The 57,671-nt window shown below is 25.9% G+C and carries 41 protein-coding genes, 5 tRNA genes and 2 pseudogenes; 25 read left to right on the top strand and 23 right to left on the bottom strand.

The window, feature by feature from the left end:
• The 9 genes from mnmG (at position 1) to atpC (ending at position 8,679) form a co-directional block, all read left to right on the top strand.
• Positions 1-1,884 carry a tRNA uridine-5-carboxymethylaminomethyl(34) synthesis enzyme MnmG gene (mnmG, locus tag U0T59_00005; protein ID XBC43328.1) on the top strand — a complete coding sequence of 628 codons (1,884 nt, stop codon included), beginning with the start codon at positions 1-3 and terminating at the stop codon, positions 1,882-1,884.
• Between the two features lie 287 nt (positions 1,885-2,171).
• Positions 2,172-2,990, top strand: a complete 819-nt coding sequence (atpB, locus tag U0T59_00010; GenBank protein XBC43329.1) for a F0F1 ATP synthase subunit A — start codon at positions 2,172-2,174, stop codon at positions 2,988-2,990.
• Between the two features lie 34 nt (positions 2,991-3,024).
• Positions 3,025-3,264, top strand: coding sequence for a F0F1 ATP synthase subunit C (gene atpE, locus U0T59_00015; protein XBC43330.1), 240 nt, complete (start codon positions 3,025-3,027; stop codon positions 3,262-3,264).
• Positions 3,265-3,366: 102 nt separating this feature from the next.
• Positions 3,367-3,837, top strand: coding sequence for a F0F1 ATP synthase subunit B (locus U0T59_00020; GenBank protein XBC43331.1), 471 nt, complete (start codon positions 3,367-3,369; stop codon positions 3,835-3,837).
• Between the two features lie 15 nt (positions 3,838-3,852).
• Positions 3,853-4,386: a F0F1 ATP synthase subunit delta gene (locus U0T59_00025; GenBank protein ID XBC43332.1), complete on the top strand. Its 534-nt coding sequence runs from the start codon at positions 3,853-3,855 to the stop codon at positions 4,384-4,386.
• Between the two features lie 10 nt (positions 4,387-4,396).
• The gene (atpA, locus tag U0T59_00030; protein XBC43333.1) at positions 4,397-5,938 is read left to right on the top strand and encodes a F0F1 ATP synthase subunit alpha; all 1,542 of its coding nucleotides are present in this window, start codon (positions 4,397-4,399) and stop codon (positions 5,936-5,938) included.
• A gap of 34 nt (positions 5,939-5,972) precedes the next feature.
• Positions 5,973-6,845, top strand: a complete 873-nt coding sequence (gene atpG / locus U0T59_00035; GenBank protein ID XBC43334.1) for an ATP synthase F1 subunit gamma — start codon at positions 5,973-5,975, stop codon at positions 6,843-6,845.
• A gap of 17 nt (positions 6,846-6,862) precedes the next feature.
• Positions 6,863-8,260 carry a F0F1 ATP synthase subunit beta gene (gene atpD, locus U0T59_00040; protein XBC43335.1) on the top strand — a complete coding sequence of 466 codons (1,398 nt, stop codon included), beginning with the start codon at positions 6,863-6,865 and terminating at the stop codon, positions 8,258-8,260.
• A 14-nt stretch (positions 8,261-8,274) separates the two neighbouring features.
• Positions 8,275-8,679: an ATP synthase F1 subunit epsilon gene (gene atpC / locus U0T59_00045; GenBank protein ID XBC43336.1), complete on the top strand. Its 405-nt coding sequence runs from the start codon at positions 8,275-8,277 to the stop codon at positions 8,677-8,679.
• A gap of 150 nt (positions 8,680-8,829) precedes the next feature.
• Here atpC and gyrB read toward each other — a convergent pair whose 3' ends face one another.
• Positions 8,830-11,244 (bottom strand): DNA topoisomerase (ATP-hydrolyzing) subunit B, encoded by a 2,415-nt coding sequence (gene gyrB, locus U0T59_00050; GenBank protein XBC43337.1) that lies wholly within the window; start codon positions 11,242-11,244, stop codon positions 8,830-8,832.
• A gap of 38 nt (positions 11,245-11,282) precedes the next feature.
• Positions 11,283-12,398, bottom strand: a complete 1,116-nt coding sequence (gene dnaN / locus U0T59_00055) for a DNA polymerase III subunit beta (protein ID XBC43338.1) — start codon at positions 12,396-12,398, stop codon at positions 11,283-11,285.
• 634 nt (positions 12,399-13,032) lie between these two features.
• Between dnaN and rpmH the strand changes: the two genes are divergently transcribed.
• The 5 genes from rpmH to mnmE all read left to right on the top strand — a co-directional run bounded on the left by rpmH (position 13,033) and on the right by mnmE (position 16,840).
• A complete protein-coding gene (gene rpmH / locus U0T59_00060) occupies positions 13,033-13,179 on the top strand; it encodes a 50S ribosomal protein L34 (GenBank protein ID XBC43339.1) in 147 nt (48 codons plus the stop codon).
• Positions 13,180-13,197: 18 nt separating this feature from the next.
• Positions 13,198-13,530: a ribonuclease P protein component gene (gene rnpA, locus U0T59_00065; GenBank protein XBC43340.1), complete on the top strand. Its 333-nt coding sequence runs from the start codon at positions 13,198-13,200 to the stop codon at positions 13,528-13,530.
• The gene (yidD, locus tag U0T59_00070; protein ID XBC43341.1) at positions 13,509-13,766 is read left to right on the top strand and encodes a membrane protein insertion efficiency factor YidD; all 258 of its coding nucleotides are present in this window, start codon (positions 13,509-13,511) and stop codon (positions 13,764-13,766) included. The genes rnpA and yidD overlap by 22 nt, the downstream gene beginning before the upstream one ends.
• Before the next feature lie 2 nt (positions 13,767-13,768).
• A complete protein-coding gene (yidC, locus tag U0T59_00075; protein ID XBC43342.1) occupies positions 13,769-15,358 on the top strand; it encodes a membrane protein insertase YidC in 1,590 nt (529 codons plus the stop codon).
• 108 nt (positions 15,359-15,466) lie between these two features.
• The gene (mnmE, locus tag U0T59_00080; protein ID XBC43343.1) at positions 15,467-16,840 is read left to right on the top strand and encodes a tRNA uridine-5-carboxymethylaminomethyl(34) synthesis GTPase MnmE; all 1,374 of its coding nucleotides are present in this window, start codon (positions 15,467-15,469) and stop codon (positions 16,838-16,840) included.
• 714 nt (positions 16,841-17,554) lie between these two features.
• Here the strand turns inward: mnmE and U0T59_00085 are convergent.
• Positions 17,555-17,627: transfer RNA gene (locus tag U0T59_00085), tRNA-Phe, on the bottom strand.
• A 299-nt stretch (positions 17,628-17,926) separates the two neighbouring features.
• Between U0T59_00085 and U0T59_00090 the strand changes: the two genes are divergently transcribed.
• Positions 17,927-18,220 (top strand): co-chaperone GroES, encoded by a 294-nt coding sequence (locus U0T59_00090; GenBank protein ID XBC43344.1) that lies wholly within the window; start codon positions 17,927-17,929, stop codon positions 18,218-18,220.
• Positions 18,221-18,276: 56 nt separating this feature from the next.
• Positions 18,277-19,923 carry a chaperonin GroEL gene (gene groL, locus U0T59_00095; GenBank protein ID XBC43345.1) on the top strand — a complete coding sequence of 549 codons (1,647 nt, stop codon included), beginning with the start codon at positions 18,277-18,279 and terminating at the stop codon, positions 19,921-19,923.
• Between the two features lie 634 nt (positions 19,924-20,557).
• On the opposite strand, the gene dnaC is transcribed toward groL, so the two are convergent.
• Both dnaC and rsmD read right to left on the bottom strand, forming a co-directional pair.
• Positions 20,558-21,304: a DNA replication protein DnaC gene (gene dnaC / locus U0T59_00100; GenBank protein XBC43346.1), complete on the bottom strand. Its 747-nt coding sequence runs from the start codon at positions 21,302-21,304 to the stop codon at positions 20,558-20,560.
• A 156-nt stretch (positions 21,305-21,460) separates the two neighbouring features.
• Positions 21,461-22,050: pseudogene (gene rsmD / locus U0T59_00105) on the bottom strand (16S rRNA (guanine(966)-N(2))-methyltransferase RsmD).
• A gap of 119 nt (positions 22,051-22,169) precedes the next feature.
• Here rsmD and ftsY point away from each other — a divergent pair.
• Both ftsY and rpoH read left to right on the top strand, forming a co-directional pair.
• Positions 22,170-23,348: a signal recognition particle-docking protein FtsY gene (ftsY, locus tag U0T59_00110; GenBank protein XBC43347.1), complete on the top strand. Its 1,179-nt coding sequence runs from the start codon at positions 22,170-22,172 to the stop codon at positions 23,346-23,348.
• A gap of 158 nt (positions 23,349-23,506) precedes the next feature.
• The gene (gene rpoH, locus U0T59_00115; GenBank protein ID XBC43348.1) at positions 23,507-24,364 is read left to right on the top strand and encodes an RNA polymerase sigma factor RpoH; all 858 of its coding nucleotides are present in this window, start codon (positions 23,507-23,509) and stop codon (positions 24,362-24,364) included.
• A gap of 74 nt (positions 24,365-24,438) precedes the next feature.
• Here rpoH and glmS read toward each other — a convergent pair whose 3' ends face one another.
• Both glmS and glmU read right to left on the bottom strand, forming a co-directional pair.
• Complete coding sequence (gene glmS / locus U0T59_00120; protein XBC43349.1) at positions 24,439-26,271, bottom strand: glutamine--fructose-6-phosphate transaminase (isomerizing); 1,833 nt, start codon at positions 26,269-26,271, stop codon at positions 24,439-24,441.
• Between the two features lie 59 nt (positions 26,272-26,330).
• Entirely contained in the window at positions 26,331-27,683 is a 1,353-nt protein-coding gene (gene glmU, locus U0T59_00125) for a bifunctional UDP-N-acetylglucosamine diphosphorylase/glucosamine-1-phosphate N-acetyltransferase GlmU (GenBank protein XBC43350.1), read from the bottom strand.
• Between the two features lie 191 nt (positions 27,684-27,874).
• Between glmU and U0T59_00130 the strand changes: the two genes are divergently transcribed.
• Together U0T59_00130 and metE are read left to right on the top strand one after the other, a co-directional pair.
• Positions 27,875-28,681, top strand: coding sequence for a Cof-type HAD-IIB family hydrolase (locus U0T59_00130; GenBank protein ID XBC43351.1), 807 nt, complete (start codon positions 27,875-27,877; stop codon positions 28,679-28,681).
• 276 nt (positions 28,682-28,957) lie between these two features.
• The gene (metE, locus tag U0T59_00135) at positions 28,958-31,228 is read left to right on the top strand and encodes a 5-methyltetrahydropteroyltriglutamate--homocysteine S-methyltransferase (GenBank protein XBC43352.1); all 2,271 of its coding nucleotides are present in this window, start codon (positions 28,958-28,960) and stop codon (positions 31,226-31,228) included.
• Positions 31,229-31,831: 603 nt separating this feature from the next.
• On the opposite strand, the gene U0T59_00140 is transcribed toward metE, so the two are convergent.
• From U0T59_00140 to U0T59_00205, 14 genes are all read right to left on the bottom strand, one after another.
• Entirely contained in the window at positions 31,832-32,695 is an 864-nt protein-coding gene (locus tag U0T59_00140) for a YicC/YloC family endoribonuclease (protein ID XBC43353.1), read from the bottom strand.
• Positions 32,696-32,788: 93 nt separating this feature from the next.
• Positions 32,789-34,357, bottom strand: a complete 1,569-nt coding sequence (gene purH / locus U0T59_00145; GenBank protein ID XBC43354.1) for a bifunctional phosphoribosylaminoimidazolecarboxamide formyltransferase/IMP cyclohydrolase — start codon at positions 34,355-34,357, stop codon at positions 32,789-32,791.
• Between the two features lie 711 nt (positions 34,358-35,068).
• On the bottom strand, positions 35,069-39,286 hold the full coding sequence (gene rpoC / locus U0T59_00150; GenBank protein ID XBC43355.1) for a DNA-directed RNA polymerase subunit beta': 4,218 nt from the start codon (positions 39,284-39,286) through the stop codon (positions 35,069-35,071).
• A gap of 81 nt (positions 39,287-39,367) precedes the next feature.
• Entirely contained in the window at positions 39,368-43,396 is a 4,029-nt protein-coding gene (gene rpoB / locus U0T59_00155; protein ID XBC43356.1) for a DNA-directed RNA polymerase subunit beta, read from the bottom strand.
• 259 nt (positions 43,397-43,655) lie between these two features.
• A complete protein-coding gene (rplL, locus tag U0T59_00160) occupies positions 43,656-44,024 on the bottom strand; it encodes a 50S ribosomal protein L7/L12 (protein ID XBC43357.1) in 369 nt (122 codons plus the stop codon).
• Positions 44,025-44,082: 58 nt separating this feature from the next.
• Positions 44,083-44,580 (bottom strand): 50S ribosomal protein L10, encoded by a 498-nt coding sequence (gene rplJ / locus U0T59_00165; GenBank protein ID XBC43358.1) that lies wholly within the window; start codon positions 44,578-44,580, stop codon positions 44,083-44,085.
• A gap of 283 nt (positions 44,581-44,863) precedes the next feature.
• Entirely contained in the window at positions 44,864-45,556 is a 693-nt protein-coding gene (rplA, locus tag U0T59_00170) for a 50S ribosomal protein L1 (protein XBC43359.1), read from the bottom strand.
• Entirely contained in the window at positions 45,557-45,991 is a 435-nt protein-coding gene (gene rplK / locus U0T59_00175; GenBank protein XBC43360.1) for a 50S ribosomal protein L11, read from the bottom strand.
• A gap of 202 nt (positions 45,992-46,193) precedes the next feature.
• Positions 46,194-46,739, bottom strand: coding sequence for a transcription termination/antitermination protein NusG (gene nusG, locus U0T59_00180; protein XBC43361.1), 546 nt, complete (start codon positions 46,737-46,739; stop codon positions 46,194-46,196).
• A gap of 1 nt (position 46,740) precedes the next feature.
• On the bottom strand, positions 46,741-47,121 hold the full coding sequence (gene secE, locus U0T59_00185; GenBank protein ID XBC43362.1) for a preprotein translocase subunit SecE: 381 nt from the start codon (positions 47,119-47,121) through the stop codon (positions 46,741-46,743).
• A 315-nt stretch (positions 47,122-47,436) separates the two neighbouring features.
• A tRNA-Thr gene (locus U0T59_00190) sits at positions 47,437-47,510 on the bottom strand.
• Positions 47,511-47,521: 11 nt separating this feature from the next.
• Positions 47,522-47,593: transfer RNA gene (locus U0T59_00195), tRNA-Gly, on the bottom strand.
• Positions 47,594-47,615: 22 nt separating this feature from the next.
• Positions 47,616-47,697 (bottom strand) — tRNA-Tyr (locus U0T59_00200).
• A 29-nt stretch (positions 47,698-47,726) separates the two neighbouring features.
• Positions 47,727-47,799 (bottom strand) — tRNA-Thr (locus tag U0T59_00205).
• 160 nt (positions 47,800-47,959) lie between these two features.
• Here U0T59_00205 and coaA point away from each other — a divergent pair.
• Positions 47,960-48,793: a type I pantothenate kinase gene (gene coaA / locus U0T59_00210; GenBank protein ID XBC43363.1), complete on the top strand. Its 834-nt coding sequence runs from the start codon at positions 47,960-47,962 to the stop codon at positions 48,791-48,793.
• Between the two features lie 123 nt (positions 48,794-48,916).
• Here coaA and murB read toward each other — a convergent pair.
• Positions 48,917-49,741: pseudogene (murB, locus tag U0T59_00215) on the bottom strand (UDP-N-acetylmuramate dehydrogenase).
• A 484-nt stretch (positions 49,742-50,225) separates the two neighbouring features.
• Here murB and metF point away from each other — a divergent pair.
• The 4 genes from metF (at position 50,226) to cysE (ending at position 55,459) form a co-directional block, all read left to right on the top strand.
• Positions 50,226-51,119, top strand: a complete 894-nt coding sequence (gene metF, locus U0T59_00220; protein ID XBC43364.1) for a methylenetetrahydrofolate reductase — start codon at positions 50,226-50,228, stop codon at positions 51,117-51,119.
• A 400-nt stretch (positions 51,120-51,519) separates the two neighbouring features.
• Positions 51,520-52,734: an argininosuccinate synthase gene (locus U0T59_00225; GenBank protein ID XBC43599.1), complete on the top strand. Its 1,215-nt coding sequence runs from the start codon at positions 51,520-51,522 to the stop codon at positions 52,732-52,734.
• A 66-nt stretch (positions 52,735-52,800) separates the two neighbouring features.
• A complete protein-coding gene (gene argH, locus U0T59_00230) occupies positions 52,801-54,180 on the top strand; it encodes an argininosuccinate lyase (protein ID XBC43365.1) in 1,380 nt (459 codons plus the stop codon).
• 547 nt (positions 54,181-54,727) lie between these two features.
• Complete coding sequence (gene cysE / locus U0T59_00235) at positions 54,728-55,459, top strand: serine O-acetyltransferase (protein ID XBC43366.1); 732 nt, start codon at positions 54,728-54,730, stop codon at positions 55,457-55,459.
• Between the two features lie 322 nt (positions 55,460-55,781).
• Here cysE and rpoD read toward each other — a convergent pair whose 3' ends face one another.
• On the bottom strand, positions 55,782-57,620 hold the full coding sequence (gene rpoD, locus U0T59_00240; GenBank protein XBC43367.1) for an RNA polymerase sigma factor RpoD: 1,839 nt from the start codon (positions 57,618-57,620) through the stop codon (positions 55,782-55,784).
• Positions 57,621-57,671: the final 51 nt, after the last annotated feature.

Raw genomic sequence — 57,671 nt, forward strand, 5'->3', positions numbered from 1 at the left:
ATGTTATTAAAAACAAAATTCGATGTTATAGTAGTAGGTGGTGGACATTCAGGAACTGAAGCAGCATCAGCAGCTGCCAGAATGGGATATTCTACATTGTTAATTACTCAAGCAATAAATACCATTGGAACTTTATCTTGTAATCCAGCTATTGGTGGAATTGGAAAAGGTCAATTAGTAAAAGAAATTGATGCTTTAGGTGGTATTATGGCAAAAGCTATTGATCAATCAGGTATTCAATTTAGAATTCTAAATTCTAGAAAAGGCCCTGCTGTTCGTTCAACTAGAGCTCAAGCAGATAGAAAAATCTATAATAAAACTATTAAAAACTTTCTTCAATCTCAAAAAAGGTTATCAATATTAGAAGGAGAAGTAAAGGATATTATTATTAAACATTATTGTTCCAAAGGCGTCATAATGTATGATAATACAAAAATTTTTTCTCGATCAGTTATTTTAACTACCGGAACTTTTTTAGGAGGAAAAATTCATATCGGTTTAAATAGTTTTAATGGAGGAAGGATAGGAAATAATGCTTCTATAGATTTAGCATTAAGATTACGTGATTTACCAATAAATATATCAAGATTAAAAACAGGAACACCACCAAGAATAGATCGTAGAACAATTAACTTTAAAAAATTAAAATCTCAATATAGTGACAATCCTTTACCAGTATTTTCTTTTTTAGGATCAATATCAGAACATCCTAAACAAGTTCCATGTCACATTACGTATACTAATGAAATTACTCATGCAATTGTAAAGGAAAATCTTCATCTTAGCGCAACATATTCAGGAATTATAACAGGAAAAGGTCCACGTTACTGTCCTTCTATTGAAGATAAAGTTGTTCGTTTTTCTGAAAAATCAACTCATCAAATTTTTTTAGAACCAGGAAGTTTATCTGGAATTGAAATATATCCTAATGGTATTTCGACTAGTTTTCCAGAAAATATTCAAGAAAAAATTGTGAAATCTATTACAGGATTAGAAAATGCTAAAATTGTCCAGCCTGGATATGCTATTGAATATGATTATCTTGATCCTAGACATCTAAAATTAACTTTAGAAAGTAAATTTATTTCCGGTTTATTTCTAGCAGGACAAATCAACGGAACTACAGGTTATGAAGAAGCAGCCGCTCAAGGATTACTAGCTGGATTAAATGCAGCGTTATATTCATCACATCGAAATGGATGGTTTCCTAAGCGCAATGAAGCTTATCTCGGAGTTCTAATAGATGATTTATGTACTAAAGGAACCAAAGAACCTTATCGCATGTTTACTGCTAGAGCAGAGTATCGATTAACTCTCCGAGAAGATAATGCAGATTTACGTTTAACTGCAATAGGAAAGAAATTAGGTTTAATAAATAAAGAAAGATGGATACGTTATAATCAAAAATTAAAAAATATTAAAGATGAATCAACTCGTTTAGAAAACTTAACAATTAATCCTGTTTTAGATGATATTAATCCACTAAACAAATTACTAAAAACAAAATTAAACTCAAAATCTAACGCAAAAGAACTACTAAAACGACCAGAAATTACATATAATAATTTGATGTCATTAAAAATTTTTGGTCCAGGCATACAAGATATAGAAGCTACTCAACAAATAGAGATTCAAGAAAAATATGAAGGTTATATTTTTCGTCAAAAACAAGAAATTTCTCGATATTTGCATAAAGAAAACATTATACTTACTAAAATAAAGAATTATCATGAAATAAAAGGCTTATCCAATGAAGTAATTGAAAAATTAAATTATTATAAACCTTATTCTATTGGTCAAGCTTCTAGAATTTCCGGTATTACTCCAGCAGCCATTTCTATTTTGCTAATTTATTTAAAAAAATATAATAAATATTCGTTATAAGAATTTTTTATTAAAATAATAGTTCTATTATAACTACCTGGAAAATAATTCAAAATTTAGTTATATTTAATGTTATAAATTCATATTATTTTAAAGAAATATCTTATTTTAATTAACATAAAAAATAAATATTGTGAAATTTTAACTAAATTATATCAGTGATTTTATTTTTTATTAACTCAATATTATTTTTTTAAGTTATAATTATTTATATTACGTTTTTAAATACTATTTATATTTATAAAATTTTTTTAGCGTTCAAATAATTCCAAAAGGTAATATCTAAAATGATCTTAGAAAAAGAGTTTAGTTTATCGCAATATATTAATCATCACTTACATCACTTGCAGCTAAACTTACATACTTTTAAAATTTCAAATGTAAATGAAAATTTTACTAATTTTTGGACTATTAATATTGATTCAATGTTTTTTTCTATCGTTTTAGGATTAATATTTTTAATTTCTTTTTTTAAAATTGCACAACAATGTACAAGTGGTATACCCAACAAACTACAGGCAGCAATTGAATTGACTATTGATTTTGTAAATAAAAGCGTAAACGATGTTTGTAAGAATACTAATTCATTAATTGCTCCTCTATCATTAACTATTTTTTCTTGGATCTTTTTAATGAATTTAATGGATCTTTTACCAATTGATTTTATACCTTTAATTTGTGGATTTCTTTTTGGATTTTCAACTATTAGAATTGTTCCAACAGCTGATATTAATATTACTGTTTCAATGGCATTAGTTATTTTTATTTTAACTATTTATTATGGAATAAAAGTTAAAGGTATAAAAAATTTTCTACAAGATTTAGTAATACAACCATTTCAGCACCCAATATTTTTTATTTTTAATATTTTATTAGAAACTATAAGTTTACTTTCTAAACCTATCTCTTTAAGTTTACGTTTATTTGGAAATATGTATGCTGGTGAAATGATTTTTATTTTGATTTCTGGACTACTTCCATGGTGGACGCAATGGTTACTTAGTCTCCCTTGGGCCATTTTTCATATTTTAATCATTTTTCTTCAGTCTTTTATTTTTATGACATTAACAATAGTATATTTATCTATGGCTTCTAAAAACCACTAATCAATAATTTAAAAAATTTATAAAGGACACTCATATGCAAAGTATAAATACAGATATGCTTTATATGTCGGTTGCTATCATGATAGGATTAGCTGCAATAGGAGCAGCAATTGGAATTGGAATACTTGGTAGTAAATTTTTAGAAGGAACAGCAAGACAACCAGATCTAATACCTTTATTACGTACACAATTTTTTGTTATTATGGGATTAATTGATGCTATTCCTATGATTGCTGTAGGATTAGGTTTATATATGTTATTTGCAATTATATAATATTTTTAAATACGTGCATTTATCTATTTTATTTTTTTATATAATCTTTACGTTATCTATTTAAGTAACGTAAAGAAATTTATTTTTTAGAGGTAAAATATTATGAACCTTAATGCTACTATTTTAGGTCAAGCTATTGCATTTTTTTTGTTTGTTCTTTTTTGTATGAAATATATATGGCCTCCTATTATACACGCTATAAACAATAGACAAAAAGAAATAGCAGATTCTTTATCACATGTCAAAAATAGCAAAAAAGAACTAGATTCTTATCGAAAAAAAATTAATAATGAAGTTGATATTATTAAAAACCAAACCCACGATATGATAAAACAAGTAAAAGCAAAAAAAATTTTTATTTTAAAACAAGCTAACATAGAAGCACAAGAAGAAAGAAAAAAAATTTTAGAAAAAACACAATGTGAAATAAAAGTTATATATCAAAAATTACATCATCAATTAATTCAAGAAATTAGTCAGATTTCTATTAATATTGCTGAAAAAATCATAAGGAACAAAATCGACGATGAAAGTACAAAAAATATTGTTAACAGTCTAATTCAAAAATTATAAAGGATATAAATATTCATGATAAAATTCAAAAGCGTAGCACATCCATATGCTCGAGCAATTCATGAATTTGCCATCTATCATAATACATTAGATTCTTGGCAGAATATGTTACACCACATGGTTTACATATCTAAAAATATTAATATAAAAAAAATAATTTCAAGTATGTCTTTCTTTCAGCAATTATCTGGTTTTTTCATTGCTGTTTGTGGAAAAAAAATAGATAAATATGGAAAAAATTTTATTAAAATTTTAGTAGAAAAAAGACGTTTAATATTACTAGAAAGTATATATTTAGAATTCATTTTTTTACGTAATATTCATGAAAATATTACACATGTGACGATAATATCAGCTTATACCCTAGATGCAAATCAATTAAATTACATTCAAAAAATATTAGAAGAACGTTTATCCAAAAACATTCATATAAAATGTAAAATCAACTCAGATTTAATTAATGGATTTATTATCAAATTTGATGACACAGTTATTAATTTATCTGTTCGACATCAATTAAAAAATTTATTACATTTTTTACAACATTAAGAGAATACAAATGCAATTAAACTCTAATGAAATAAGTGAATTAATAAAAAAAAGAATTGCTGAATTTGATATTACTAGCAATACTTATAATGAAGGAATAATTACTTCAGTAAGTGATGGAATTATACGGATTTATGGTTTATCTAATGTAATGCAAGGAGAAATGATTTTATTACCCAATGATAGATATGCTATAGCATTAAATTTAGAAAGAGATTCTGTAAGTGCAATAATAATGGGTGAATATCAATGTATCTCTGAAGGTACTATAGTTCAATGTACTGGTCGAGTATTTGAAGTTCCAGTAGGTCCTAATTTTTTAGGACGAGTAATAAATACTCTAGGATTACCTATTGATGGAAAAGGGCCCATTCAAGAAAAAAACTTTTTTCCTATAGAATCTTGCGCTCCTAGTGTCATTGATAGAGAAAAAATAAATCAACCACTACAAACAGGATATAAATCTATTGATTCAATGATTCCGATAGGACGTGGACAAAGAGAATTAATTATAGGAGATCGTCAAACCGGAAAAACAGCATTAGCTATTGATACTATTATTAATCAAAAATCATTTAATGTAAAATGTATTTATGTTGTTATTGGGCAAAAATTTTCTACAGTTTCTCATATAGTAAAAAAATTAGAAGATAATAACGCATTAAATCATACAATTGTTATTGTTGCATCTGCTTCTGAAGTAGCTGCTTTACAATATTTAGTACCATATTCTGGATGTGCTATGGGAGAATATTTTAGAGATTGTGGAGAAGATGCTTTAATTGTTTATGATGATTTATCAAAACATGCAGTAGCATATAGACAAATTTCTTTGTTATTAAGGCGTCCTCCAGGAAGAGAAGCATTTCCTGGCGATATTTTTTATCTTCATTCACGATTATTAGAAAGAGCATGCAGAGTAAATAGTGATTATCTTAATCGAAAAATGCAACAAAAGAAAATAAATAGAACAGGTTCACTAACAGCTTTACCTATTATTGAAACTAAAGGAGGAGATGTTTCTTCATTTATACCCACTAATGTTATTTCTATTACTGATGGACAAATATTTCTGGAATCAAATTTGTTTAATTCTGGTATTCGTCCAGCTATTAATCCTGGAATCTCAGTATCTCGGGTCGGTAGCGCTGCTCAACATAAAATTATCCAGAAAGTTTCTTCTGGAGTTCGTACAAGTTTAGCTCAGTATCAAGAATTAGCTTCTTTCTCACAATTTTCATCTGATTTAGATGAAACAACTCGAAATCAATTAATTTATGGAAAAAAATTAATTGAACTTCTCAAACAAAAACAGTATCAGCCTATGTCTATTGCAGAACAATCACTTATTTTATTTTCAGCTAATCAAGGTTTTATAAATGATATTCCTATAGAAAAAATAAAAAATTTTGAAGAAGCGTTGATTTCTTTTGCTCATGAGAAATTTCCTGAATTTATGAAATCTATTAATAAACATGGCGATTTTAACAAAAATATTAATGATAAACTTATTAATATAATTAATATATTTAAATCAAATCAATATTGGTAGTTTTTATAAAACACTAAAATTATATGAGAACTGTATGTCTGATATTAAAGAAATTCGAAATAAAATTAGTTGCATAAAGAATACAAAAAAAATTACAAAGGCGATGGAAATGGTATCTATTTCAAAGATGAAAAAAGCCGAAAATCGTATGAATTTTGGACGTCCATACTTAAATACTATTCAAATAATTATAAATAACATGATAGGTAATAATGCTAATTATCAACACATATATTTAGAAAATAAAGAAGTAAAAAAAATAGGTATTATTGTTATTTCAACAGATCGAGGTTTATGTGGTAGTTTAAACACAATACTTTTTAAAAAAATTACAAAATTCATTTTATCGTATAAAGATAAAAATATTATAAGTTACTTATTTATTCTTGGGTTAAAAGGATTATTATCTTTTCAATCTTTTTCTAAAAATATTATTTACCACAAAAGTAATTTAAAATATGATTATACATTTTTAAATTGTTTAAATGTCATTGATGATCTTTTAAAAAAATATCATGAAAGTAAGCTTGATGGATTATTTTTATCTTATAATCAGTTTAAAAATACTTTTATTCAAACACCTCAAATTATAAAATTATTACCATTATTAAAAAATAATTTAAATATGCAAGATAATAAAAATTGGGATTATATTTATGAATCTAATTCGCAAAGTTTATTAAATGTATTACTCAAGAATTATATAGAATTTCAAATATATCAAGCTATTTTAGAAAATTATGCATGTGAGCAAGTTGCTCGCATGATAGCTATGAAACAAGCTACAGATAATAGTAAGAATTTAATTAAAGAATTACAAATTATTTATAATAAAGCGCGTCAAGATAGTATTACACAAGAACTAACTGAAATTGTTTCAGGTGCTGCTGCAGTTCCATTAAACTAATTAAGAGTATATTTAAAATGACTACTGGAAATATAGTACAAATTATTGGTGCTGTTATTGATGTTGAATTTCCTTATAATGCAGTACCAAAAATTTATAATGCATTATCTGTTAAAAATCAAAATATAGATTTAATTTTAGAAGTACAACAACAATTAGGATCAGGAATAGTTAGAACGATTGCTATGGGATCTTCTGATGGATTAAAAAGAGGATTGTCAGTTATAGATTTAAAACATGGTATTAAAACGCCTGTAGGTACATCAACGTTAGGTCGAATTATAAATGTTTTAGGACAACCTATAGATATGAAAGGTGTACTAAAAAATAAGGATGAAAGTAAAACAGAATATTGGGAAATCCACCGAGCAGCACCTGGATATGAAGAACAATTAAATTCTTATGAAATATTAGAAACAGGTATTAAAGTAATTGATTTAATTTGTCCTTTTTCCAAAGGGGGAAAAGTTGGTTTATTTGGAGGTGCAGGAGTAGGTAAAACAGTAAATATGATGGAATTAATTAGAAACATCGCTATAAAACATACAGGCTACTCAGTTTTTACTGGTGTAGGTGAACGAATACGAGAAGGTAGTGATTTTTATCGCGAAATGAAAGATTCAAAAGTATTAGATAAAGTATCTCTAGTTTATGGTCAAATGAACGAACCTCCTGGAAATAGATTACGAGTAGCTTTTACAGGATTAACTATAGCTGAAAAATTTCGAGATGAAGGAAAAGATGTTTTATTATTTATAGATAATATATATCGTTATACTTTAGCTGGAACAGAAGTATCAGCATTACTAGGACGAATTCCTTCTGCTGTAGGATATCAACCTACATTATCTGAAGAAATGGGTTTACTTCAAGAAAGAATAACTTCAACTAAATTAGGATCAATTACTTCTATACAAGCTGTGTATGTTCCTGCTGACGATTTAACAGATCCTTCCCCAGCTACTACATTTGTACATTTAGATTCAACTATAACACTTAGTCGTCAAATAGCGTCATTGGGAATATATCCTTCTATTGACCCTTTAAATTCTACAAGTCGTCAATTAGATCCTCAAATTGTAGGACAAGAACACTATGATGTTGCAACAGGCGTACAATCTATCTTACAAAAATATCGAGAACTTAAAGATATTATTACTATATTAGGTATGGATGAATTGTCTGAGGAAGACAAATTACTAGTGTCGCGAGCTAGAAAAATTCAAAAATTTTTGTCTCAACCTTTTTTTGTAGCAGAAATTTTTACTGGTTTTTTAGGAAAATACGTTACTTTAAAAGATACAATTCGTGGTTTTAAAAAAATTCTTAGTGGTAATTTAGATGATTATCCAGAACAAGCGTTTTATATGGTAGGTACCATAGACGAAGTTATAGAAAAATCAAAAAAATTATAAATTGGATGTAAATTATGATGTGTCATTTAAATATAACAAGTCCCGAAGAATTTATTTATTTTTCATCAATAAAAAAAATTCAAGTTTTAGGAAGTACAGGAAACTTGGGTATATATCCGGGGCATTTACAATTACTATCATTTATTAAATCGGGTATTTTATATGTATTAGATCAAAATAATAAAATGAATTATATTTATTTATCAGGAGGTATTATAGAGATACAACCTGAAACAATAAATATTTTAACCGATATTATTTATAAAATATTAAAATTAGATCGAAAATCTATTATTAAAATAGAATATATCATAAAACAAAAAATAAAAAACAGTTTTATTAAACATAAAAAAAAGTTATTGCAAACATTATCTTATGAGTTAAGCAAAATAAATTCTAATAATGTTCTAAAAATTTAATTTAAATACACAACTAATTTTTTATAAAAGAGAGCCAATATAATTTTGCGGCAGAGAATGGAATTCATATAGTTGTTCCTGTCGCTTTCTAGATTAATGAAAAAATTAGAGTTGTAAATGTAAAATCTATTATAATATTTTAAATCAATCTTATGTATCAATATTTTTTGCTTTTAATGCATATAATTCGATAAATAACTTTCTTGGTTCGACAGCATCTCCCATAAGAGTATTAAACAATTTATTAGTACTCTCAAAATTATGAATAGTAATATTAAGCATGCGCCTTGTATCAGGATTCATTGTTGTTTTCCATAATTGTTCTGGATTCATTTCTCCTAGTCCTTTATATCTTTGAATATATACATTTTTTAGAGAATTTTTAGTTAAAATTTGCAGAGTTCTTTCAAAATTACTAATAGAATAATATTTACCATTTTGTTCTATAAATATATTATTTTTCTTTAGATTTTGTAACTTATTTCCTAAAAGACAAATTTTTTGATATTCATAACTGTTCCAAAATTCATATTGAAAATGATATTGTTTTTCTTTTCTTTTTTCTTTTTTTAAAATATATAATTCAAATGCACTATTAATTGAGTCATATATGATATTAAAAGAATAATTAGAAGTATTATTTGATTTAGCACTTAAACTATCTGTAAAGTTTTTTGCCCAATATGTTATATTATTTTTGTTATTTAATGGATCTAATCTGGAATGATAGAGTAATTCATTAAGAATTATTGATGAAAAATTATGTTTTATTTGATCAAATATTATTTGAATAGTTTTATACTGTAATATTAATTTTCTTAATTCTTTAGAAGAATTAGTTACAATATTTACGTTACAAGTAGATTTTAAAATTGTACTTTCTAAAATTAATTGTATTTTATATTTTTCCATTTCTACATCATCTTTAATATATCTTTCTTTTTTATTTTTCGTTACCTTATACAATGGAGGTTGAGCAATATATAAATGTCCACGTTTAATTATTTCAGGCATATAACGATAAAAAAACGTTAATAATAAAGTTCTAATATGAGATCCATCAACATCTGCATCTGTCATAATAATTATACGATGATATCTTAATTTATTGGGATTATATTCATTTTCTCCTATTCCACATCCTAATGCTGTAATTAATGATGTTACTTCTTGCGAAGATAACATCTTTTCAAATTTTGCTTTTTCTACGTTAAGAATTTTTCCTTTAAGAGGGAGAATTGCTTGATTTTTTCGATTTCTAGCTTGTTTGGCAGATCCTCCTGCAGAATCTCCTTCTACTAAGTAAATTTCTGATAAATTAGGATCTTTTTCTTGACAATCAGCTAGCTTTCCAGGTAGTGTTGATAAGTCTGAAAATCCTTTTTTTCTAGTAATTTCTCTTGCTCGACGTGCTGCATTTCTTATTCGAGAAGCTTCTAAAATTTTTGTAATAATACTTTTGGCATCATGAGGATTTTCTAAAAGAAATTCTATTAAATGTTCATTTACTAAAGATTCTACTACTGATTTTACTTCTGACGAAACCAACTTATTTTTAGTTTGAGAAGAAAATTTAGGATCACTAATTTTAATTGATATAACGGCCATTAATCCTTCTCTTGAATCTTCTCCTGTGATATTAATTTTATTTTTCTTGGTATATCCTTCTTTGTCTATATAATTGTTTATTGTACGAGTTAATGCTGATCGAAAACCAGCTAAATGCGTACCACCATCTTGTTGAGGAATATTATTAGTAAAACAATATATATTTTCTTGAAATCCATCATGCCATTTCATAGCAATTTCTACTTCAATATTATCTTTTTCAGAAGAAAAATAAAATGTTTTAGAGTGAATAACTTTTTTTTGTTTGCTTAAAAAATAAACGAATTCTTTTAATCCTCCTTGATGACAGTAGTTTTCATGAACATTTTTAGAAATATCATATAAATGTATTGAAATATGAGAATTTAAGAATGAAAGTTCTCGTAATCTTTTAGATAAAATATCAACGTTAAATTTAATAATATTTGTAAAAATAGTTAAATCTGGCCAAAATCTTATTTTTGTACCTTTTAGTTTAGTATGTCCTATAATAGATAATGGATTTTGAGGATTTCCATTATGATATATTTGTTGATAGATTTTTTTATCTCTATAAATGTTTAATTCTAGTTTTTCTGACAATGCATTTACTACTGAAATACCTACTCCATGCAATCCTCCTGAAATTTTATAAGAAGTATTATCAAATTTCCCTCCAGCATGAAGTACTGTCATAATAACTTCTGCTGCAGAAACTCCTTCTTCTTTATGAATGTCAGTAGGTATTCCTCTACCGTCATCTTGAATAGATACGGAATTATCAGTATGTATAGTAACAATTATTTTTTTGCAAAATCCAGCTAATGCTTCATCTATAGAATTATCTACTACCTCAAAAACCATATGATGTAAACCAGTTCCATCGTCTATGTTTCCTATATACATTCCTGGACGTTTTCTAACAGCATCTAAACCTTTCAGAATTTTAATATTTAATGAACTATAAGAATTTGACATTATTATTCCCAATACATTTTTCAAAAATGTTTATACTTTTACATTCTTAATGGCATTAAAATATATACAGATTTGTAACTATGATTGTCTATATAATTTTTTTGTTGAATTTGTATACTAAAATTAACGTCATTGATCAATAAACATACTTCATTACTTTCAATTACATTTAAAACATCTAACATGTAACGCGCATTAATAGATATTTCTATATTAGTGTTGATATAAAGTATTTCTAGTAATTCATATGCTTTTTCATCATATTGATTACTGGTAGTAATTTTTAGTTGATTTTTGTTATTTTTTATTAAAACTCCTCGAAACATTTCATTAGAGAGAACTATTATTCGAGATAACGCTTGTTTAAATAATAGTGTATTAACAATAATTTTTTTATTAGAATGCTGTAATATAATAGATGAGTATTGTGGAAATTTTGCTTCAATTACTTTACTTGTAAAAATAATATCATCAATATGTATTTGAAAATAATTGTTATTCATACTAATGGAAATAGGTGTTGATGTATTATTTAATAACCGAAATAATTCAATGACACCTTTTCTTGGTAATATAACAGAATAATACTTAAATAAATGTTTTAATGGTGTTTTGCATATTGCCATACGATAGCCATCGGTTGCTATTGCATATAAATGTTGATTTTTTATTTCTAAAAATAATCCGTTAAGAAAATGTCGAAAATCCTGAACAGCCATAGAAAATTGAGTAGCAAAAATTATATTTTTGAATGTATTTTGTAAAATAGAAAAATTAATTTGATATTTTATTGTTTGGAAATTAGGGAAATCAATAGTGGGTAATGTTGCTAATGAATAGTAGCTGTTTTGTGAAAGAACTTTTATTTTATCAATTTTTAATAATACAGTTATATCAGAATTATCAGGTAATTTTCTACATACGGAAAATATTTTTTTTCCTGATACAGTTATACTTCCTGGTATACAAGAAAAAATTTTAGATGTTTGAACCTGAATTTCTAGTTCTAAGTTAGTGGAAGTTAGAAATAAAGTATTATTTTTTACTTCTATTAAAATATTTTCAAGTATAGGATGTAAAGTGTTTTTTGTAATTAAATTATTTATTTTTTGTAAAGAACACAAAAGATCTTTCTTTTTAATTGTAAATTTCATTAATTTATTGAAATTATATTATGAATGCATCATTTTGTAAAATTATAGTATTTTAATTTACAAAATAAATGCTATTTATGAAATTAAATAAATTTTTTATATTTAAAAATATAGTTAATTGTTTATTAAAATAATATCAGTTTCATATATTTTAATCTAGAAATAAACTAAAAGTGATATATATAAATATTAGTTATATAAATGAAGTACATTTTTTATTTGAGATATTTAGTAATTAATAATTCATTATTCTAATTGTAAGAATAATATAATAAATATGTTATGAAATAGTAAACTAAAACAATTTTTTAAAAATTCTAAATTTCAAAGTATATATAAACGTATATAAAATATATTTAATTTTTCATAAATATGAAACACATATAATTAAAAATTTGGAATATTAAATTCTGAATACATTTAAAAATTGTTATTACTAAAATATTTTATATTTTTAAGTAATATTTATTGTTGATAGTACTGGATGAACATAAATTTTTTATTTATAATATTATTATATGAATATTCTAGCAATACAGTATTTTTATTTTTTTAAATAAACAATTATTTTGTATAATTAAGCTATATATTTTTTATTAAATATTAACATTCGTTAGATTAGGACATCGAAAAAATGAAACGAACTTTCCAGCCTTCTGTACTGAAAAGAAATAAATCTCATGGTTTTAGAATGCGAATGAGTACAAAAAATGGTCGTCATATTTTATCACGTCGACGTTCCAAATGTAGAATTCGTCTTACTGTTTCCTCTATCAAATAATATATTCATGATAAATTTTTGTTTAAAAAAAAAATGAAATTGTTAACTACTTTACATTTTCAATATGTCTTTAATCATGCTTGTAAAATTACATGTAAAGAATTAACAATATTAAAACGTAATAATACACTCAATTTTCCTCGTTTAGGAATGATTTTATCAAAAAAAAACATTAAATATTCGTGTAAAAGAAATCAAATTAAGCGAATAATTCGAGAAAGTTTTAGATTAAATCAATATAAATTAATTAATTCAGATTTTATAGTAATTGCCAATGCTAGTTCTGCAATTACAAATCGTAAATTATTGGCACAAAAATTGGAAAATTTATGGGTTTATTATCATCAATAATTTCCAGATTTTTTATTTTAATAATTTTATTTTATCAACGGTTTATTAGTATTTTATTCATATCAAATTGTCGATTTAAACCAACTTGTTCAAATTATGCTTTGTCTGCATTATATAACTTTAATTTAATAAAAGGATGTTATTTAATAATAAAAAGAATATTAAAATGTCATCCTTTACATCCTGGTGGTTGCGATGAAATACCAAAAACAGCTAGAAGTAAAAGAGAAAATTGAATATGGATTTACAACGTAGTTTTTTCATTTTTGTATTTTTTTTTGTGTTGTTTCTAGTTTTAGCAACATGGAATTTTAATACTGATTCTCATATTCATGTACCATTATATCAAAGTCATAATGTTGATTCAGTTAATAATTACAATAAAAATAGTATTTCGGTTACTACAAATGTTTTACGTGTAAAAATTAATTTAGAAGGTGGAGATATAGAGCAAGCCCAACTGTTGCGTTTTAAAGATAAATTAAATTCTTCTAAACCATTAATTTTACTAGATAACACAAGAAATTTTATATACAAAACAAAAAGTGGATTCATTAGAAAAAATTCTTTAGATGATTGGAATGTTAAAAAAAAACCAATTTATATTACTCAAAAAAAACACTTTAAATTAAAAAAAAATCAGAAAGAAATACATATACCGTTACTGTGGACTTCACGCGAGGGAACAACGTACATTAAAACATTTATTTTTAAATCTAATTCATATGACATAGATGTTAAATATAAAATATATAATAAAACCAAAAAAAATATAGAAATATCTTTTTTTGGAGGATTACAACAAAGTATTACTATTCCTGATAAAAAAGATACGAGTAATAATAATTTTTCCTTGCAGACTTTTCGAGGCGCAGCATATTCTACTGATAGTGTAAAATATGAAAAATATCCATTTGACTCTATTTTTAAACAAAATCATTTAAATGTTGTTACTCATAATGGATGGATAGCAATGTTACAACAATATTTTGTTACAGCTTGGATTCCAGATAATATTTCATTGAATACTTTTTATACTACCAAAGTTGGTAGTGATGTGATTGAAGTTGGATTTTATTCTCATACAATAAATATTAAACCGAATAGTCAAATTACATATAGTTCAAAATTATGGATAGGACCAGAAATTCAAGAAGAAATGGCTCAATCAGCTCCTAACCTTGATTTAACTGTAGATTATGGATATTTATGGTTTCTTTCTCAACCTTTATTTAAATTATTAAAGTTTTTATATAATATTGTTGGTAATTGGGGTGTATCTATTATTTTGATTACTTTTATTATAAGAGGAATAATGTATCCTTTAACTAAATCCCAATACACAACTATGACTAAAATAAAAAAAATACAACCTAAAATTGATCAAATAAAGAAAAATTATGAAAATAATAAACAAAAAATGAGTGAGAAAATATTGGAATTATATAACTTTGAAAAAGTTAATCCTTTAGGTGGCTGCTTTCCTTTGTTAATACAAATGCCTATTTTTTTAGCATTATATTATATGCTAATTAGTTCAGTAGAATTACGACATGCACCGTTTGTTTTTTGGATTAAAGATTTATCAGATCAAGATCCATATTATGTGTTACCATTCTTAATGGGTCTAACGATGTTTTTAATTCAAATTATTACACCTAATAATATATCAGATCCTATTCAAAGAAAAGTTATGCATATTGTACCAATGGTATTTACAATATTTTTTTTATGGTTTCCTTCTGGACTAGTAATATACTATATTACTAGTAATTTAGTTACTATCATTCAACAAAAATATATTTTAAATTATTTGAAGGATTACTAGTAAATTTACATAAATAATGATTCAAAATAGTGAAATGATCAATTTTTTATTTAAATAATATAGAATAACGTTTGTATTTATAAATATTTTAAGGAATTATTTTAAAATATGAATTTTAAAAATGATACCATTGTATCTAAAGTAACACCTGAGGTTCAATGTAATATTGGAATTATTAGAATTTCTGGATCTTTAGCATCTCAAGCTTCTGTAAAGATATTAAGAAAAATACCTTTAGCGAGATATGCTAGCTACCTTCCATTTTTTGATATATCAGGTCAAATATTAGATTATGGAATTGCATTGTGGTTTCCTAGTCCACGTTCTTTTACTGGTGAAGATGTTTTAGAATTACAAGGACACGGTAATCCCATTATAATGGATTTGTTAATTTGTAATATACTTTCTATTCCTAATATTCGGTTAGCAAAACCAGGAGAATTTTCTGAACGAGCTTTTTTAAATGAAAAAATAGATTTAGTTCAAGCAGAATCAATAGTTGATTTAATTAATGCTACTTCTGAACGAGCAGTACGTGCTGCTGTAAAGTCTTTGCAAGGTGTATTTTCTTTTCATATTAATAAGTTAATTAAAAAAATTAATAACCTTCGAGTTATTATAGAAACATCGATTAATTTTTCTGAAGATGAAGTAAATATAAGTTATGAACAAAATATTGTAAGTAACATTGATAAAATTATTGATTTACTTGAAAATATTTATAATATGTCTACTCAGGGAGTAATATTACGTAAAGGAATAAAAATAGTTATATGTGGTCATCCTAATTCAGGAAAATCAAGTTTACTAAATTCTTTATTATGTACTCATCGTGCAATAGTAACTGATATACCAGGTACTACTCGTGATGTTATTTATGAACGTATTAGTATTAATGGTCTATTATTTAATTTAGTAGATACAGCTGGTTTACGTTTAACTAATCATGTAATTGAACGCATAGGAATAGAATTTGCTTGGAAAGAAATTAATTTAGCTGATCATATATTATATGTTGTTGATGGATCTTCTAATTATAATGATCAAATTACCACTTATACTAATTTTATTAAAACATTATCAAATGATGTAAGTGTTACTGTTGTCTTCAATAAATTAGATCTCCAAAACTTTAATGTTAATACTGAACATTTAAAAACAAAAAATTATATATGTACATCAACAAAAATTGGAAAAGGAATTAAAGAATTACGAAAACATTTATATAATACTTTTAAAATTAATAATTTTTTTTGTAATAATGAAAATATTTTTTTAGCTAGACAGCGTCATATTAATATTTTGTTGAATGTTTTAAATTTTTTGAAAACGAGTAAAGATAATTGGAAACAACATGGTAATATTGAGTTATTAGCAGAAGATATGCTTTTTTGTCAAAATCAATTAAATAATATTACTGGTTGTTATACTTCAGATCAATTATTATCTGATATTTTTTCCAAATTTTGTATTGGAAAATAACGATATTTTATTTAATAATTTTTTATTAAAAGTTGTGTATAAAAATTATAATCTTTTTTCTTATACAGAAACTTTATTAACAGTACCTAAAAGTAGTCTGGATATAATATGACAGAACTGAAACGTATATAATATTACAATATTTATTACAGGTTTAAAGAACAATAAAAGATATATTGGAAACTTCGTAAAGTTTACGTTATATTCTATGCTTTATAAATTGTTCTGGTATTGATTTTTTAAAATTTGATATAGAACTAAAAATAATTCCAATTGGTTAAGAAGACTTTACATTAGAAAATATTTTTATATTTTTATAATATTTTTTGATTTAAAATATAGATTTTTTATGAGAAGATTTATATCGTTATAAAAGATATTATGAATTTCCTATCTATAGACTTTAATGTTTTATTTTTTTTTAATAGAATAATTAGTAATATTTTTGCAAAGTTTTAATATCTATGGAAGAAATCGTTAAAAAAGATTGAAAAGAACTCATGAATGTAATTATTTTAGGAAAAGTTGAATATATATATAATATTAAAGTATGGATATGTATTAAAAAACAGAAAATACATAATATATGTACTTCCATTAAATATATAAATTCAGATAGGATGATGTTTTTTACTTTTCTAAAAATTTTTATTTTAAATTATTACTTTATATTGCTTAATAATAAATTATAAAAAATATAACTAACGTAAATTTTGCCTGGAGGCGGAATTGAACCACCGACACGAGGATTTTCAGTCCTCTGCTCTACCAACTGAGCTATCCAGGCAAACACTTTATTTAAACATCAATGATTTAGTAATGTCAATAACTTTTTATATAAACCGAATATTTCTATGAAATATATGTGGATTTATGATAACATAAGCATAGTTCTTATTTTCTTTATAATAGAAAATAAGAAAATCAATATTTTTATCAATAAGTTTTTTCTAAATATGTTTAAAAAATAATAATTTTTTTATATTAATACTTGAAAGTTTAGATTAAGATCCATATATCTTATAGCAGGAAGTGTTAAAGTTTAAATAGTTTTAAATTTTAATTTCTAAAAGGAGAATATATTAAATGAAAATTCGTCCATTGCATGATCGTGTTATTGTTAAACGCCAAGAGACAGAATCTAAATCAGCAGGTGGAATTGTACTCACAGGATCTGCTGCAGCAAAATCTACTCGAGGTGAAGTAATTGCTGTTGGTAACGGTCGTATTTTAGATAATGGTAATATAAAACCATTAGATGTACAAATCGGTGATACAGTTATCTTTAATGAAGGTTATGGTGCAAAAATAGAAAAAATTGATAATGAAGAATTATTAATTTTAACTGAAAGTGACATATTAGCAATTGTTGAAAATTAATTTTTTTAATGTTTGCTAAACAAAAAATTAAACTTTAAGTTTAAGGAAACAATTCAATGGCTGCTAAAGACGTAAAGTTTGGAAACGAAGCGCGTGTAAAAATGCTTCGAGGTGTTAATGTATTAGCTGATGCAGTAAAAGTAACTTTAGGTCCGAAAGGTAGAAATGTTGTTTTAGATAAATCTTTTGGTGCACCTAGTATTACTAAAGATGGTGTATCTGTAGCTCGAGAAATAGAGTTAGAAGATAAATTTGAGAATATGGGTGCTCAAATGGTAAAAGAAGTAGCTTCTAAAGCTAATGATGCAGCTGGAGATGGTACTACTACAGCGACATTATTAGCGCAAGCAATCGTAAATGAAGGCTTGAAAGCTGTAGCTGCTGGTATGAATCCAATGGATTTAAAAAGAGGAATTGATAAAGCAGTAATTGCAGCAGTAGAAGAGTTGAAATGTCTATCTGTTCCATGTTCTGATTCTAAAGCTATTACTCAAGTCGGAACTATTTCTGCTAATGCTGACGAAAAAGTAGGTATGTTAATTGCTGATGCAATGGAAAAGGTTGGTAAAGATGGAGTAATTACTGTCGAAGAAGGTACTGGATTACAGGATGAATTAGAAGTAGTAAAAGGTATGCAATTTGACAGAGGTTATTTATCTCCGTATTTTATTAATAAAGCAGAAACAGGAATTGTAGAGTTAGATAATCCTTATATTTTAATGGCAGATAAAAAAATTTCTAATGTTCGTGAATTACTCCCAATATTAGAAGCAGTAGCAAAATCTGGAAAACCGTTATTAATTATTTCTGAAGATTTAGAAGGTGAAGCATTAGCTACTTTAGTCGTTAACTCTATAAGAGGAATTGTAAAAGTAGCAGCAGTAAAAGCTCCTGGTTTTGGTGATCGTCGTAAAGCAATGTTACAAGATATTTCTATATTGACAGCTGGATCTGTGATATCTGAAGAATTGGCTATGGAATTAGAAAAAGCTACTTTAGAAGATTTAGGACAAGCAAAACGTGTAGTAATAAGTAAAGATACTACTACAATCATAGGCGGAATAGGCGAAAAATTTAATATTCAAAATAGAATTAGTCAAATTCGTCAACAAATTCAGGAAGCTACTTCTGATTATGATAAAGAAAAATTAAATGAACGTTTAGCAAAATTATCTGGTGGAGTAGCAGTATTAAAAGTAGGTGCTGCTACTGAAGTAGAAATGAAAGAGAAAAAGGCGCGTGTAGAAGATGCTTTACATGCTACTCGTGCTGCTGTAGAAGAAGGTGTAGTTCCAGGCGGTGGCGTAGCTTTAGTTAGAGTAGCTGCTAAAATTTCCAATCTTTTAGGTCAAAATGAAGATCAAAATGTAGGAATAAGAGTAGCTCTTCGTGCTATGGAAGCTCCATTACGTCAAATTGTATCTAATTCTGGTGAGGAACCTTCTGTTGTAACTAACAATGTTAAAGATGGAAAAGGTAACTATGGATATAATGCTGCTACGGATGAATATGGAGATATGATACATTTTGGAATTTTAGATCCTACTAAAGTTACTCGTTCAGCATTACAATATGCTTCATCTGTAGCTGGATTAATGATAACTACAGAATGCATGGTTACAGATTTACCAAAAGAAGATAAATCTGATTTAAGTAGTACTCCTTCTGCTCCTGGAATGGGTGGAATGGGTGGAATGATGTAGTAGTTCTTTAAAAATTTTTAAAAGTATATTAAACTTTAATGTTTCTCTCCTTTATGCGTAATAATTTAGGAGAGAAATGTTGTTTTTAGTTTTTTAATTGAATAATGGCTTCTTGGATATTATGTATTAAGTAATATTGAAATGTATATATATTTAACATTATATTATTTTTTCAAGTTAGTATGTATGTTTTAATAATCTTGAATGAAAACATAAATTTAATAAATTAGTGGTTAAATTTTATATTTTAAAAATTTTTTATAATGTTATTATATTATATGAATATTTTATAATATTGCGTTGCAATCATTATATATCCATTTAATAATTTTTTAAAACAAATATATATTTATTAAGTATGTTTTTTCTTTCAATTTAAAATATTTTATTTTAGAAAATAAAATTTTACTAATTAATTTGCAATTATGAAAATATACAAATATTTTTATTTTTAATATAGTAGTTATGATTTTTATTAATTGTAAATATTAAAATTAATTTTATACATATTGATGTGTAATAAGCATATAAATGTAGTATTTTATTTTTTAGATAAGTTGTAAAAAATTAAAGATATAATATATAATATAGTTAAAATTTTTTAATGTTATTTTTTGTGTCATAATTTTATTATTTAAATGTCTTCGTGTTCATTCCCTTTTATACGTCTTCTGTAACTTTCCCATTCGAAAGTTAACCATAGTCCATTTCCTAATCGCATTCGGTCAATAACGCGTTCACCTAAAAGTGATTTTAATCCTCTGTAGTCTAAGTTGGATAGCATTCCTGTCGAACGTTTAGATGATGATCTTCTATTTACAATTTGATTAATAATTACTTTTTCGTATCTTGATTCTATTTGTACTCCTATTTCATCTATCATTAATAAATCTACATTGCTCAAATTATTTAATAAGACTTCTTCAGTTATATCACAATTACCATTAAAAGTTTCTTTCATATTTGACATTAAATCTGCAACTGTTATAATTAATACACTTTTTCCGCTTGAAATTAAATAGTTGCCTATTGCAGAAGCAAGATGATTTTTACCTGTTCCTGGTTTTCCAGAAAAAATAAAACTTGCTATACTTTTATTAAATTCTTGAGCATATCTTTTGGCTGCTTTCACTACTTTTTTGTGACCTTCATGTTCTACGCGATAATTTTCAAAAGAGCAATTTATATATAATTCTCGAATCCCAGACTTTCCTAAAATACGTTGTATTTTTTTTTCTTTATTTTTTTTTAAAATAGCATCAGATGATAATCTTCCTTGTTCTTGATTCCATGATAAAAGATCTTCATCATTTTGAAATTTAGGTTTAATATGTTTAGGTATTAAACATTGAAGACGTTTTAAAAATTTTTTATTATTCATTTTTGTTTTGAAAGTATTTTTAATATTAAAAAGTATCAGATATGTCTTTAATATTATTAAAATTTGTTATTTTATTGATATAATATATTTTTTATTATTGTAAATAAATTTATTATTTTGTATAAATTATTTTTAGTGAGTTTAATATTAAAAAATTTATATATATTTTTGACATATATAAAGTTGATAACTAACTCTTAGTGTTTTTTTTTCTTTGTATAGTATCCAATTATGAGGTATGAATAAAGTTTCAGACGTTTTTTCTTTTTCTATATATATTAATGAATATTGTTTAGTGTATTTATATTTTTCCAATTGAATAATGGCATCTTGTAGTAATTGAGTTTTAAATGGAGGATCTAAAAATATAACATCATAAGGTTTTCTTTTTTTTTTAACCAATGAATTGCATTAGAATGTATAATTTCAATATTGGACTTATTTAATTTTATAAATACTTTTTTTAATTTTTGTGTTATATTTTTATGTTTTTCTATAAAAGTTACAAATGAAGCATAACGAGAAATTGCTTCTATTCCTAATGCTCCACTTCCGGCAAAACAATCTAAACAATCAGCATTAATAATTCTTTTATTAATCCAATTAAATAGTGTTTCTCGCATGCGGTCAGTTGTAGGACGTATTTTATAGGATTTTTTTATTGAAATTTTACGTCCTCGAAATTCTCCACTGATAATTCGAATATTATTTTTTTTAATTTTTGCATTTTGGTATTTTTTGTTCATTATATGTATAATTAATTGTGTAATAAAAGTAAGGTTTAAACATTACGTATATTAATATGTATTATTATATTATGCTGAGCGTAATCAATTTTATATATGAAATAGTAAGGAATAGTATAATGTTAAAAAGTAATAAAAGTAAGCTTAAAAAATTTTTTTCTTGGTTAAATCCTAAAAAACAATCTAGTGAAAAAGAAAATAAAATCGATGCTATTGCTTCAAAAAATAAAGAAGTATTAAAAAAAAGTTTATTGAATTGTAATACTTTACATAAAGATGAATGTATAATATCAAATCAAACGCAAAATAGTCTGATATATGATAAAAACATTAAAAATCATGATAAAAAAATTATAATATCCCCTGCAAATTATGAAAAAAAGGGAATATTTTCAATATTAGTAAAGAAATTATCTAAAACTAAAAAAAATCTTGGGTTAAAAATTTATAATTTATTTTCAAAAAAAGAAATAGATAATTCTATTTTTAATAATATCTCTGAACAACTTTTGATGTCTGATATTGGTTTAGAAACTACAAATATATTAGTGAATGCTTTAGAGAAAGAAGTATATTTCAAAAATATCAAAAATAGTGAAATTGTTTTATCTTTATTAAAGAAAAATATGATAGATATTTTAAAGAAAGTTGAAAAACCATTGGATATAATACCAAAAAAACCATTTTCAATATTAATAGTAGGTGTAAATGGTGTAGGTAAAACTTCTATTATTGGTAAACTGACTCATATTTTTAAAAATGAAGGAAAATCAGTAATGTTAGCTGCAGGTGATACGTTTAGAGCTGCTGCTATTGATCAGTTAAAAATATTAGGAAAAAACAATTTAGTTCCGGTAATATCACAACAATCTGGAGCAGATCCTGCTGCAGTAATTTTTGATGCGTTTCAAGCTGCAAAATCTAAAAATGTTGATATTTTAATAGCTGATACTGCAGGTCGATTACACAATAAAATAAATTTAATGGAAGAACTAAAAAAAATTAAAAGAGTATTAAAAAAATTAGATTGTTCTGCTCCTGATGAAATCATATTAGTATTAGATTCGTGTATAGGTCAAAATTCCATAAAACAAGCTAGTATTTTTAATGAAGAATTAGGCATAACTGGTTTAGTAATTACAAAACTAGATGGTACATCCAAAGGTGGAGCAATATTTTCTATAGCTAATCAATTATCTATTCCTATTAGATACATTAGTTTTGGAGAAAAAATAGAAGATATACATTATTTTAACAGTAAGATTTTTGTAAATGCTATTTTTTCTAATGATATTTAAATTACTTTTTAATAATCAAAAAAAAGATATTGGTGTATTTTTTAAAAATGATGTTTATAAGATATGCGTTTAATTTTTTAATTTTATTTGATTATATTAGTAATATTACAATAATATAGTATATAATGAGTCATATTTTTTTTTATTTTGGATTACAAATGACTAAGAACATGAAAATGTTAGCAACAATTTCATTAGGTAATTTAGAAGCATATATTAAAGCAGCTAATTCCTGGCCAATGTTATCTGAAAAAGAAGAGAAATCTCTTTCACGAAGATTGTATTATCAAAGTGATTTAGAAGCAGCAAAAATATTAATTTTGTCTCATTTGAGATTTGTAATTCATATTTCTAGAAATTATTCGGGATATGGATTGTTGCAATCAGATTTAATTCAAGAGGGAAATATTGGGTTAATGAAAGCTGTTCGTCGTTTTAATCCAGAGGTAGGTGTTCGATTAGTATCATTTGCTGTTCATTGGATTAAATCTGAAATTCACGAGTATGTATTGAAAAATTGGAGAATTGTAAAAGTAGCTACCACTAAATCACAAAGAAAGTTGTTTTTTAATCTTCGTAAAATAAAAAGAAGGTTGGGATGGTTTAGTGACAGTGAGTTAGAATTAGTTGCTCGTGAATTAGGGGTAAAAAGTGAAGATGTAAGAGAAATGGAATCTCGTATGTCAGCACAAGATATAGCTTTGCATCCTATTGTAAATGAAAATTTAGGATGTGGGAAATTAGTGAATGTTACACCTTACTTAAAAGATAATTTATCTAATTTTGCCCATAAAGTAGAGAAAAATAATTGGGAACAACATACTTCTAATAAGTTAAGCAACGCTTTATCAAGATTGGATGCAAGAAGTAGACATATTATTAATGCACGATGGTTAGATGATAATAATAAAGTCACTTTACAAACCATTGCGAATAGTTACGGAATATCTGCAGAAAGAGTGCGTCAATTAGAAAAAAATGCGATGAAAAAATTACGCATCGCTATAGAAACATGATGATACTTATGTATCATTAATTGGATATTTTTAAATTTTTTAAACATTATTTCTATTATATATTTTAGTTGATATTATTCTACTGTTACTGATTTTGCTAAATTTCTAGGTTGGTCTATATTTCTATTTTTTATTAAAGCAGTATAATATGCTAAAAGTTGTAATGAAACTGAATAAACGATTGGAGAAATTAAGTTTTCTACATAAGGAAATCGTATAATATTACTGTTTCTATTGAATTGGGTATATTGATCTGACAGGATATAAATTAATCCTTTTCTAGAATAAATTTCTTCTACATTTAGTTTTATTTTTTCTAATAAATGATTGTTTGGAGCAATTACAATGATCGGAATTTTTGAATCTACTAAAGCTAAAGGTCCATGTTTTAATTCTCCAATTGGATATCCTTCTGCATGAATATATGAAATTTCTTTCATTTTTAATGCCCCTTCCATTGCAATAGGATATTGTTCTCCTTTTCCTAAAAATAACATGTTTTCTTTATTAAATATTTTTGTGGCTAAAGAATAAATAATATTTTTACACTTTAAAATATCTTTAATTCTTTTGGGTAGAAAATTTAATATATTTACTATTTTCTTTTCTAATTTCAAGTTTTTATTTTTTAAATGAATAAATTTTGCTACTAACATTAATAATACAGTTAATTGTGTTGTAAATGCTTTAGTAGATGCAACACCTACTTCTATTCCTGCATAAGTAAGTAAGGAAAAATCTGATTCATGTACTAACGATGAACTTTTTGAATTAGAAATTACTAATGATCCTAAATATTTAAATTTTTTTGAAATTCTTAAAGCAGTTAAATTATCAGCTGTTTCTCCAGATTGCGATAGTATTAGAAATAAACTATTTTTTCTAACAACAAATTTTCTATAGCAAAATTCTGAAGCAATTTCAACATCACATGATATCATGGCTAATGATTCAAACCAATATTTTGATACTAATCCAGCGTGATAAGATGTTCCACATGCTATAATTTGGATGTGTTCCGTTTTAAATAACAATTCATCAGCTTTTATATCTAATTCGGAAAAGTAAACTGTTTTATTTTTTTTTAATCGGTTTAAAAGAGTATTATATATTGAATTGGGTTGTTCATATATTTCTTTTTCTGTGTAATGTCGAAATAATCCTTTATTGATATCAACATTATCATTTTGAGAGTATATTTCTTTTCTTTTTTGAGATACTCCGTTTTTATTAATAATAGTAATATCATCATGTGTTAATAGTGCGATGTCACCTTCATTTAAGTATATAAAACGTTTTGTAACGTCTAATAATGCTAGTTGATCAGAAGTAATATAATTTTCTTTTTTTCCTATTCCTATTAATAATGGACTGCCTGATCTTACTGCTAGTAATATTTCAGGATTTTTAGTATCCATTATTACCATACTGTAATTTCCTTTTAGTTTTGTAGTGACGTTTTGAACAACTTTTAGAAGATTTTTTTCTTTTTCTTGATTTTGCATAAAATTAACTAGGTGAGCAATGACTTCTGTATCAGTATCAGAAGAAAAATGATATCCATTTTTTTGTAAGTTTTGTTTAATGTCCTTATAATTTTCAATAAATCCGTTATGGACTATAGAAATATTATCAGATATATGAGGATGCGCATTTTTTATTAATGCTTCTCCATGTGTAGCCCATCTGGTATGTGCCATACCTATATTTCCAGATAAATGGATTTTTTTAATTATGTTAATTAAATTATGTACTTTTCCTTGAGCTCGGAAACGTAAAATTTTTTTTTGATTATTAATAATAGCTAATCCTGAAGAATCATATCCTCTATATTCTAATCGAACAATACCTTTTTTTAGTATTTGTATTACATTTTTTTGTGCAATGACAGCAATAATTCCACACATGTTATGTCCTATAATGGAAAATTCATATTTTATTTATTTAAAAATAGTTTTTGTTTTTATTAAAACTTTATTTTTTTTTGTATCTCTTCTTTTTTGTTATATACTAAACTAGGTTGTTTAACATCTTTTATAACTGTAGTGCCAGCTGCAATAATGGTATTTTTTGTAATAGTAATAGGTGCAATTATTTGACAGTTGGATCCAATAAAAACATTGTTTCCTATAATAGTGTTTAATTTTTCTTTTCCATTATAATTACAAAAAATAGTTCCTGCTCCTATATTAACTTTTTTCCCAATTTTGGAGTTTCCTACATAGCTTAAGTGTTTTATTTTGGATTTGTAACCTATTTTTGATTCTTTAATTTCAACAAAATTTCCTATTTGAATTTTGTCATTAAGCACTGTTCCATTTTTCAAATGAGAAAAAGGACCAATAATACAATTGTTAGCAACGATTACTTCTTCAATTATTGTATATGCTTTAATGCAACAATGATTTCCAATAATACTATTTTTTATAATACAACCTGGTCCAATTTTTACTGAATTACCTAATATAACATTTCCTTTTAAAATAACTCCATTATCAATTTCTAAGTTTTTTCCGTATTTCAATGTACCTCGAATATTAAAATTTGATGGATTGCAAATTGTAACACCAGACAATAATAAATTATTAATTTTTTTTTGTTGGTACCATTTTTCTGCTATTGATAGTTGGAGTTTATTGTTTATGCCTATGATTTCATGTTTATTTTGAGGATTTATATTGTTTATAGTGCTTTTTTGTTGATATGCTAAGTAAATTATATCAGTTATGTAATATTCTTTTTTTGTATTTTTGTTATTTATTTGTTTTATCCAAATTTTTAAGTGGTTTCCAGTAGTAATAAAAATGCCAGAATTAATTTCACGAATTTTTAATTGTTTTTGAGTGGCATCTATGTGTTCTATTATTTTAATTATTTTTCCTTTTTTTCTAATAATTCTTCCATAATTTTCTGGATTTTTTAATTTAGCAGTTAATAGACTAATAGATGATTTTTCTTTAGAACGTATTAATTTTATTATAGACTTTTTGGATATTAACGGCATATCTCCATATAAAATGAGATAGTTTTCATTATCTTTTAATATATGCATCATCTGATATATAGCATTTCCAGTGCCTAATGTTTGTTTTTGTTTTATCCAGGTTAAGCAAGAATCAGTAATGATAGATTTAAAACGTTTATATTGATGATTATATATTAAATAAATTTTTTTTGGAGTAATGGATTTTGCTAAGTCTATTACATGTTGTAAAATAGGTTTTTCTCCTAATTGATGAAGTAATTTTGGATAGTCAGAATGCATTCTTGTTCCTTTTCCAGCAGCAAGAATAATTACAATTAAATTTTTATTTGACATGTAAATTAATTCCTAACATTATTTTGTTTTTATATAAATTATTATGAGTTTTTTTATTAAATATATAATAGTAGTTTTTACATAAGTATCAAATATCTTTAATATTATTTTATATTGATTTGTGTGTATAATTAGTTATTTTGATTATTAGGTACTAGTTATACTAGTAATTAGTATACATTAAGGACACTATGTATTATCATATTATTTCATCTGATTTAGATGGAACTTTATTATCACCAAAATATCATATAACTGAATATACGAAAAATATTATTAAAACACTAGTGAAAAAAGGAATTCATTTTGTAATAGCAACAGGTAGACATTATATTGAAGCAAAAAAAATTAAAAATGCTTTAGACGTGTTATCTTTTCTTATTACTTCTAATGGAGCTAGAATTTATGATCCTTATAATCAATTAATATATAGCTGTGATCTTGATAAAAATATTGTATTAAAGTTGATTGCAATGTTGTCATCAGAAAAAGATATATTAATTCAATTGTATTCTCATGATTCTTGGTATGTTAATCGTAACGTACGTAATAGAGTAGAGTTATATTTATCATTTGGTTTTAACTATAAATTGTTTGATATTAAGTATTTACAATGTCAAAGTATTAGCAAAATTTTTTTTATTAGTACGAATATCCATAAATTGTTATCTTTAAAAAAATATATTGTACGTCAATTTGAAAATATGGTGAATGTTTGTTTTTCTTGTTCTAATTGTTTAGAAGTAATGTCTTACATGGTTTCTAAAGGAAATGCTTTAGAATTAGTATCTGATTTTTTAGGATCTTCGTTAAAAAATTGTTTATCTTTTGGTGATGGAATGAACGATAAAGAAATGTTACAAATGTCTGGAAAAGGCTGCATTATGAAAAATGGAACTGCAGTTTTAAAAAGTTCTCTTCCTAATATCGAAATCATTGGTAGCAATTCAGAAGATGGAGTAGCACGTTATTTAAATAGATTTTTTTTACATTATTAATGTTAATTATAATATTTATATATTTACATTTTATATTTACAAGAAATGATTTTTTTTATGTGATTTTTTAAACATTTTTATTTTTTATACATTAGTTTTTATGTATTTGATTATGTTTGAAGTGTAAATATTTTAGTTTTATCAATTATTTAAAAAATTTTAAATACACAAAGATATTTTTAATCAAAATGTAATTATTATTTAATTTTTTATTTAAATTTAAAATAATGATTTTCAAGATTACATTTTGTATCGTTGATACATGAGGTTTGCAATATGAAGGTTATGAATCATATTTTAGGTTTTCCTAGAATTGGTGTTAAGCGTGAATTAAAAGTTGCGCAAGAAAATTATTGGTCTGGGAAAATTTCTGAAGATGAATTATTTTCTGTTGGAAAAATGTTACGGAAACGTCATTGGGAGCAACAACAACAAAAAGGTGTAGATTTTATTTCTGTAGGTGATTTTGCTTGGTATGATCATGTTTTAGGAATGACTATGTTATTGGGAAATGTTCCTAAAAGACATGCAAATAAAGATAACAAAATAACTTTAGATACTTTATTTCGTATAGCTCGTGGATGTTCTGTTAATAAAGGATCTATCCCTGCATCGGATATGACAAAATGGTTTGATACTAATTATCATTATATTGTTCCTGAGTTTACTATTCATTCTCATTTTAATTTTTCTTGGATGCAATTGTTAGAAGAAGTAGATGAAGCATTATTATTGCATAATAATGTTAAACCTATTATTTTAGGTCCGCTAACATATTTATGGTTAGGAAAAGTTAGAGGAACTTATTTTGATCGATTAAATTTATTGCGAAAAATTATTCCAATATATCAATGTTTGCTATTGCAACTTAAAAATAAAAATATTGAATGGGTTCAAATTGATGAGCCTATTTTAACGTTAGAATTACCTGAAAAATGGAAAAAATCTTTTTTTTCTGTTTATGAAAGTTTATTAGGATATAGTAAGTTATTGTTAACAACTTATTTTGGAAGTATTAACCATAATTTAGATGTAATATGTAAGTTACCTATACAAGGATTACATGTAGATTTAGTTTCTGGAAAATGTAATTTGTCTTTATTAAATTCTCAAATTCCTGAAGATTGGTTAATATCATTAGGTGTAATAAATGGAAGAAACATTTGGCGTTCAGATTTAATTCAGTGGTTTAAACAATTAAAATCATTTTTAATGTTTAGAAAAAAAGTATGGATTGCTTCTTCTTGTTCATTGTTACACTCTCCTATAGATCTTGAATATGAAAAATCTTTGAATGTAGAAGTTAAAAGTTGGTTTTCTTTTGCTTTACAGAAATGTCAAGAACTGTCTTGGTTAAGAGATGCGTTAAACAATAATATTACAGATATAATAGATATTTGGTGTCAACCAATCTATTCTCGTTGTAATTCCAATTTAGTTAATGATGCATTAGTACAAAATAGAGTTAATACTATTTCTTCAAGTGATAGTAAAAGACAGAATATATACTCAATTAGATCAATACAACAAAAGAAAAAATTAAATTTACCTATTCTTCCAATTACTACTATAGGTTCTTTTCCACAAACGGAAGAGATAAGAAAACTACGATTTAATTTTAAACAAGGAAATATTAGTTGTGAACAATATCAAAATACACTTTATAAACATATAGCATCAGTGATTAGTTTACAAGAAGAGTTAGATATTGATGTATTAGTTCATGGTGAATTTGAACGTAATGATATGGTAGAATATTTCGGTGAAAATTTAAATGGTTTTGCATTTACTGAAAATGGTTGGGTGCAAAGTTATGGATCAAGATGTGTTAAACCACCTATTATTATTGGTGATATTAGTCGTCCAAAATCTATTACTAAAAAATGGATTACATATGCTCAATCTTTGACTAATAAGCCAGTAAAAGGTATGTTAACTGGTCCTATAACTATTTTGTGTTGGTCTTTTTTAAGAGAAGATTTATCTAAAGAAAATATAGCAAAACAAATAGCATTATCTTTACGTGATGAAGTCTTAGAATTAGAAAGTTCAGGAATAAGTATTATTCAAATTGATGAACCTGCGTTAAGAGAAGGGTTACCATTACGTCGTAGCTTATGGGATCAATATTTGTCTTGGTCTATTGAGGCATTTCGATTAACTTATTCTGGTGTTCGAGATGATACGCAAATTCACACTCATATGTGTTATTGTGAATTTAATGATATTATGAATGCGATTGTTTTGTTAGATGTAGATGTTGTTACTATTGAAACATCACGATCTGATATGGAATTATTAGAGTTTTTTAAAAATTTTGAATATCCAAATGAAATTGGTCCGGGTATATATGATGTTCATTCACCTAGTATACCAAATATAAAATGGATGACTACATTATTAAAAAAAGCTATAAATTATATTCCAATACAAAGATTATGGGTTAATCCTGATTGTGGGTTAAAAACAAGAGATTGGAAAACTACGAAGTTGTCATTAAAAAATATGGTTAAAGCAGCACAAATTATTAGAAAAGATTATAATTAGTAATATAATTAAAAAAACGATAGTATTTTAATTAATGCGTCGTTTTTTTAATTATATTACTAATTATAATCTTTTTTAATAATTTGTGCTGCTTTAACCATATTTTTATAAAAATAAAGTAATACATCTTATAATTATTTTATAGTAATCATTAGTTAAATACTATATTTTCATAATTAATATTACGATGCGTTATTTTGGAATTTAGTAATTTAGGACATATGTTTCTAAATATTATGCGTAATTCGTTATTAAAATATTCAATGTTCTATTTATAAATTATAATATCTCAATATGTACATTGTAATAAAATAAAGTATTGTTAAAAAACTTTTTATTTTTTAATTTTTTTTTGTTATAGAAATATTGAAAATATCTGTTTTCAACATGAGTAATTTTTGTTCTAATAATTATTTATTATTCAGTAATAAAATTAAATAGCAACAATTAATTGTACAAATTACATGAAATAAACATTGTTTTGAAATTAAATGTTGTTAGATTTTTATAATTTTAATACAAACAATTTATATCGTTATGCTATAAAATTTGTAATTTATCAGATATGATTTTTTCATTACGGATATCAATAAATATTAAAATTTATTCGATATTTTGACTTTGTTCTCTGATTTGTTCGATAAGTACTTTAATTTCTATAACAGACGAATGAATATCAAAATTTGAAGATTTTGAAGATAGTGTATTAACTTCCCTGTTAAGTTCTTGCATGATAAAATCTAATTTACGTCCAATAGGTTCGTTATTTTCTAGTATAGAGATGGTTTTTAAAACGTGTATGTCAATTCTATCTAGTTCTTCTGAAATATCAGTTTTTTGTATTATAAAAAATAACTCTTGATTTAATCTATTTGGATCAATATCTATTTTTAGTTCTTCTATCTTTTCTAAAATTCTTTTTTTTTGCCATTTTACAATTTGAGTTATATTATTTCTTATATCACTGACATTATTTTTTATAAAAAATAATTTTTCTGCTATTAACTTTTTTAAATTAATACCTTCGTTTTTTCTAAATTTTAATAATTGTTTTATAGTTTTTTGAAATAATTTTGATAATTCGAAAAAAATATTATTTACGTTATCATTTTTTAAATTTATTACTCCTGGCCAATTTAATAAATCAATTATATTAATTATTCCATCTGGTATATTTAATTTAATATATTTAATATATTTTATTAGTTGTTTGATTAAACTTATATTAATAGATCGATGAGATATGATATATTTATTAGATTCAAATTGTAAACTGCATTCTATTTTACCTCGACTTAAATTAGATCTGATACATTGACGAATTAATGGTTCTAGTTCTCTAAATTCTTCTGATAGTCTAAGATTGATTTCTAAATAACGATGATTAAATGAACGAATTTCAAAAATAGCACTACCCCATTTTTTGTTAATTTTTTCTTTCGCATATCCTGTCATGCTATAGATCATAATTTAACCTCATTAAATTTGACATTAATTAATAATTGAATATATATATAAAACATATTATCTAGAGTTTGAATTTACATTAAAAAATTTATTTTAATGCTTGAAATATCTTTTTTTCGTAAATATCATGGAAATGTTTTTTTGATTAACAGATGAAATTATTTCTTCATCTCTAATAGATCCTCCTGGCTGAATAATACAAGAAGTGCCTTGTTTAGAAATAATATCAATACTGTCTTTAAATGGAAAAAAACCATCAGATGCGAGAGTAGAGTTTTTCAAATCTATATTGTGTTCATTAGCTTTTGTTATTGCAATTTTAATAGCATCAATACGACTAGTTTGTCCTGCTCCAATACTAATTGTTTGTAAGTTTCGAACGTAAACTATAGCATTAGATTTAAGATATTTAACAATTTTTAATGCAAACAGAGCATCGCATTTTTCTTTTGAAGTTGGTAGTTTTTTACTAACTACTTTCCAATCTTTTTGATCTATATTATCATAATAATCATTTTGCATTAAAAAAGCTTTATTAATTGATTTTATATTTAATTGATTAGAACTTAAATATTCATTAGAATATTTTAATATTCTTATATTTTTCTTTTTAGAAAGTTCTTTTAGAGCTAGATCAGTAATATCTGGAATTACAATCAATTCTACAAATTGTGTAGCTATTATAGTTTTTGCAGTATTTTCATTTAGTTTTGTATTAAAAGAAATTACACCTCCGAATGCTGAAGTAGGATCTGCATTATAAGCAGATAAATAAGCAGAAAGATCATTTTTTGAAATTGCTACTCCGCAAGGACTTCCATGTTTTACTATGACGCAAGCTGGATCATTAAATTCTTGCACACAAGATATAGCTGTATCAGCATCAGATACATTATTGTAAGATAATGTTTTTCCTATCATTTGCGTTATATCATATTTATGAAATAAATTTACATATAATCCTGCTTGTTGATGTGTATTTTCTCCGTATAATAAATTTTGTTTTTTTTTAAAAATATAATTTAAATATTTAGGTAAAGAGTTTAAGGTAGAATATTTTTTTTTGGTATGTAAGTTCGAAAAATATGTGACTATATTATAATCATAATTAAAAACATACTGTAGTGCAGTATGGGCTAGTTCTAAACGTGTTTCGTATGAAATTTGGTTATTTTTTTGTTCGATTTCTTTTATTATATTATGGTAATAATGAGGTTTAGTAACAATAGTAACATAATTATAATTTTTTGCGGCAGCTCGAATTATAGTAGGTCCACCGATGTCAATAGATTCAATGATATTATTGTGATTTGATTTTTTTTTATTTAATATTTCAAAAAATGGATAAAAATTTATTATAACTAAATCTATTGGAATAATATTATATTTATTTATTATATTTTTATCATGATCTGAACGTGCCAATATTCCAGCATAGATTTTATGATGAAGTGTTTTAACTCTTCCGGACATTATTTCAGGAAAATCAGTATATTTAGAAACATCTGTAGCTTTTATTCCAGAAGCTTTTAATATTTTTTTTGTTCCAGATGTAGCAAATAAATTAATTTTATTTTGAATAAGTTTTTGAGCAAATTCTATTATTCCAGTTTTATCAAAAACACTAATTAATGCATTTCGTATTATTGTATTTTTTTTCATATTTTAAGGTTTTTGTTATCTATGTAGTTTATTATATATTAAAATACTTTTAGTTAAGTTAAAAATATATTAATATAGAAAATTAATATTATTTAATATGTAGTTACAACATATATTATTAACATATTATAATTTTTTTATATTTTTACTTTCATTATATAGTTTTTTATTATATCTAAATAACGTTTATTATATTATTAATTTTAGTTATATTAGGTTATATGCAAAATAGTTTTGTATATTCAATATTTAGTAATAATTGTATACACTTAATTTATACCATGGTTTTTTAACTAACGAATTGAAAGTTGTTATATTCTTTAATTAATATTAATTTATTGAATTGAGTTTATTTTAATTTGATAATGGTATTAAATAACGTTATAATACTAAGTAATTTAAACTAATTATTTTATACTATTAAACATTTTAATTTACATGAATATTATAATATTTTGATTTGTTTAATAATTAAAAGTATAAAAATAATATTTTTAAGTTTGTTTATATAAACATAAAATATTTTTTATATTGTTGATATAATCAATATACAAAAGTTAACGTTAGTTTTTTATTTTTTTTAATATTAATATGCGCACTAAAATAGTATTTAGTGATATGTTATTCATGTATAATATTTTATTTTTTAAAATAGTGTATATAAAAAATAAACATTTACATAAATAGCAAATGTTTATTTCTAATTTTAATTTATAAAGTAGAATTCAATAATTCAGATAAATTGGCAGATGCTTCTTCTGCACTAATAGAAGAAGAAGATATGTTATTAGAAGTTGTATTTTCTTTTCTACGACGATTTAAGCGTTTTTTATGGTAAGCATATCCTGTTCCTGCAGGAATTAGTCGTCCTACAATAACGTTTTCTTTTAATCCTCTTAAATCATCCTGTTTTCCTGCTACTGCTGATTCAGTAAGTACTCTTGTAGTTTCTTGAAAAGAAGCTGCAGATATAAATGATTCTGTTGCAAGAGAAGCTTTAGTAATTCCTAATAAGTCTCTTGAAAATGTTGCTAACATTTTTCTTTTCTCATTGAGTTTTTTATTAGATACTTTTACTCGGGAATATTCAACTTGTTCTCCGTTTAAAAATTCTGAATGTCCAGATTGAATAATAGTGGCTTTTCTTAACATTTGTCGTATTATTACTTCAATATGTTTATCATTGATTTTAACTCCTTGGAGACGATATACTTCTTGAACCTCATTGACAATATATTTTGTTACAGCTTGAACACCTCTTAATCTCAAAATATCATGAGGAGATTCTGGTCCATCAGATATAATATCACCTTTTTCAACTCTTTCTCCTTCGAAAACGTTTAATTGTCTCCATTTTGGAATCATTTCTTCATAAGAATTATTGCCATCGTATGGTGTAATAATTAACCGATTTTTTCCTTTAGTATCTTTTCCAAAAGAGATAAAACCGCTAATTTCAGCTAAAATCGCTAATTCTTTTGGACGACGTGCTTCAAAAAGATCAGCTACTCTTGGTAAACCTCCCGTAATATCTTTTGTTCCTCCTGACTCTTGGGGAATTCTAGCTAAAGTATCTCCTGATCTAATTTTAATATTATTATCGATTTGTACTATAGCTTTTCCTGGCAAAAAATATTGCGCTGGCATATCAGTTCCAGTAATTAACACATCATTGTTATTAGAGTCAATGACTTTTAATGATGGTCTTAAATCTTTTCCAGTTGTTGTTCTTTCTGATGTATCTAAAACAACTATAGATGTTAAGCCTGTTAATTCGTCAGTTTGTCGAGTAATACTTTGTCCGTCAATCATATCGATAAATTTAACATATCCATTTACTTCAGAAATTACTGGAATGGTATGAGGATCCCATTTTGCTACTATTTCTCCTGGTTTTACTTTTTCTTTATCTTGTTTGGCTAATATAGCTCCGTATGGAACTTTATAACTTTCTTTAGTTCTTCTAACTTCATCAATAACCTGTAATTCAACGTTTCGAGAAGTAATAATTATTTTTCCTTCTGAATTAATTACAGATTTAGCATTGTTTAGTTTTATATTTCCAAAATTTTTAACTTGTATATTAGACTCTGTTGCAGCTCTAGAAGCAGCACCTCCGATATGAAAGGTACGCATTGTAAGTTGTGTACCTGGTTCTCCAATAGATTGAGCGGCAATAACTCCAATTGCTTCACCTTTTTCGACTATTTTTCCTCTAGCTAAATCCCTTCCATAGCAGTGAGCGCATACACCGAAATTTGTTTCACAATTAACAACTGATCTTACTTTTACGTTGTCTATGGAATTTTTTTCTAAAATATCACACCATTTTTCGTTCAATAACGTATTTCTAGGTATTAGTATATTAGCAGAATAAGGTTTTAATATGTTTTCTACTGTTACCCGACCTAAAACTTTTTCTCTTAACGGTTCTTTAACATCCCCTCCTTCTATTATAGCAGTCATAATAATACCTTCGTGTGTATTACAATCTTCTTCAGTAACTACTAAATCTTGAGCAACATCGACTAAACGACGAGTTAAGTATCCTGAATTAGCAGTTTTTAGAGCAGTATCAGCTAAACCTTTTCGCGCACCATGAGTGGAAATAAAATATTGTAATACATTGAGTCCCTCTCTGAAGTTAGCCGTAATTGGTGTTTCAATGATGGATCCGTCTGGTTTAGCCATTAATCCTCTCATTCCAGCTAATTGCCGAATTTGAGCTGCAGATCCTCTAGCACCTGAATCTGCCATCATAAAAATATTATTGAAAGAAGTTTGTTTTATGATTTTTCCTTCTTTATTAGCTACTAATTCTGTGGATAAATTTTTCATCATAGCTTTTGCAACACGTTCGTTAGCAGCTGCCCAAATGTCAATAACTTTGTTGTATCTTTCACCTGCGGTGACTAATCCTGATTGGAACTGATCTTGTATTTCTGCTACTTCAATTTCTGCTTCTGTAATAATGTCAGCTTTTTTTTCTGGAATTACCATGTCATCAATTCCCACTGACGCACCTGATCGTGCAGCATAAGCAAATCCTGTATACATAATTTGATCTGCGAAATATACAGTTGATTTTAGCCCTAATATTCGATAACAGGTATTAAGCATAGTAGAAATAGATTTTTTTCTTAATGTTTGGTTTACTATAGAAAAAGGTAATCCTTTAGGAACAATCATCCACAAAATTGCTCTTCCTATAGTAGTGTTTATAATCTTTTTTTGTTTTAAAAGATTTTTATTTTCTGTAAAACTATATTCTGAAATTCGAACTTTAACTTTAGCATGTAGTTTAGCTAACCCCATACGATATATTCTTTCAGCTTCATTTGGACTATTTAATATCATACCTTCTCCTTTTGCATTTATTTTTTCTCGAGTCATGTAATACAGTCCTAATACGACGTCTTGAGAGGGTACGATAATTGGTTCTCCATTAGCAGGTGATAAAATATTATTTGTAGACATCATTAAAGATCGTGCTTCTAATTGAGCTTCTAACGTCAGTGGTACATGCACAGCCATTTGATCTCCATCAAAATCTGCATTATATGCTGCACATACTAGCGGATGTAATTGTATAGCTTTACCTTCTACCAAAACTGGTTCAAAAGCTTGAATTCCTAATCGATGTAGAGTAGGTGCTCGATTAAGTAATACTGGATGTTCGTGAATAACTTCGTCTAAAATGTCCCATACAATAGATTCTTCGCGTTCTACCATCTTTTTAGCTGCTTTAATGGTAGTAGCTAATCCTTGTATTTCTAGTTTTCCGTAAATAAATGGTTTAAACAATTCTAAAGCCATTTTTTTAGGTAAACCACATTGATGTAAACGCAAATAAGGTCCAACGGTAATTACTGATCTTCCTGAATAATCTACTCTTTTTCCTAGTAAATTTTGTCTGAATCGACCTTGCTTTCCTTTAATCATGTCAGACAACGATTTAAGTGGACGTTTATTTGATCCTGTTATAGCTTTACCTCTTCTTCCATTATCTAATAATGCATCTACTGCTTCTTGTAACATTCTTTTTTCATTTCTGACGATAATATCAGGTGCTGATAATTCTAATAAACGTTTTAAACGGTTATTTCTGTTGATCACTCTACGATATAAATCATTTAAATCAGATGTAGCAAATCGTCCTCCATCTAATGGAACTAACGGTCTAAGATCAGGCGGTAAAATAGGTAATGCGTTTAATATCATCCATTCGGGCTTATTATGTGAGTGTATAAATGATTCTAATAATTTAATTCGTTTTGTTAGCTTTTTTCTTTTTGTTTCGGAATGACTATTATGTAATTCTTTTCTCAAGATTTCGCATTCTGGTATTAAATTTATATTAGTTAATAATGTTTGTATTGCTTCTGCACCCATTTGTGCATTAAATTCGTCTCCAAATTCTTCTAATGCATTTAAATATTGCTCTTCAGTTAAAATTTGATTTTTTTCGAGATTAGTAATTCCTTCTTCAACTACAACATAAGATTCAAAATAAAGAACTCTTTCAATATCTCGTAACGGCATATCTAGTAATATTCCGATTCTTGATGGTAAAGATTTTAAAAACCAAATATGTGCAATTGGTGAAGCTAATTCGATATGTCCCATACGCTCTCTACGAACTTTGCTTTGAGTAACTTCAACGCCGCATTTTTCACAAATTACTCCACGGTGTTTTAATCTTTTATATTTTCCGCACAAACATTCGTAATCTTTGATTGGACCAAAAATTCGTGCACAAAATAATCCATTTCTCTCTGGTTTGAAAGTCCTATAATTAATAGTTTCTGGTTTTTTAACTTCTCCAAATGACCAAGAGCGAATCATATCTGGAGAAGCAAGAGCAATTTTTATTGCGTCAAATTCATCAGTTTTAATTTGTGATTTTAAAATTTTTAATAAATCTTTCACGAATTAGTTCCCGGCAAAGTAAAACATTTGAAGATAATTACACTAGATAGTAAGATATTGTAAAACGTTAATTTTATATTATTAATCATTTTCTAATTCTATATTAATTCCTAAAGATTTGATTTCTTTTAATAAAACATTAAAAGATTCGGGCATTCCTGGTTCCATTTTATAATTTCCATCTACTATATTTTTATACATTTTAGTTCTTCCACTAACATCGTCTGATTTCACTGTTAGCATTTCTTGTAAAGTATAAGCAGCGCCATAAGCTTCTAAAGCCCAAACTTCCATTTCTCCAAATCTTTGTCCTCCAAATTGAGCTTTTCCGCCTAATGGTTGCTGAGTAACTAGACTATAAGATCCAGTAGATCTTGCATGCATTTTGTCATCGACAAGGTGATTAAGTTTTAGCATATACATGTAACCTACAGTTACTGGTCTTTCAAATTTTTCACCAGTTCGTCCATCAAAAAGAGTTATTTGTCCAGAAGAAGGTAAATTTGCTAATTTTAATAGTTCTTTTATTTCATGTTCTCTTGCTCCATCAAAGACAGGTGTTGCAATAGGCATACCATGTCTAAAATTTTGTGCTAAACATAGTATTTCATCATCAGAAAAAGTGTCTAAATTAACTTTTTGTTGGACGCATTCACCTAAATTGAAGGCTTTTTGAATAAAATTTCGAATATTTACAATAGAATCATTTGTTTCTAACATTTCATTGATTTTGTCTCCTATTCCTTTTGATGCTAATCCTAAATGAGTCTCTAAAATTTGTCCAATGTTCATTCTAGATGGAACCCCTAAAGGATTTAATACAATGTCTATAGGAATTCCGTTTTGATCATATGGCATGTCTTCTATAGGATTAATTTTTGAAATTACTCCCTTATTTCCATGACGGCCAGCCATTTTATCACCAGGTTGAATTTGTCTTTTTACTGCTAAATAAACTTTAATAATTTTTAGAACTCCAGGAGTTAAATCATCTCCTTGAGTAATTTTTTTATGTTCAATTTCTAATTTTGTTTTAAATTCTTTTTTAAGATCATCATATTGTGAAGATAATTGTGTTAATTTTTTTTGATTTTTTTTGTCATTTACAGAAATTTTTAACCATTCTTTTTTAGATAATTGATTTAAGTGATTTATGTCAATTCCTGACGATAATAGAATTGATTGTATTTGGTTAAATATGCTGAACTCAAATATTTTAAATTCTTCTGTTAAATCTTTTTTAATTTTTTGAAGTTGCATATTTTCTATTTTTAGTGCTCTATTATCTTTTTCTACTCCGTCTCGAGTAAATACTTGTACATCAATAACTGTTCCAGACACTCCATTAGGAACTCTCAAAGAAGAATCTTTAACATCGGAAGCTTTTTCTCCAAATATAGCTCTTAACAATTTTTCTTCTGGTGTCAATTGTGTTTCACCTTTTGGAGTTACTTTTCCGACTAAGATATCTCCTCCATTTACTTCAGCTCCAATATAAACAATGCCTGATTCATCTAATTTAGATAATGCAGCTTCTCCTACGTTAGGTATATCTGATGTAATTTCTTCAGATCCTAATTTGGTATCTCTAGAAATACATGCTAATTCTTGAATATGAATTGTAGTAAATTTATCTTTTTGAACAACTTTTTCTGAAATTAAGATAGAGTCTTCAAAGTTATATCCATTCCAAGGCATGAAAGCTACGCGCATATTTTGTCCTAAAGCGAGTTCTCCTAAATCAGTTGATGGACCATCTGCTAATACATTTCCTTTTTCTATTTTTTCTCCTAAAGATACACATGGTATTTGATTTATACATGTGTTTTGATTAGATCTGGTATATTTCGTAAGATTATAAATATCTATACCTGCTTCTCCAGGAAGCATTTCTTCTTTGTTGACTTTAATGACAATTCTAGATGCATCTATGTATTTAATTATTCCACCTCTTCGAGCTATTTCTGTTACGCCTGAATCAATAGCTACAGTTCGTTCCATTCCAGTTCCTATTAATGGTTTATCTGATATAAGTGTAGGAACTGCTTGTCGTTGCATATTAGCACCCATCAGAGCTCTATTAGCATCATCATGTTCTAAAAATGGAATTAATGATGCACCTACAGAAACTATTTGCTGAGTAGATACATCCATATAGTTCACTTGATTTTTATGGAATAAACTAGATTCGCCTTTATATCTACATGTTACTAAATCATCTGTAAAACAACCATTTTCGTTTGAGTTGGTGTTAGCTTGTGCAATGACAAAATTTCCTTCTTCAATAGCAGAAAGATATTCTATTTTATTAGTTATAGTTCCTTCTTTTACTTTTTGATAGGGAGTTTCTAAAAAACCATATATGTTTGTTCTTGCATATACAGATAAAGAATTTATTAAACCTATGTTTGGTCCTTCTGGAGTTTCAATTGGACATACTCGACCATAATGCGTAGGGTGTACATCTCGTACCTCAAATCCAGCCCTTTCTCTAGTTAATCCACCTATTCCTAATGCAGAAATACGACGTTTGTGTGTAATTTCTGATAGTGGATTGTTTTGATCCATGAATTGAGATAATTGACTAGATCCAAAAAATTCTTTTATAGCAGCTGAGATTGGTTTAGCATTAATCATATCTTGAGGCATGAGTAAGTCTAAATCTCCTAAAGATAATCTTTCTTTTACAGCTCTTTCAACTCGTATTAATCCTATTCTAAATTGATTTTCTGCCATTTCTCCTACTGATCTTATTCTTCTATTTCCTAAATGATCAATATCATCAATATCTCCTTTGCCATTTCGAATATCAATTAATTTTTTTATTACATCGATAATATCTATTTTACTTAAAGTACCTTTTCCTTCTATTTTTGTTCTTAGTAAAGAACGATTAAATTTCATTCGTCCAACTGATGAAAGATCATATCTTTCTTCAGAAAAAAATAGATTTTCAAATAAGTTTTCTGTAGCATCACGTGTTGGAGGTTCTCCAGGACGCATCATTCGATAAATTTCAATTAATGCACTAGGTCGATCTTGCGTAGAATCTATTTTTAATGTTTCGGAAATGTATGGTCCGTGATCTAAATCGTTGGTAAATATTGTTTGAATTTCAGAATAGCCATTTAATTTTAATTTTTTAATTATTTCAATATTTAGTTCAGAGTTCACTTGTACAATGATATCTTTGGTTTTTTTATTATAATAGTTTTTTGCTGATATTTTTCCTACTAAGTATTCTATTGGTACTTCTATAGAAGTAATGTTGTCTTGTTTTAGTAAATTAATGTGTCGAGCAGTAATGCGTTGGCCTTTTTTTATGTAGGTTTTATTTTTGCTATTAAAATCAAAAGTTGCAGTTTCTCCACGCAATCTTGTCGGAATTAGTTCCATTATGATTTTTTTAGGAAATATTTTAAAAATATTTTTTTTAAAAAATATATTCAAAATTTCTTCTGTAGTAAAATTTAATGCTCTTAAAATAATACTTACAGGTAGTTTTCTTCGTCTGTCAATACGAATAAATAAGTGATCTTTTGGATCAAATTCAAAATCTAACCATGATCCTCTATATGGGATAATGCGTGCGTTATATAAAACTTTTCCTGATGAATGTGTTTTTCCTTTATCGCTATCAAAAAATACGCCTGGACTTCGATGTAATTGAGACACTACGACTCTTTCAGTTCCATTGATGATGAATGTTCCATTTTTTGTCATTAATGGAATCTCTCCCATATATACTTCTTGTTCTTTAATATATCTAATTGTTTTTTCTAATGTTTCGCGTTCATATATAATTAGGCGTAATTTTACGCGTAGCGGTGCAGAATAAGTAGTACCTCGAGTTTGGCATTCTTTTACGTCAAAAATAGTATTTCCTAAATGATATTCTATATATTGCAATTCAGCGTGACCATTATAACTAGTAATTGGAAATATTGAACGAAATGCAGCTTCTAATCCATACAAACCGTTAGGATCTTGTTCTATAAATTTTTGGAAAGAATTGAGTTGAATAGAAAGAAGGTATGGTATATCAAGCACTTTTGGACGTTTGCCAAAGTCTTTGCGAATACGTTTTTTTTCAGTATAAGAGTAAACCATAGGATTTCCTGATTAGTCAATAGAATTATTATTGCACTTTTACAAATAACTATAGTAATTTTGAATTTTTCCAAAAATCTTTTTTGAATTACATGTTGTTTATAAAATAAAGGACAATGAAGTAATTGTTTAACTCAAGAATGTTATAAATATTAAAAGATAATTGTAAATTTTAAACAATTAAATAGAAAAGGCTGGTGACTTAGAATCACCAGCAAATAATGTACATAATCTAAATCAATAATTTAAAAAAATTTTTTTATTTAATTTCTACTTCAGCACCTGTTTCATCTAAAATTTTTTTTAAAGATTCAGCTTCTATTTTAGTAATGCGTTCTTTAATTACAGTAGGAGCTGATTCTACTAAATCTTTTGCTTCTTTTAACCCTAAACCAGTAGAACTTCTTACAGCTTTTATAACTGATACTTTATTGCTGCCAATTGATTTTAATATAACGTCAAATTCTGTTTTTTCTTCTACGGGTGTTGTAATTGAAGAAGATGAAGAATGTATAGATGATTCAGCTGATACACCAAATTTTTTTTCCATGTCAGAAATTAATTCAATAACATTTTTTACTGACATTTCTGATATGGCTTCTAAAATTTGTTCTTTTGTTATGGACATGGTATTTATTCCTAATAATACCCAAAAATAGTTTTAAATGTTATTTCTAAAATATAAATTATATTCTATTTTTTAATTGTGTTATAGATACAAGAATTTGTATTAACTTTCCTATAGCTGTTGTTTTCATAACTATCATTAATCTACTAATTACTTCTTTATATGTAGGTATATCTGCTAGTTCACTAATGCTACATGAAGGTAGTATTTTTCCTTTAAAAACAGCTCCAAGAATTTTGAAATCAGTATTGTTTATGGAGAACTCTCTAAAGAGTCTTGCTGCGCTTCTTGGATGATCTATAGAGTAACCAATTAGAACAGGACCAATAAGTAGTTCTTTCAAACATTCAAATTTAGTATTTTTAATACCTAAATTAACTAAGGTATTTTTAAAAACTCCTAATGTTACTCCTGCTTTTCTAGCTAATACTCGTAATTCAGTTATGTTATTTACTTTTATGTTTCTTGAGTCAGCAACAACTATTGATAATGCTTTTTTGGTTACATTATGAATTTTAGAAACAATTTCTTTTTTTTTTGGAAAGTTTAGTACCATTAATTTATGTACTCCTAAATTTAGTTAATACTGTAAAACAACATTATTCTTAATAGGAATTACATATAAAAAGTTAATCTTTTAATTGATACATTTTTTAAAATTTTTTATTGTTTTTAATTAATTAACAAAAAAATTAAATTATATATTTTAATATTAAGATCAAATAAATATTACTTAAATGTTTTAATCTGAAAGTATTGATTATGTATGTTAATTTAGACATGAATCTTTTATTATAGAGAATTTTTCTTTTATCGTAAAGTAAAAATCAGTTAACTGTTTATCGTAAATTGTTACAGTTAATACGAATTCCTAAACTCATGGTTGTAGAAATAGTTATTTTTTTAATATATAGTCCTTTTGAATTTTTAGGTTTTGAATTTTGTAAAGCTGTTATTAAGGAATTAAAATTGTCTTGTATTTTATTATTTACAAAATTGATTCTTCCTATTGTAGTATGTATAATTCCATTCTTATCATTTTTATAGTTTATTTGGCCATTTTTAGCATTCGTAATTGCTGTTTTAATATCATCAGTAACTGTTCCTAATTTTGGATTTGGCATTAAACCACGAGGTCCGAGTATAGGTCCTAATGTATTTACAGTATGCATGACATCTGTAGAGGCAATTGCAATGTTAAAATTTATATTTCCAATTTTAATTTTTTCTATTAAATCATATAATCCTACATATTTTGCACCACATTTTTTTGCAATGTCAACGTTAACTCCTTGAGTAAAAACTGCTATAGTTACGGATTTTCCTGTTCCATGAGGTAATATAGTACTATTACGAATGTTTTGATCAGATTTTTTAGGGTTAATACCTAAATTAATAGATACATCTACACTTTCATTAAATTTAGAAGTTGCTATTTTTTTAAGTAATGTAATACCTTCCTCAATATCATAATTTTTTTTTTCGTCTACTAAACTATGCATTATTTTCATTCTTTTAGTTTTTTTTTTCATTTATTTTTTTTCCTTAATAGTTAAACCCATAGAATGGGCTGTTCCTATAATTGATTTAGTTATATTTTTAATATTAGATCCTGTCATATCGATTTCTTTTACTTTAGCAATTTCTATTGCTTGTTGATAAGTTATTTCTCCTACCTTTTCTGTGTTAGGTTTAGAAGAACCAGATTTAATTCCTGCAGCTTTTTTTAATAGAATAGAAGCAGGTGGTGTTTTGGTAATAAAAGAAAAAGATCGATCTGAATATACAGTAATTATAGTAGGAATAGGTAATCCTTTTTCTAAATTATTAGTTTTTTCATTAAATGATTTACAAAATTCCATAATATTTAGACCTTTTTGTCCTAAAGCTGGTCCTACTGGAGGGCTAGGATTAGCCATACCAGCTGAAACTTGCAGTTTAATATAAGCTTGTATTTTTTTAGCCATGATAATTTTTCTCACTATTTAAATATATAAATTAATTGCTTTTATGTGTTTTAAAATAAATAAGCAATAAATATGTATATTGATATGTTTGATACAAGATATGTTAGAAGATATAAATTTTTTACTTTAAGCTCATTATAGTAAATAGTAATCTTTATTAAATATATAATTGGTTTTTTAAAAATTTTTTCATAGTTTAATGTTAATTTTTTTTAACTTGACAAAAATCTAATTCTACAGGAGTAGATCTTCCAAATATAGATACTGATACTTTTAATCTATTTTTTTCATAGTCTACTTGTTCTACTATTCCATTGAAGTCTGAAAATGGACCATCATTAACCCTAACCATTTCTCCAGGTTCAAATAATGTTTTAGGTCGTGGTTTATCTCCGATTTGTTTTAACCGATTTATGATAATATTTACTTCTTTATCACTAATGGGAGAAGGTTTATCTGAAGTTCCTCCTATAAATCCTAACACACGAGGTATACTTCGAATTAAATGCCAACTAGAATCATTCATAGTCATTTGAATGAGAACATATCCAGGAAAGAACTTATATTCACTTTTTTTACGTTGTCCTGCTTTAATTTCTACGACTTCTTCAGTTGGTACCATTACGTCTCCAAATAAGTTTTCCATATTATGCAATTTAATATGTTCGCGTATTGATTGTGCTACGCGTCCTTCAAAACCAGAAAAAGCCTGCAATACGTACCAGCGTTGTTTTTGATTCTTATACATATTATAACCTTAAACTAGTTACGAATGATACAAATCGGATTAAAATATTATCTAATCCCCATAAACTTAAGGATATGATGAAAGTTGCAATTATTACAATGATTGTAGTATGAAATGTTTCTCTTAAATTAGGCCAAGTAATTTTTTTTATTTCTTCTTTTGATTTGTAAATTAATAAAAAAAATTTTTTTCCTTGTTTTGTTAGATATATTGTTCCTATAGTTAAACTAATTAAAGATATTATTATGATTACGCGTAACAATAAAGATAAGTTAGTGCAATAGTAATTTATAAAAGTTAATAATATTAACGTTCCTATGCTAAACCACTTAATTATTTCTAAAAAATAAGAATTTTTATAGAATTTGATTATTTTGGTCATTTGTCATCCTATAATATTAATTATATACAATTATATTGCATGTTAATACGATAACATTTTTCTATTATAAGGAACAATAATAAAAATATTTTTATTGAAATAGATTTAACTTTGGATTTTGTTAGCGGTAATGATTCAGTTATTATATAACTTTTTTATATGAATATAAATTTATTATATATGATAAAAAATCATAATTTTAATATATTTAAATGGTATTTGGTTACAAAATATGTAAAATTTTTCGGAATGATATTTAGATATTTTTATAAAAACAGTTATTTTAAAAAAGTATGGATCTTATAATAATATTTTTGCTGATACCCAGATTTAAACTGGGGACCTCACCCTTACCAAGGGTGTGCTCTATCTAACTGAGCTATATCAGCATATGGTTTTTAGCGAGCAGCGGGAATCGAACCCGCATCATCAACTTGGAAGGCTGAGGTAATATCCATTATACGATGTTCGCAAAATTAGATATTTTTATATTATGGTGGGAGAAGGATTCGAACCTTCGAAGTCTATGACGGCAGATTTACAGTCTGCTCCCTTTAGCCACTCGGGAATCCCACCGATACAAATTATTTAATGGACTATTTCTCTGCCGGCTACCGGAATCGAACTGGTGACCTACTGATTACAAGTCAGTTGCTCTGCCTGCTGAGCTAAACCGGCATTTACGATTAACATATTACGTATAGATTTAATTTTATGCAATAAAAATTTGATAATAATTCTATATTATTTTTTGTGCAAATAAATTACATATAAATTTATATGTAATTTAAATAATTATTTTAAAAAATACTTGGTTTATGAAATAATATTTTTATCTATGCACTTAAATGTTGAAATTAAATTTTTCATGATGATTTTTACTTTGAATTCTAATATTAATCATGTTTTACATTTTTTAGTTAAAGATATTATGTGTCATGATTTAATATATGCAAAAAATTTTAAAAAAAAACATAAAAAGCCCTATATTATAGGCATTTCTGGAAGTGTAGCATCTGGAAAAAGTACTATTTCTCAATGGTTACGTATTATATTACAACAATATTTTATTAAAAAAACTGTTTCTGTAATTAATACAGATAGTTTTTTATATCCTAATAAAGTTTTAAATACATTAGGATTAATGACACAAAAAGGATTTCCTATAACGTATAATATTGATTTTTTAGTAAGGTTTTTTTTAGATGTAAAATCAGGAATGTCAAATATGATTATTCCTGTGTATTCTCATTTTTTTTATGATATAATCCCGGATTTTCATAGAGTTGTTTATTCATCAGATATTTTTATTATAGAAGGTTTGCATATTTTATATCCTTTTTTATATAAAAGAAAAGATTTGAGTTATTTATCGAATATTTTTAATTTTTCTATTTATATTGATGCAAATGATACTTCATTAATTAGATGGTATCTTAGTCGTTTTTTAAAATTGAGATATATGTCACAGTTTTATTCTAATTCTTTTTTTAATGATTATTCCAAAATGTCTTATACAGAAGTTATTAATAGTGCTATGGAGATATGGTATAATATTAACTATAAGAACTTAAAAAAACATATTTCACCTACAAGAAGATATGCTGATTGTATTATAAAAAAACGGTATAATCACAGTATTGATTTTGTTCAGTTTAAAAATAACAGCTAATATTAATACCATTAAATGTTTTTCTAACATAGAACTAAATTTTATAGTTTAAGTATGTGATTATGTTATAATATTCAAAAAATGATTTAAAAATTGACTTTTTCATATACGGAATTAATTTTTTTAGTAGTTGTTTTTTATGATTTTGACTTCTGGTTCAAGATTAATGTTAAATTTTTTTTTGACTCTTTTTTGTATAATATCAGAAAGAATTAATACGTCTTGTCCTGTAGCTTGATTTTTGTTAATTAATATTAATGCTTGTTTTTTATATACTTGGGCTCCGCCAATTGAATATTCTTTTAATTGACATTTTTCAATCAACCATCTCGCTGAGATTTTTACATTTTCATTATTTTCAGGGTAACAACATAAATTTTTATATTTAGATAATAACTTTTTTGCATACTTTTTATTAATAATGGGATTTTTAAAAAAACTACCAGCATTTCCAATTACTTTTGGATCAGGTAATCTGTTTTTTCTTATTTCTCTGATATAATCAAATATTTCATGAGCAGTTGTGGTTTTTTGATTTAAGTTTTTTAAGGATAAATGAAAAGTATTGGGGTTCCATTTTTTTGGTAATTTTATTCCAACAGCTAAAACAATATAATTATAATAATTTGCATTTTTAAAAATACTATTACGATATTTAAATATACAGTTTTGAGCTTTTATTTTAATGGTATTTAATAGTTCTAAAGAAAAGATTTCTACATAATGGCATATATCTTTAAATTCTAGTCCGTATGCTCCTATATTGTTTATTGGAGCTGCTCCTACTGTTCCAGGAATAAATGCTAAGTTTTCTAATCCATAAATTCCCATTTTAAGCATGTATGTGACTAAATTATGCCAATTTACTCCTCCTTTAACATATATTAACCAGTGTTTTTTTGTTTCTGTAATTTGAATACCGGTTATTTTATTAATAGCTACTGTTCCATTATAATTTTCAGAAAATAGTGTATTACTACCTTCTCCTAAAAATAAAAAAGATGTTTTTTTTTACATAAATTCCATTCTTTAACAAGTTTATTTATGCTTTTTATTATAATAATTTTTTTGGCATATACATTGATTTGAAATGTATGAAATTTTTTCAAAGATTGATTTTTCATATGTTATTTTTTATTTTTCATGTGTACTTTTAAATCAAATTTTAGAAAATGTTAACTTTAGATAATAGGTATTTATTGGAAATCTATTATGAGATTATAGTTATGTTTAGTATAATTATATAATGTTAAATATAACGGATTATATTTTTCATAAGTTATTTAAAGTATATTATTTATTATGAAAATACATAAAATTATTTTATATCAAATTAGTATTTTTTCAGATCTTTATTTTTAGTATTTTAATAACATAAATGATATAAAATTTTAATTTTTTTGAATCATTTAGTTTCAACAGGAATTATAGTATGCATTTATTGAATTCGCGTTATTATGAAGTATTAAATGAGTATGTAGTAAATTTTCATGGTAAAATAAGTGTTTCTTTTGAATTATTCCCCCCTAAAAATCAAACTGCACAGAAAACTTTGTGGGATACAATTAATCAATTAAAGTTTTTACATCCTGTTTTTTTTACAGTAACGTGTGGCGCTTTTTTAGGGGAAAGAAATTACACGTATGATATCGTGAGTGAAGTAAAGAATCAAACTGGAATTGAAACAGTTCCTCATCTTACTTGTGCTGGATTAACTAAAGAGGAATTAGTAATAATTGCTAAAAAGTATTGGAATAGTGGATTTCATCATATTTTAGCTTTAAGAGGAGATATTAAGAATCATAAAGATCAATCTAAAATGTATGCTATTGATTTAATAAAATTGTTAAAAAGTATAGCCGACTTTGATATTTCTGTTGCTGCTTATCCAGAAGTACATCCTGAAGCTTGTAGTGCGCATTTTGATTTAGTTAATTTAAAGAAAAAAATTGATGCTGGTGCTAATCGTGCTATTACTCAATTTTTTTTTAGCGTAGATCACTTTTTACGCTTTCGAGATTTATGCGTGAAAAATGGCATTACTGTGGACATTATTCCAGGTATTTTTCCTATTATTAATTTTCAACAGTTATGTAATTTTTCTAAAATTAGTAATGTGACAATTCCAAAGTGGATTTATCGTATGTTTGACGGATTAGAAAATAATTTTGCAATAAGTAAAATTATAGGTGCGAGTATCACTATAGATATTGTAAAAGTATTGTATAAAGAAGGAGTAAGAAATTTTCATTTTTATACTTTAAACAAGTCAGAAATAGTTATGTCTGTTTGTCATATATTAGGATTAAAGTATAAGTCTGTATAAAGGTTTTTATTATAGACAATTTTTATATATGTTGATTTGGTATTTATTAGTTATTTTAGTTCTATTTTTTATAAAATTGTGTTTGTTTTAAGGTAGTTTATGCTATGCATTTGAAATTTCTAATTTAAGAATATAATTTATTAAAGATGGCATATGTTTCAATTATTTCTTTGCGATAGATATTAGTATAATATAATCATTTTAATGTTTATATGGATAATTAGGATTTGCATAGTATTGGTATATGGTTTATGTGTATTATGTTTGTATTATGATTATCATATTTCATGAATGTATTTTATATTTACATTTTTTATAAAACATGATTATATTTGTTGTAAAGTTCGTTTTAATAATTTTAACTTAAATTATAATATTTTAATAATTAAGGTTTATAATGATTAATAATAAAGTAGTTAGTAAAGTAGTGTTAGCTTATTCAGGTGGATTAGATACATCGGCTATTATTCCTTGGATTAAGGAAAATTATCATTCAGATGTAATTGCTTTTGTTGCTGATATAGGTCAGTCTATAAATGATTTAGATCACATTGAAGAAAAAGCATTACAGTCTGGAGCGTTGCAATGTATTATTGTTGATTTAAAAGAAGAATTTGTAAAAAATTATGTTTATCCGGTGTTACAAACTGGAGCATTATATGAAGGAAATTATTTGTTAGGAACGGCTGTAGCTCGTCCAATTATAGCAAAAGCTCAAGTTGAAATTGCATTAAAGCTAGGAGCTGATAGCGTATGTCATGGAGCTACTGGAAAAGGTAATGATCAGGTTCGTTTTGAAACAACATATGCTGCATTAGCGCCTCATTTAAACATTATTGCCCCTTGGAGAGAATGGAGTTTTCGCTCGCGAGAAGAGCTGCTATTTTATTTGAAAAAAAGGAATATAACAACAACTGCTACTCTTAATAAGATTTATAGTAGAGATGAGAATGTATTGCATACTTCAACAGAAGGTGGAATTCTTGAAGATCCATGGAATCGATGTAACAAGGATTGTTGGGCATGGACCGTGGATCCTAAAGATGCACCGGATACATCTGAAATTATTTCTTTAACAATAAAAAATGGTTGTGTAATAGCTGTAAATGATATTGATTTAACTCCATTTCAGTGTTTAAAAAAATTAAATGAAATAGGATCGAAGCATGGAATTGGTCGTATTGATATAATTGAAAATCGATTAATAGGTATGAAGTCAAGGGGATGTTATGAAACTCCAGGAGGTACAATAATATTTTGTGCATTACGTGCTATTGAACAATTAGTATTAGATAAAGATAGTTTTAAATGGAGACAAACGCTTGGATTGGAAATGTCATATGTCGTTTATAATGGAAATTGGTTTAGTCCTATTCGTAAATCACTTCAAGCGTCAGTAACTGAATTATCTTTAGAATTAAATGGAAAAGTCGTATTAGAATTATATAAAGGAACAGTTATTCCTATTCAGAGATATTCTCCTAATTCTTTATATTCTAAAGATTTTGCTACATTTGGTATGGATGATGTTTATCATCAATCTGATGCACATGGTTTTATAAAATTGTTTTCTTTATCTTCCAGAATACGAGCAATAAATAATAGTTCTTGTTAGTTTATATAAATATCGAAAGTACATTTATAATTTTTAATATAATATTGTTAACGGAGTAAATATAAAATGTTATGGGGAGGTAGATTTGTACATAAATCTAATTCATTTTTTAAGAAGTTTAATTCTTCTTTAAAGATTGACTATAGACTAGTAGAGCAAGATATTTTTGCTTCTATATTTTGGTCTAGGTCATTGCTAGATGCTAATGTATTAACAGTAGAAGAACAAAATAAAATTGAAACTGCTTTAAATATTTTGTTAAAAACTGCTATAAAAGATTCTGATGTACTTTTGAAAAGTGATTTAGAAGATGTTCATAGCTGGGTGGAAAGAGAATTAATTAATATTGTAGGAGAAGTTGGTAAAAAGCTGCATACTGGTCGTAGCAGAAATGATCAAGTTACTACTGATTTAAGATTATGGTGTAGACATAAAGTTATACTTTTATTGCAACAAATAAAAAAATTTCAAATATCTCTCATTAACATTGCTGAAAAAAATCAATATATTATTATGCCAGGATATACGCATTTACAACGAGCTCAACCTATAACTTTTTCTTTTTGGTGTTTGGCCTATGTAGAAATGTTAAATAGAGATATTGATCGTTTACAAGATGCATGTAAAAGGTTAAATGTTAGTCCGTTAGGATGCGGAGCTTTGTCTGGGACTTCTTGGAACATTGATCGAGAAAAATTAGCTAAAGAAATGGGATTTTCATCAGCTACTAATAATAGTTTAGATAGTGTTTCAGATAGAGATTATGTTATAGAGTTAGCATCAGTTGCATCAATTAGTATGATTCATTTATCTCGGTTTGCAGAAGATTTAATTTTTTTTAGTTCTTCTGAATCACGATTTATAACATTATCAGATGCAATAACATCAGGGTCTTCTCTTATGCCTCAAAAGAAAAATCCAGATTCATTAGAACTTATAAGATCTAGATCTGGAAAAGTAATTGGTTTTTTGGTTAATATTTTAGTAATTTTAAAAGGTTTGCCATTATCATATAATAAAGATATGCAAGAAGATAAAGAAGGTCTATTTAATTCTTTAGATACATGGAGTGATTGTTTATTGATGTCTACTTTAGTTTTAGAAAATTTAGAAATTAATAATGCTATTTGTTTACAAGCAGCACAAGAGAATTATACTAATGCAACTGAATTAGCTGATTATTTAGTAAAAAAAGGTATGGCATTTCGTGATGCTCATAATATAACTGGTAAAATAGTATTGTTTGCAATAAAAAAAAATATGTCGATAGAAAATTTAGATTTACATGTTTTAAAAGAACATTGTCATTATATTGAACGCGACGTATATGAACATTTGACATTAGAGTCAACTTTAAACAAAAAAAATGTAAAAGGAGGAGTTTCTTTTAATCAAATTCAAACATTTATTAGTGAGATGAAAAAAAAATTAAATGGTATTGAATAAATATTTAATATAAGTCATATAAATATGACATATTTTATTTAATAATATTATTTTATTAAATAAAAGATATTAAAATGTATGAATGTTTTTGTACAATGAATATGATAGTTTTGCATAGTTGATATTTTAAATATTAATTGGAACGATAAATTTAAATGATTTCATAATACAATTTCAGATTATATTAAGTGTTTTTTAAAATTAGCTTTTTTAACAAGTTAAAATAATTTTTATTTTAAGTATACTAAATAACTGTATTGATATAATAAAAAAGGTAATGTCAATTCTTATAGTTATGTTCTTTATTTTACAATGAATACAATAATATTGGTATAAATTTAACAACGTAAATGAATTTTAGTGATATATTTAGTTTTTTTTCATTAAAGTTCTTGTATGCTATTTTTAAATTTTCATGAAATAATTTTATTAATGTAAGTGTAAATTGTGATGAAGAATATTATATTATACAATATTGCAATTAAATAATGTTATTAAAAGTTGTTGTTTATTTTTTAAAAACAGTTTAATTTTGTTTGGAGAAAACATGTTTTCTGAAGAAATCCAGTTGATATGGAATCAAATTTTATCTGAAACACAAATATTAATGGATCAAGAATTAGAATTAGTGGGTTTTTATCATTCTTATATATTAAATCATAAAAATTTTGATTCAGCATTAAGCTATATTTTGTCTAATAAATTAGGAAATGAAATTGTTTCTGTTCTTTCAATACGAGATATTATAAATAAAATATATTGTTTTAATCAAAATATTGTTTTTGCAGCAGTAAAAGATATACAAGCAGCGTATAATAAACATGTGGATACAGAATGTTATTCTATTCCATTTTTATATTTTAAAGGATTTCATGCATTACAAGCACATCGTATAAGTCATTATCTTTGGAACAATGATCGGCACGAATTAGCTATATATTTTCAAAATCGTATTTCAGTGATGTTTTCAGTTGATATTCACCCTGCTACTCAAATGGGAAACGGTATCGTATTAGATCATGCTACTGGAATTGTAATAGGAACGGCAGATATTGCACAAGATAATGTGGTTACCGTTCATCAGCCTGTTTTATTAGATAACATTAGAAGTGTATACACCAAACGTTATCCAATTATTAATGATGATGTTGTAATAGGTGTAGGAGCAAAAATATTAGGTCCTATTGAAATAGGACCACGAGTAAATATTAGTGCAAATTCTGTTGTGTTGACGTCTATAACATCTAATAATATTGTTATCAAAGTATCTGATAAATAGCAAGTTACTGTTAGTGATAATATGAAGTAAAACTAAATATTTCATATAGTGACACAAAAATTTTAAACTGTATATGGTTTTTTATTATTAAATAATTAACAGTATAACGTTTTAATAAAAATTTTACTAAATTAAATGTTAGTTTTTAACTGATTTTTTAATATGCAATTTATATATAAATGTAATTTTTTGGTATATTGTTACTTGTTTTTTATCATGACATAATAATTTTTAAATTTAAAAAAAATGTATGTTTATTTAGATTAATCATAGTTTCCTTTTTAATAGGAAGCTTGTAATATTTCTGCGATAGATTTAAATTTCAATCATCTAAAAAACTACGTAATATTTCTGATCGACTAGGATGTCGTAATTTTCGTAATGCTTTAGCTTCTATTTGACGTATTCTTTCGCGAGTAACATCGAATTGCTTCCCTACTTCTTCTAAAGTATGATCTGTGTTCATGTCAATTCCAAATCTCATACGCAGTACTTTTGCTTCTCGTGCTGTAAGTCCAGATAGTACGCTATGCGTAGCGGATCTTAAGCTTTCTGAAGTAGCTGAATCTAAAGGTAACTCTAATGTGGTATCTTCTATAAAGTCGCCTAAATGAGAATCTTCGTCTTCTCCGATAGGAGTTTCCATTGATATTGGTTCTTTTGCTATTTTTAATATTTTTCGTATTTTTTCTTCTGGAATTAGCATTCTTTCTGATAGTTCTTCAGGTGTAGGTTCTCTACCTATTGTTTGTAATATTTGCCTAGAAATACGATTTAATTTGTTTATAGTTTCTATCATATGAACTGGTATTCTAATTGTTCTGGCTTGATCTGCAATAGATCTAGTAATAGCTTGTCTTATCCACCAAGTAGCATATGTTGAAAATTTATATCCTCTTCGGTATTCGAATTTATCTACAGCTTTCATTAGTCCTATATTGCCTTCTTGAATTAAATCTAAAAATTGTAATCCTCTATTTGTATATTTTTTTGCAATTGAAATAACTAATCTTAAATTTGCTTCTACCATTTCTTTCTTTGCGTTTTTGGCTTTTGTTTCTCCAATAGATATTCTTTTATTTATATTTTTTATTTGCTTAACAGTGAGTCCAGTTTTTTTTTCGAAATAAGTTAATTTTTTTGCAATAATGTTAAGTTCTTCTTTTTTTTCATCAAGTTTTTCAAACCATGGTTGTTTTTTATATTTGGATAATTTGGACCATATTGTTTTAATTTTTTTTTCAAAACAACATTGTAAAAAAATTTTTTTTGGAATTTTGCAATGTTCTATACATAATTTCATTATAAGTTTTTCTTGTATTCGAATTTTTTCCAACATATGTCTCATATTATCAACTAAATAATCAAATTGTTTTGGAACTAGTCTAAATTGTTTAAATATTTCTGATAAATTATGAATTTCAATTAAAGAATCTTGATGACTTTTATTTTTGTTTTTTATTGCATTATAGGTTATTGTATATTGATTTTTCAATTCAATAAATTTTTCTCGAGCTAATTCTGGATCAATCTGATGGGTGTGTTCATCTTGTTCATCTAAATTATCGTGATTATTATGGAGATTTTCCTCTTCTATAAATTCAGATCTCATATTATGAGGAATAGGTGAAAACGTTTCTTCTAAGTTTGGATCTATGAATCCGTTAATTAAGTCAGTGAGTTTTAATTCTCCTAATTCTACTCTATTATATTGTTGTAATAAATAAGTAATAGCTTCAGGATATTCTGCAACAGAACATTGAACTTGATTAATTCCATCTTCTATTTTTTTTGCTATATCAATTTCACCTTCTCGAGTTAATAATTCAACTGTACCCATTTCTCGCATGTACATTCGAACAGGATCAGTAGTACGTCCTAATTCAGATTCTACATTGGATAATACCAGCGCTGCTGCTTCTACTGCATCTTCATCTGTATCTGTATTTCTAATTTCTTGTAATATAAGATCATCGGCATCCGGCGCTTCTTCGACTACTTGAATACCCATGTCATTAATCATTTGGATGATGTCTTCTATTTGATCGGAATTGATAACATCGCTTGGTAAGTGATCATGAACTTCAGCATAAGTTAAATATCCTTGTTCTTTTCCATGAGTAACTAGTAGTTTAAGTTTTGATTGTGAGTTTTGCTCCATAAGACGATATCCAATATTGTATTGATATAGTTAATGTTGATTAATTATATC

This window comes from Buchnera aphidicola (Meitanaphis flavogallis), assembly GCA_039830035.1.
GTDB lineage: Bacteria > Pseudomonadota > Gammaproteobacteria > Enterobacterales > Enterobacteriaceae > Buchnera_B > Buchnera_B aphidicola_AZ.

Coding starts and splice junctions, on each gene's coding strand:
- U0T59_00025 (XBC43332.1), top strand. CDS start 3,853: ATGATAAAATTCAAAAGCGTAGCACATCCATATGCTCGAGCAATTCAT.
- rplL (XBC43357.1), bottom strand. CDS start 44,024: ATGTCCATAACAAAAGAACAAATTTTAGAAGCCATATCAGAAATGTCA.
- atpC (XBC43336.1), top strand. CDS start 8,275: ATGATGTGTCATTTAAATATAACAAGTCCCGAAGAATTTATTTATTTT.
- U0T59_00140 (XBC43353.1), bottom strand. CDS start 32,695: ATGATCTATAGCATGACAGGATATGCGAAAGAAAAAATTAACAAAAAA.
- groL (XBC43345.1), top strand. CDS start 18,277: ATGGCTGCTAAAGACGTAAAGTTTGGAAACGAAGCGCGTGTAAAAATG.
- metF (XBC43364.1), top strand. CDS start 50,226: ATGCATTTATTGAATTCGCGTTATTATGAAGTATTAAATGAGTATGTA.
- rpmH (XBC43339.1), top strand. CDS start 13,033: ATGAAACGAACTTTCCAGCCTTCTGTACTGAAAAGAAATAAATCTCAT.
- mnmE (XBC43343.1), top strand. CDS start 15,467: ATGAATTTTAAAAATGATACCATTGTATCTAAAGTAACACCTGAGGTT.
- rpoH (XBC43348.1), top strand. CDS start 23,507: ATGACTAAGAACATGAAAATGTTAGCAACAATTTCATTAGGTAATTTA.
- dnaC (XBC43346.1), bottom strand. CDS start 21,304: ATGAATAATAAAAAATTTTTAAAACGTCTTCAATGTTTAATACCTAAA.
- atpE (XBC43330.1), top strand. CDS start 3,025: ATGCAAAGTATAAATACAGATATGCTTTATATGTCGGTTGCTATCATG.
- metE (XBC43352.1), top strand. CDS start 28,958: ATGAAGGTTATGAATCATATTTTAGGTTTTCCTAGAATTGGTGTTAAG.
- ftsY (XBC43347.1), top strand. CDS start 22,170: ATGTTAAAAAGTAATAAAAGTAAGCTTAAAAAATTTTTTTCTTGGTTA.
- yidD (XBC43341.1), top strand. CDS start 13,509: ATGGGTTTATTATCATCAATAATTTCCAGATTTTTTATTTTAATAATT.
- glmS (XBC43349.1), bottom strand. CDS start 26,271: ATGTGTGGAATTATTGCTGTCATTGCACAAAAAAATGTAATACAAATA.
- gyrB (XBC43337.1), bottom strand. CDS start 11,244: ATGTCAAATTCTTATAGTTCATTAAATATTAAAATTCTGAAAGGTTTA.
- argH (XBC43365.1), top strand. CDS start 52,801: ATGTTATGGGGAGGTAGATTTGTACATAAATCTAATTCATTTTTTAAG.
- atpA (XBC43333.1), top strand. CDS start 4,397: ATGCAATTAAACTCTAATGAAATAAGTGAATTAATAAAAAAAAGAATT.
- cysE (XBC43366.1), top strand. CDS start 54,728: ATGTTTTCTGAAGAAATCCAGTTGATATGGAATCAAATTTTATCTGAA.
- yidC (XBC43342.1), top strand. CDS start 13,769: ATGGATTTACAACGTAGTTTTTTCATTTTTGTATTTTTTTTTGTGTTG.
- atpG (XBC43334.1), top strand. CDS start 5,973: ATGTCTGATATTAAAGAAATTCGAAATAAAATTAGTTGCATAAAGAAT.
- U0T59_00090 (XBC43344.1), top strand. CDS start 17,927: ATGAAAATTCGTCCATTGCATGATCGTGTTATTGTTAAACGCCAAGAG.
- glmU (XBC43350.1), bottom strand. CDS start 27,683: ATGTCAAATAAAAATTTAATTGTAATTATTCTTGCTGCTGGAAAAGGA.
- atpB (XBC43329.1), top strand. CDS start 2,172: ATGATCTTAGAAAAAGAGTTTAGTTTATCGCAATATATTAATCATCAC.
- rpoD (XBC43367.1), bottom strand. CDS start 57,620: ATGGAGCAAAACTCACAATCAAAACTTAAACTACTAGTTACTCATGGA.
- rplA (XBC43359.1), bottom strand. CDS start 45,556: ATGAAAAAAAAAACTAAAAGAATGAAAATAATGCATAGTTTAGTAGAC.
- nusG (XBC43361.1), bottom strand. CDS start 46,739: ATGTATAAGAATCAAAAACAACGCTGGTACGTATTGCAGGCTTTTTCT.
- coaA (XBC43363.1), top strand. CDS start 47,960: ATGCACTTAAATGTTGAAATTAAATTTTTCATGATGATTTTTACTTTG.
- purH (XBC43354.1), bottom strand. CDS start 34,357: ATGAAAAAAAATACAATAATACGAAATGCATTAATTAGTGTTTTTGAT.
- U0T59_00020 (XBC43331.1), top strand. CDS start 3,367: ATGAACCTTAATGCTACTATTTTAGGTCAAGCTATTGCATTTTTTTTG.
- mnmG (XBC43328.1), top strand. CDS start 1: ATGTTATTAAAAACAAAATTCGATGTTATAGTAGTAGGTGGTGGACAT.
- rplK (XBC43360.1), bottom strand. CDS start 45,991: ATGGCTAAAAAAATACAAGCTTATATTAAACTGCAAGTTTCAGCTGGT.
- rpoB (XBC43356.1), bottom strand. CDS start 43,396: ATGGTTTACTCTTATACTGAAAAAAAACGTATTCGCAAAGACTTTGGC.
- secE (XBC43362.1), bottom strand. CDS start 47,121: ATGACCAAAATAATCAAATTCTATAAAAATTCTTATTTTTTAGAAATA.
- atpD (XBC43335.1), top strand. CDS start 6,863: ATGACTACTGGAAATATAGTACAAATTATTGGTGCTGTTATTGATGTT.
- U0T59_00130 (XBC43351.1), top strand. CDS start 27,875: ATGTATTATCATATTATTTCATCTGATTTAGATGGAACTTTATTATCA.
- dnaN (XBC43338.1), bottom strand. CDS start 12,398: ATGAAATTTACAATTAAAAAGAAAGATCTTTTGTGTTCTTTACAAAAA.
- rplJ (XBC43358.1), bottom strand. CDS start 44,580: ATGGTACTAAACTTTCCAAAAAAAAAAGAAATTGTTTCTAAAATTCAT.